Consider the following 55426-nt stretch of genomic DNA (forward strand, 5'->3'; position numbering starts at 1 on the left):
GCCAGTCCAGCCTGGCCGCCACCGATGACGACGGTCTCGTGTCGTTCAGTCATGTGTTGCTTCCTCAGCTACTCGTATGTGCCCGAGAGAAGTGATGATGCCGCGTGCAGGATTTCACGCCCTGAAATCTCGTGGAGGCAGGATGCTTGGTATAGCAGAGGCTTCAGGCTGATTGGTTTGCCAGTTCGATGGTGGCGTTCGTTACGAGTGGCGTTACGATGGCGTACGGGATTCGAAGGCGGCGAAGTCTAGTGGGGTCGCCTCCGCACGAACCTCCTCGAAGACCGAGATGGCCCACTCGCGGGCCTCCGGGGCATCAGTGTCGATGACCGCCACGAGAGCGCCAGTCTCGGTGTCGTGGCAGCAAATGCCGGCCCGGTCGTCCACGATGCCGAGACCGCATCGGTCGCCGTCGGGGAGGTGATCGTTGACGAGGACGGTCGCGTTCTCGCAGGCGGTGACCTCCCTGATGCGGTCTGGGTTCCATGCGAACATTCCTTCCAGGGTCTCGGGCGTGAACACATACTCGAACGACATTCCCTTGAGGATCGCACCGCAGGCCGTCTCGAGATTGCTCGACTTGTAAACGATGTTATCGAATCCGCGCATTGAGGAAGTAGAAGCGATAAGCTGGCCGAGACGTTCGACGGGCTCATAGGGGTACCCTGGCCCAGGGTAGGAGACTGTCGCGTCGGCGAAGAGGTCGACGGAAAAGCCAGGCATCTCAACCGGCAGCCACTGCCAAACGTCTCGGAGCTTCTCTTCTACCGCCATCGCATCCCGGAGACTCAAGAATTGGTCGGCGACGTACTCGCCGAGGGGAGTCAGTCCGTACGTAGGTCCGTCCCTTACGAGCCATCTACGCGCTTCGAAGTCGGCGAGCACCCGTCCCACGGTCGGCGAGGAGGCGCCGGTGGCATCACACAGCTCTCGACGGTCAGTTGGTCTATCGCGCAACGTTTCGATGACACCGACGCGATGGGCCGACATTGCCAAGAACTGGATGTTATCGATTCCCGTAGTCATATGCGATGTAGGGGGGCGAGTGGCTTAGCAGTTCTACCGTGAGGGCCGAAAGGCTGCTTTCCGTTCGGGCCCTCGGGAGAATCAAGTGGCATGTCCTCCGAGTGCTTCCCAGCCCACCGCGATGGTGGCGATGTACGTCGGCCATGATGCTAACCTGACGGTTAACATTTGCTACACTCGCGCCCTCTATTCAGCACGACAACAGAAACTTCACCGAACGCTGTCAGAAACGGCGGGACACAGACAGAGGGTGAGTTCAGCAGAGGTCGGCTCCGAGGATGGTGTCGTTCTCAGTTGGGGTTCCAGTTTTCGAGCAATCGCTGTGTAGATGGAAGTAATCGGGCTTTAGCAGGTGGATTGACGAACCACGCTGCGCCGTTTAGCTCACCGGGTTGTGTTGTAATTGAGCCGCCCTCGTACTCGGCGTGGAAGAATACCCTCAACACGTGAAGTCGCTCGTCGTAACCCTCACAAGTGGCGATTTCGTGACGCATATGGTTGATTCCCGTTAGAGAGGCCGTGATTCCGACTTCCTCCATTATCTCTCGTTGAGCCGCCGCTTCCATCGTCTCGCCGTTTTCTTGACCACCACCGGGGACACCCCACTCAGAACTACCACGCCCAAGAATCAACAGTACACGCTCCTGTTCCGTACTCTCGACAGTCATCGACTCGGTGAGTGGAGAGAAGTCGTCCGGTGACCGTTTGATGAGTGCGTATGCACTTCCGATGTAGCCCTCTTTGGAGAGTGCAATCCAGTCCTCGAACTCATCAGGTTCTGGTGTGTCGTACCGCTCAACCACTGGTGCCTCCTCAAAACGGTTGAACAGGCGGTCACGTCGGCGCTCAACTTCCCCTAAATTAATTTCTTGAAAGGTCATGTTCTACCGTTACTCCCGATTGACAAAAACGCTCAGAAGCAATCAACAACTTCGTCAACTGCGAGACACGCGCTCTGTATTTTGCACGGTACCAATAAACTATCAGTGACTGGGGGTTTCAATAGACCTCAGTGAGTTGTTTTTGCCCCTAAGGGGTGCGGGGCGCACGAAGAGTGCCTCGCAGATGACCAATGGCAACGAGAGATATCTACGAGAGTGGCTTCGACGAGGATGAACTGGCTAACACGAACAATGCCTGCCCAGATTGTGGCGGCGACGTGAGTACAAACACAGCTGAGACGGTTTGTGACGATTGTGGGTTGGTTCTTTCAGAATATCAGATAGACCATGGGCCAGAGTGGCGGCTCTTCTCAGCAGACGACGAAGGTAAAAAGAGAACGGGTGCTCCCCTGACGCCGACTCGGCATGACCGTGGGCTCTCATCCGAAATCGGTTACAAACGAGACGCTAGCGGCCGAACGCTGTCAGGGAAGAAACGGCAGCAGGTTGCCCGGATGCGTCGTGAACAGTCCCGTGGGCGGTTCCAGTCGAAAGCTGAACGGAACCTCGCTCATGGATTGGGTGAAGTACGTCGGATTTCGAGTGCACTCGACCTACCTGACTCTATCTGTGACCAAGCGTGCATGCTCTTTCGGAGTGCCCAAAATGAAGACTTGCTTCGTGGTCGCTCTATCGAGTCAATCGCTGCAGCGAGTGTCTATGGCACTTGCCGTTGCAACGGGCTTTCACGACCTATTGAGGAGGTCTCTAATTCATCGAGGGTTGCTCATCCAAGAGTGACGAAGGCGTACAAAACGCTGAATACAGAGCTCAAACTCCCAACCCAACCTATTCTGCCCAGTGAGTTCATTCCCCGGTTTGCGTCGGAACATAGCATACCAGATCAAATTCAGCACCGAGCCTGGAAATTGGCGGTCGCTTCTGAATCAAACGGAGTCACGACAGGCTTCAATCCATCGGGATTCGCTGGTGCATGTCTCTACAAGGCGAGTCGGGACGAAGACTGGACACTCACACAATTGGAAGCCGCTCAAGTGGCGAACGTGTCGCCTACGACGATTCGGAGTCACTGGAATCTCTTGGAAGACCCCGTCTGAACGCACGAAGCGAACGTACACAGGACAATCTGATGGTGAATCAAAATCCAATCAGACTTGACTATAACCGACACGGGGACTCACTTTGGACACCACTCAGCCACGAATTTGGAACATCGACGAGATGAATCAGGACACGGCCAAGACTATTTGTCTCGCAGTGGAAGGTGGCCGTATCTATTCATGAGATCGCATCCATCGACGCCTCCACTCGCAGACGCCTCCGAAGGGTTGCTGTCGAGCGGGCACTTGTGGCTCCGTGAGTACGTCGTTGGGCCCCGATTGCGGTTTCAGATGAAGCCATCGGGGCTCCTGATATTCGGAGACCGAGAACGAATCTTCGACGACGTGCCACCGCCATACGAACAGTCTGTTCGGCACGTTCGTGAGCAGTTCGACCGTGACGCGTTTCACGAAGCTGTGGACGACCCATCAGCGTACGTCTTCTTCGGCGTGGCACCGTGTAACGTCGGTATTGACTATGACTGGGACCGAATTCCACCGTTTCTTGGCCGTGCCATCTGGAACGAAGACAAAGAACGACTCCTCCCCATCGACAAAGCCGAGCGAGTGTTCGAGCGTCTGGGTCTCACACCAGTGAACACCTTCCAGAAGGAGGTGAACGTCCGGGATTTCCATCCCGAGCGCTTCGATGCCCCCGAGTCCGCATGGTACGACGGACCTGCCGCAGGTGTGGTTATCGAGAACCGACGTGGTGGAAGCGCACTCATCCAAGAGATCGTAGTCGACGAAATGAGCAATTACGAGCCAATCCAAGGTGAGCCAACAGCAGTCTCCAACAGCCTTGTAACCAAGACACGAGTCAACCAGGCGATCAAAGCCGTCGAAATGCCCGGAAAGACAGCCACGACTGCTGAAGTTCACGCACGCGTGTTCGAGATGATTGTTCGAGAGGAGTACGCCCGACTCGACCACAGTAACATCGATTGGAAGGCGTTGCGGTCTGCAGTTGGGTCGGTCGTCGCCGAGAGACTTGGTTAATTGGCAGATAGTTGAGCTGTCGGCAATCTCTTTCTGAGGCCGGAATTCACTCTATTCAACTCTCCATTCCGGAAACCCACTCCAAAATTTCGGAGCGTAGTTTTCAAGAGAAGTAGCGGGAGGTAGATTTGAACTCAGGTCGCTCCTTGCAGTCGCTCCCAAGTTCAAACTACTCCGAGCTACACTGCTGACCTCGTGGGTTACACGGAGACGAGGCTCGGATCTCAGGAGTTGAGGTCAGCACAAACATAGCGGGAGGTAGATTTGAACTACCGATCTCCGGGTTATGAGCCCGGCGGAATCTCCTGGCTATCCCATCCCGCTACCTCATCAAAACCGATTGCTAGGGGTAAGACTTGTGTTTGGATTCGTGTCTGTCAATACATCTCGAAGTGGGTGTCTCCTGTGTTTCGGTGGGACTTCGGTCCATCTGAGTCCATCTATGCCACCTTTTCTCGTGAGATTTTGTTAGCGCCGGCGATGGGTGCCGGCGCAATAGGTCGTGAGAGAGTTGGAGATCGGCCGAGAGCGCCAGCGAGGAAACAGAGAATGCATCAAGTAATCTACGCGCTCGTAGAGGTATCGACGACAGACGAAACACTCGAAATGGGACCCCGTCAGCGAACTCATCGTAGAGGAACACCGACGACCCCCGGTACGCCTCAAGATTGTAGCAAGCGTGCCGAATCAACTCCTGGTCACGCATGATTACCTCAGTATCAAAGTCTTGAATCTCTTCCCGGACTCGCCCAAGTGAGCCTCGGACGGCAAACTGGGTCGCAGCAGAGGCAGAAGTCGCCCACGAAACAGCGTCGAAGTATCTTAAGCGTCTCACAGAAGACGGGAAATTGATTGCGGACTCACATAGATGCAAGGAGGAAGCCCACGGCTTTAGCCGTGGGAGGAATCCGACAATCCTCGAATCAAACCACGAGCGATAGCTGTCTGACTCCCCACGCCAGCCGTGTGACTTATAAAACACAACTTCGTATGTGAAGTTACAGATGGAGGTCAAACGAACCATCCCGGTCAAACTCTCGGTTCCCGAAGACCGACAGGACGACCTCCATCAGACCATCGAACAGTTCAACCACGCCTGCAACTACACCGTCCAACACGGTCGCAATGACGACGGCTATCTCATCCTCAACAAGTCCACCATACATGGCAAAGTGTACCACGACTTGCGAGACGAGACAGACCTACCCGCAAACCTCTGTGTTCGAGCCTACTCGAAAGCCGTCGAAGCGATGAAAAGCACCGTCGCTGACTGGAAGAAGGGCAACAGCCGACCCCTTCCGAGATTCAACGAACCGTCCGCAGTGTACGACAAACGGACGTTGACCATCAAGGACAGGTCGGCCACCCTTTCGACCATCAACGGTAGGGTCGCCGTGGACTATGTTCTCGGAGACTACCAGAAGTCCTACCTCGATGATGACGACTACGAGAAGCGGATGGGAACGCTCCACTACCGCGAAGACGAGGGTGTGTTCTATCTTCACATCGTCATCAAGAAAGACGTTAGAGAACGAGACAGTGACAAGGTTCTGGGCGTGGATTTGAACCTGAAGAACGTCGCCGTAACGAGTACAGGATCGTTCTACGATGGTGGCGAACTACTGTGGGGGCAGAACCACTACTTCCGCGTGCGTCGAAGCCTTCAGCACAAAGGCACTCGCTCCGCAAAGCAGGTACTCCGGCGACTGTCGGGGCGAGAAAACCGCTTCGTGCTGAACCGCCTGCACACTATTTCTCGACGTATCGGGGAGGAGGCAGACTCCCACGGCTGTTCGTACATCGCCGTCGAACGCTTAACCCACATCCGCAAACGGATGAGTAATCGGAACGACCAAGTGAAGCGTCAGATGCACAACTGGGCGTTCCGCGAACTTCAGGAAATGCTCGCGTACAAAGCCGCAGAGTACGGGATTCGCGTAGAGCAGATACCGCCTGCGTTTACGAGTCAGACCTGCTCGAAGTGTGGGCATCAGTCCAGTACGAACCGTAACTCGGATGGGTGGTTCGAGTGCAACGACTGTGGGTACTCGGTTGACGGCGATTACAACGCCTCGAAGAACATCGGCTTCAAATTACTAACTTTACCATCGGGCAAACGTCCCGATGGGTTGGGCGACGGTCATCTCGCCCTCAAGTCTGGGATGGTGAACGGGAATGGCGATTACACCGCCTACTCCAATTCGGAGGTAGACCGGGAGTCCACGGACAAGCCCACGACTTCAGTCGTGGGTCGATGACTCCATCCTCTCGAAGTGTACTCTACAGTTCTCACAGCAGTTGACCAGCGACTTGAGACTCTGTGGTCGAATAAATAAATCCCATCAGGGGATCCCGTCTGTCGAAGAGAGGGGAATGGGTATCTCAGGCTTTCGCGCTATCATCAACTGGTTCTGTATCAGTGATCGCAACCGGGAGTTCGATATTGATATCATCATACCACACCGTCGGCTTCTTCGAGCGACCAACCTGCTCGAACTCAACTAGTCCGAGTGTTTCGAGCTCCGAGAGGTTGTCGTGAACCTGCCGGACGTCCCGACCGACGAGTCGTGCAGCTTCACGAATACTCTGTGGCTCTTCACGAGCAATGGTTTGCAGGAGCTGGACGTTTCTTGCTGACAGCAATCGTTGAAGATCTTCCTCCCGCTGGAGGACGACCTCATAGAGCAGCTCTGGTTCATCCCCCGCTTCAAGGGCTGCGAGCTGTGCTTCAACCGCATCGAAAGCATTGTCAGGTGTGCCGACCCGAACGGTCAGCGTTCGGCGGTCGTTCGGTCCATCATCGGTTGGTTCAGTTTTGCTCATATTCATTCACCTCGCGTCGAAATCGCTGCAGGACCTCGACGTAACTGCCAGGATACTCGTAGTCGCCGTCGATGTCCTCGCCAACGTGACGTTCGTGGCCTTTCGTCACCGGATGGGCGTTGTCGTAACGGAGAATCGTGTCTCCCGCCTTATTCCCGTAGTGCATGCTGTACTTGATTCCCTCGGGGTAGGCTTCTGACTCGGGAACGGACCACACCGAGATATGCGCGAAGCGATTCGATTCCGGGTAGTCGATCGTTTGATCGATGATTCGTTTCGCGCCATTCCCGGTCATCTAATGTTGTTATACACCACATCACGATAAATGTTGTTGTCGAGAACAACAGTACCTCAATATCAACGAAAATCAGCAAACGCTCGCTGGCACCCAGACGGCCGTCCGCTGCTTGTTCGAGGATTAACCAACAGAATGGAACCGATTCGAAGTTTGTTGGTTAACAAAGCCCGCAGCAACTGTTTTTTCGCCCCTGAGAGGTGCGGGGCGGCAGAGTCCCGCAGGTGACTCTCTGTGTCCATTCACGACTTCTCCGGAGCGACCAGCGACAGCACGACAGATGCCTACACCGACGCCCGCCAGGCGGAGTACGTAGCGTTCCTTCACCGCGTGCCATTTGCCATCGACGCGTTGAACCTCGGCTTCCTTACCGGCTTTCGAGAGGACTGCAGCTACCAACAACAGCAATTCCTCAATCTCAAGCTGCCAGTTGGCATGCTCGATAACGATTTCAGAAATCCAGATCTCGACCGTTACACGGAGCGAGTCCTCGAACACAAACCCGACGTCGGTATCATCGGTGACGCCTACGATTGTGCCGAAGCCCAGTCGTACGTTCGGGCAGTGCGAGACCTCCAAAAGCGCGTTCCCGACACGGAGTTCGTCATCGTCCCAAAATGCAAAGCGGCACTTGAGGAAATTCCAGACGACATCGTCGTCGGCTACTCGCGTGGTTACGCGGACATTCTGGCACATGACTTCTCAGATCCGGTGGATTGGCGAGACCGTCGAGTCCACATCCTCGGAGGCAGCCCACCCAAGCAACTCGCGGTTATCGACCAGTTGACCCAACCAACGTTGACGGGTGACCCACCGGCCGACATCGTCGGCCTTGATTGGAATGGGCTCCATCGTGGTGCACAGTTCGGCGAGTTCTGGACGGGTAACGGGTGGGACGACAGCGGTCGCGATGCCGACCACATGACGGTCCGAGAAACGGTCCGGCACGGGCTTGGGCACGTGCGCTCGTTTTGGGAGAGCCAAGGCGTCTGGCCGGAGGGATCAACCGGGTACGCTGGTCAGACACAGTATCAACCTCCGACGCCGGCTGACCTCCACTCGTCAACTTGTGTCGAGTGTGAAAACGATGTCTGGAAGGGGTCACGAGATCCCTTCGTCGCTGAATACGATACTGGGGACGTTTGTGGGTACTGTTGTTACGAGTGTTACTTTGTCCACCGCACTCGGAACCACCTCGAGGAAGTCATGGGCGAAGCCAGTGTCTACATCCCGCCCGCGTCGCGCTAGCCCGTTCACACGCGATTTTCTGTGGATGTGCAGAGGGCCTAGTCATCACCGACTGGTTCCATTCGCTCGGGAGAGTTTATCTCGCCCCCAGAGGGGTGCGGGGCATTCCAAAACTGGAGTGCTCGCGAGAAAATCTATGGCGACGAGTGACTACGCAGCGGTGTCGTTCGACGACTCCGACACCCGACGTGACGAGATGCACAGTACCATCGAGCAGTGGATCGACGACCTTGTTGACTCCGTCGACGATGCACAAGCGAGCGCAGAGTTCCAGACGTGGCTTGACGTCCAACGGCAGTTCCACGACTATTCGTACCGCAACACGCTCTTAATCAAACAGCAGTGCCCTGTGGCAACAAGAGTCGCGGGCTATCGGACGTGGCAGAACGAATTCGACCGTCACGTCAAGGAAGGCGAAAGCGCGATTTGGATTTGGGTTCCAATCATCGCTAGACAGTGTCCTGAATGTGAGAACTCTCCCAGCTACCACTCCAACACCAACTGTGAGTACGACGAGACGCCATCTGAAGAGTGGTCGAAGGGCTTGGTTGGTTTCCGGCCAGCACCAGTCTTCGACATCTCGCAGACAGAAGGTGAAAGCCTCCCGAGTCTCGATACGGATGCGGAGGGCGACGCAGACAAACTCCTCCCTGCCGTGTTGGACGCTGCTGAGGATGTCGGTGTTGAGGTTGAACTTGCACCTGATGAGGAGTGGAACTACGGCGACGCCAAAGGTGTGTGTCGTGAATCACGAAAAAACGAATCCCCCATTGTCGAGGTGCTTCGCCGGGACAATGACGCAGCAATGGCGTCGACGTTAGTCCACGAGTACGCTCATGCACGTCTCCACGTCGGTGTTGACGACGACACCGAACGGTCGAAGCGTGAGGTCGAAGCAGAAGCGGTTGCATACGTTGTTGGGAGGCAGTTCGGCCTCGATATGGCTGGTTCGGCGTTCTACCTCGCCACCTGGGAGCGTGATGAAGCAGACGTGATTCATGAGCGTCTCCAACGGATCAGTCGAACGAGTCAAACGCTCATTGAGCAGATCGAGAAAAAGAACTGTGATTAACCAACGCCGTTGAGTATTCCGACGTTTGTTGGTTAACAACGTCGTTGGATTAGAGGTTTCCTGAAATAGCGAGGGTCTGCCGTACTCAAATCTGTCTTCAGTCACTTAGTGTGGTGACACACTAGGCTTTTCAACAAGCGGTGCTAGTAGTCATTCATGAGCAGTGAACCGGTAGACGCTGAAAGCAAGGTGTCTGGAAACCAAGCGAATATTCCAGCTCGGATTCGTCGAGAACTGGGGATTGACGATGGAGATCAACTCCGCTGGCATCTCGAAGAAGACGGAAGTATCCGAGTCCGCGTCGTCCAACAACGGAGTGGAACGTTTGCGGATTTCGATGGGTATGGTGGCGAAGAAGAAACAGACGCCACCACGGACCATGACGCGTGGGGCGTTGAGACAGAGTAGATGCCACGAGCGCTAATCGATACGAGCGTCTTGTTTGCTGCTGCGTACCGTCGAGACGGGATGCACACTGAGGCACGACCAATTCTCCAAGGCATCGATGACGCGTCGCTTCCGGAGGCAGTCGTTCTTGATTACGTTTTAGCAGAGACACTCAATGGATTGACGACACACGCCGGACACGACGCCGCAGTGGACTTCTTAGATCGACTTGAGGAGAACGCACGATTCCACATTGAGTCTGTGAACTCCGATGCATTCGCGACCGCAAAGGCACTCTTCAGACGCCACCGTCAACTCTCGTTCGTCGACGCTTGTATCATTGCGTATATGCAGACCAGGGGCTTGGGATATCTCTACGCGTTCGACGACGATTTTGATACTATAGACGATGTCTACCGCCTCGATACTGCCACAGACCCGTACTCTCCGAACTAACCACTTCGGGACTCTGTTGAAGACCCAGTTGCTGATAGTTTGTTGATGACGTGCTGAATAGAGAGCGCAAGTCGGTCAGACTACTCCGTCAACTGATGAAGATATGAATAGTTGGAGTGCAGTATCTGTGCTACCGATTTTGATAGCGATACTTCTCTACTGCATTTTTGATTTCGCGTGCTTTCGAGCGCGCGGTGGCTGCTACTGGTGAAACGATGGCGGTTCGATATTTTATCCGTGCTCCTCGTTCCCCGTTTGGTAGTCTTCGGTCGGATAGCTCTGCCAAGTGGAATCCAGACAAACTCGTGAACTCGTAGTACTCGTGGAATTCACGGATTCGGACACCGTCGACACGCGCGGCAATAACGTCACGTGCTTGTTCTTTGGGGATTGTAAGGTCTAGTGTCTCGTACTTCATTACGTTGAGTTGGTGTTTTCCGAACTTTACCTGCACACTCTCGTTCACACAATTGCTTGCTCAGTGGAACTCTGTGTGAACGCTTCATACACATAATATTCCTCACAGAAGTTTGGGTGTGGGTGAAATAAACAGACTCGTCATGCTTGACGCACCCCCTGTCTGTGTCACGCACTTTATATCAGAGGCGGAGGGTTTCAATAATTCCTATTCGGGTAATGGGCACCATATGCTCGCCTATTTTCCCCATTTGGTTGTCCTCGGAGAAACTCTTGATTCGCACAATCGCTTAAGTATCCGTGTTTAAAATACAAACATAATGTCCAACGAAGCACGCCTCGATTCCCTCGAGATTCAAAATGTAGTGGCATCGAGCGCCGTCGGCCAGGAATTGGATTTGGAGTCGCTCTCGAACGACGTCGCTGGAGCGGAGTTCAACCCCGATAACTTCCCTGGACTCGTGTATCGGACTCAAAACCCCAGGGCAGCGAACCTAATTTTCCGGTCTGGCAAAATCGTGTGCACTGGTGCGAGTAGCGTCGACGGGGTCAACCGTGCATTAGAACAGGTGTTCGAGGAACTCGGTAGCCTTGGTATTCCAATCGATGACCGAGAAGAGGCGACGGTACAGAATATCGTCTCGAGTGCAGACCTCGGAACGAACCTCAACCTGAACGCGCTTGCAATCGGCCTTGGACTGGAAAATGTCGAGTATGAACCCGAGCAATTTCCCGGTCTCGTCTATCGGATCGACGAGCCCAAAGTAGTGGTCTTGATGTTTGGATCGGGAAAGATCGTCATCACAGGTGCGAAGAAAGTCGACTATGCACGAGAAGCGATTCAGGTCGTCAGCGACGAGATTGAATCACTAGGACTTCTTGGTTGAGCATCGGAACCTGTAGTCCAACCGTCAATAGCCGAGGTACGCCAACGATCGATAACTGGTCTCTTTGCTGGAATTGGGTATCTGAATCACATCCGAGTCGAATGCTTCAGAGGGTAGTCTCGACTGAACCCCCGTATTCGGTCCATGCTTTGATACCACCTTCGTAGAAGCCAACGTCCTCGTATCCGAGTTCCAGCAACGTGGCGTAGACAAAACTCAGACGGCGGGCTGTGTTACAGTAGAGCCTGACCGGTCTGTCGGGCGTTATTTCGTGGGACTTCAGGATTGATTCGAGTTCGTCTCGAGGTTTGAGATGCCGCGCCTCGTCGTCGACGAGCGTATGCCATTGGAAGTTTATCGCGCCGGGCAAATGGACTGTGTCGTACTCGATTTGGTCACGGGTATCCACGATGACTGCGTCGCTATCCAGTGCATCTTCGAGGTCGACAGCGCTGACGAGTGAGTTGTCAGTTCGGATTTCACAAGTGTAATCTGTTTCTTTTCGTTCAGGGACAGTTTCAGCCGTCTCGTAGTTGCGGGCCCACGCTGTGATATCTCCGTCCATGAGATAGAGGCGCTCAAGATCGTGGCCGAAGAGTGCTGCGGTCACGAGAAACCGCGATGCGTAGACACCATGGTCGTCGTCGTAGGCGACAAGGCGGTCATCAGATTCGATTCCAGCCTCGCTCAAAAGCGAGGCGAACGCTGCGGGAGTCGGAAGTTTTCCCTCCATCTCGTCGCCCGGGTCACGGAACTGTTCGAACGGAATCCGGACCGCATTAGGGATATACTCAGTCTCGTCATCCCATCCACGGCGGACGTCGACGACCTTCCAATCGGGCTCTGCTTTGATACGCTCAGGTGGAACAAATATTTCGGGCATGTCAGGATAGTGTTCCGGTGTTGATCCGGGCAGCTGTTCGCCTACTGCTTCGGAGACGCCCCTACACTCAACCCCGGTCGTGATGTGTCAGGGCTGAGTACGGGTGTCTTAAATTTATGTTTCAATACCGCCACCTCGTTGATACCGACGTCGACCGAATCAGGCAACGATCTCTTCGGGGCTCGGCCGGACAGTCGCGTCGTACTCGGTGAGTGTCAACCCCTGCTCGTTGGCTTCTTCCATGCTTCGTGCGATGTCATCGAAGACTTCGTCGTCGGCTTTCTCTAGGTAGACGGTCAAGCCATCACAGTCACTAACGTGGACCATAATATCGGGGAGCGCCCGCAACGCCGCCCGTTTTTCTTCCTCGTCGAGTGAGTCTTGTCCCGTGAGCTCGGCCAGTGTCTCGGCGGCTTCGATGGCCTCGTCGTGCTCTGCGACCAGCTCTTTGACTTTTTCTGCACCGAAAAAGGGAATCAATGCGGGGTACAGCGAGTCTTCCTCGTATTGGAAGTGTGGTCCTGCCGCTTCGTTGAGCGCTTCTACCAACTCTTCGGCGCGTTCTAAGTGTTCGTTCTTTATCGCGTCCGAGAGTTCCAGACACTTGTCTCTCGTCTGGCGGTGTTCCTTCTGGAACGTCTCTATCACGTACTCTCTGGTCGTACTCATACACGGGGAGAGACGAACTACGTGGGTGTGAGCGTTCTGCTCGGGGTGAGTATTCACCTCATCTACGACGCGCCACCATCGGATTATTTTCCCTTCAAAATATATGTCGGCCGAACATAGACGGGGAGCGGTTTACAATCCCGTCACTGACCCTTACCAGCAAATATTGACCAGAGCAGCTATTACTAGCCGCATTAGTATCTCTGAGTATGTCCGAGACAGTTTGTATCGCGTACTATTCTCGGACCGGTAATACACACCAGATTGCTACGGCTATCGCAGCGAAGTTTTCTGATGCGACACTTGTCCGAATCCGCCCCTCGAAAGAACGCTCGTATTTTAACTGGCTCCTTCGGTCGTTTATCCCCGGTTCAAAAACGCCCATCGAGCCAACTCCGGGTGACCTACACGGGTTTGACGCCGTGTTCCTCGGGACGCCGAAGTGGACGTTTTCATGCCCACCAGTAACGGAGTATCTAGATCAGATAAATATTGAGTCGGTCCCAACGGGGTTGTTTGTTACGTACGGCGGTTTCGATGAGGAAAGATACACGAATAGTTTAGCGAGGGACCTGCGCTCGAAAGGCGCCGACGTTCGTGCGACACTTCGTGTACAGAGAGGTTCGGTCAGCTCGCCCGAGTGTAACGACGGCATCTCTCGCTTCTGTCGCCAAGTTGTACCCGACTACTAATCTGGGTAAAACCGGCTAATCGCTTCGTTGAGAGCTCGGTGTTGTCAGTTACGGTCGTCCTCGAAATAGTGAGGCGAGTCAATTAATTCGACCGAACTGGTTCGGACCAATATATTCTATCACGCGTTTCGAGAGAGTACCTGTGCAAACAGTACCATCCTCCACCATTCATTTTGGGCTCTCAATCCTCTGTGGTATCGCTGGATTTGTGCTCCGAGGAACAGAAGGGGCTGTCCTTGGAGCTCTCATTGGGTATTTCCTCGGAAAGTTACTACAGAGTATATTTTGGATGCTTACGGGTAACCACCCGACGTGACCCCGGCTTTTCGGAGTCTTTCGGTCACGCCTTCGCGGGTATCTCCTCGATTGACTCGACAAGCACCTCAAACATCTCGTCTGCCTGCTCATCGTCGTAATCGACGTGATACTCTTTTGGAACACCCTCTTTGGCGAGGTTGACGTGCCGGTCTGGTGTGACGTCGTGGTGTTCGAGGCTCTCTCGTGCACACTCAAGCGGGCATCCATCGATCACCAGCATCGGCCGTCCTGACGTCGCAGTATTCACGAGTGGGGCGACGTCACCGCCCACTCCGGCGATACAGGACATCTCTGCGAGTCGTTCGCGGTCAAGTCTGACAGCGAGGTCGTTCGCCATCTGTGCGGCGCTCGAACACCCCGAACACGAATAGACTAACGGCAGATCGTCGTACTCTTCGGACATCACCCCGACGTTTCGGGACACCTTGTAAAAGGGTTCTCCCGAACGTCGTTCGCCCCGGCGAATCGTATAGCTGTACTGTCGTCTAATGCAGACATCGGGCAGGTCAGTCTGGCTCTGGTATCGTCGGAGGTATTAGTCTGCTCATCCATGAGGAACGCATGCAGACAGTCACCGTCAGCCGAACGATAGCCGCATCACCCGAAGAGACCAGTCGCGCGATGCACGACCTCGTCCCGTTCATACGGGCATCGGGATTCGACTCGGTCGACGTCGACGACCGAGATATTCGGGTTTCGAATAAGGTCGGGCCCGCCGAAATCACACTCCACCTGAAAGTCGTAGACGACGCGGATGCCGAGTTGGCCTACGAACAGCGGAAGGGAATCTTCGAAGAGATGCGAACGAGTTATCGACTCGAACCTGTCTCCGACGGTGTAGAGGTAACAGCGACGACCGAGTTCGCACTCGATGTCGCTCTTATCGGTGAGTTCCTCGATTCGACTGTAATCTCTCGGCAACGAAGGAAGGAACTAGAAGCGCAGTTCGATTACCTCGAAGAGGCGACGAACCACTCCTGACCTGATATCGAAACCAGTGGTCAGATGGCCTGGTCGCCGAGCGACCGACAGAATATGTTCGGCCAAACCCCCACCACCCCCCGCGGCGTTTGAGTCCGTATGTGTGCAGAAACACTCGATACCCGAGACGGTGTCGAGTCCGACGACGAGTCCCTCGTCGACGAAGTCGTGACCTTCCTTCGAAAGAACTTCCCACAGATTGCGATGCACGGGGGGAACGCGGCGATACGAGACGTCGACCCGGACACCGGCGAGGTGTGGATACAACTGTCGGGCGCGTGCGGGGGGTGTGGAATCTCCCCGATGACGTCGCAAGCGATCCAACGCAACCTTCCGATGGACATCGACCGTATCGAACGAGTTCACATCGAAGTCCTCTGACTCGCAGACCCGTCCTCAGTGTCTGGCATCCGGATTAAGAGTCTCTTTGAAGCGAACTGTGGCCGACGCGCGTCTTGTGACCGGTTCACCGAACATCATCGGGGGAACCGTGTTCATCGTCTATCCCGCAGGCGTAGATATGGTAGGAAAGCCACAGCGTTTTCGCGTTGGCGACAAGCCGCGTGATGCCGTCGAGACAGAGTGGGAGGTGTTCGTTCGTGATGAGGACGACTCTCCGCTTCGACACACGGGGAGTATCACCGCGCCATCTCTCGAAATCGCCTACGAACAGGCCACGAAACTGTTCGCGTGGTACGCCGTCGACATCTGGCTCTGTCCCGCAGACGGCGTTGCACGGTTCTCGACGCACGACCTCGACGACGACGCCGAACCCGTCCGTATCGAAACCGGTGGGGAAGACCGCTCTTTTGAGTGATGATATCGATTAGTAAACTTCTCTGTGACGTCGGTGCCGAAGGCGATGGTCTCCGATACGACGCAGCATCCGAGACCTCCAAACCACAAATAACTGAAGAAAAGCAGCGTCGTCCGGTCGTCGTCTGGAACCTCACGAAGCAGTGTAACCTCTACTGTGCACACTGCTACGCAGCGGCCGACACGGAAACTGCCGACGGCGAGCTCAGTACGAGCGAAGGAAAGCGACTGTTGGACGACCTCGCGTCGTACGGGATTCCAGTCGTCTTGTTCTCCGGCGGTGAACCCCTCGTCCGCGACGACCTCACGGAGTTGGTCGAGTACGCGGCCGAGAGCGGGATTCGGCCAGTTCTCTCGACGAACGGAACGCTCGTCACGCCCGAGAAAGCGCGAGAACTTCGTGATGCAGGCCTCCAGTACGCAGGAATTTCGGTCGACGGTCTGCGGGGACGGAACGACGACTTCCGGGGGAAAGACGGCGCGTTCGACGCTGCCCTCCGTGGAATCAGGGCCTTCCTCGATGCGGATGTCAAGACCGGGTTGCGGTATACGATCACCGAGCGAAACGCACCGGACCTCAGAGACGTCGTCGACCTCCTCTACGAAGAGGGAGTCAACCGGTTTTGTTTCTATCACCTCGACTACGGCGGCCGCGGGGCCGACATCTCGAACGTCGACCTCACGCCGGGGGAGAAACGAAAGGCGGTACGACGACTCTGCGATATGACTCGTGAGTACCACGACCGAGGTCACGATATCGAGACACTTCTCGTCGGGAACTACGCCGACGCGGGGTTCCTCGTCGAGTACGCCCGTGAACACGAAGGACGGGACGCGGCGAAACGCGTGTACGACTACCTCGAACAGAACGGCGGCGACCCGACTGGTGAACGAATTGCTGACGTAGATTATCAAGGGAACGTTCACATGACACAATTTTGGCAGGGATACAGTCTCGGGAACGTCCGGGACCGGTCGTTCGGCGACATCTGGGACGACCAGACCAACCCACTTCTCGACAGAGTTCGTGCACGAGATGACTACCTGACGGGTCGCTGCGCGGAGTGTTGCTACCGAGACATCTGTCGCGGGGGTTCACGTCTTCGAGCACTTTCTGCTCACGACGACCCGTTCGCACCCGATCCGCAGTGCTACCTTCACGACGACGAGATCGGTATCGCTCCCTCGTTCGAAGCGAGCGGAGACTGAGTTCGGTCACGCATCTCCCGGCCGAATTTGTTCGGGCGAACGTCTACCTAGTTCGTACGATGATATCGAGACATAGGGTCGGTAATCACGATGACGAAATCAAAAATCTCCCCCAACCGTCAGGTAAGTTCGTTGGTCGAAGAGACACTCGCGTTCGCACACGTGTTTGAAGAGGTCGGAATTGATTACTGTTGTGGAGGTGATATCCCACTCGAATCGGCCTGTGAAGAAGCAGGTATCGACGTCGATGACGTTCTCGACAGACTCGAATCGGAACAGACCGAAACAAAAGACGAATCTGACGGATGGAATTCGATGTCGGAGCTCACAGACCACATCGTCACGGCTCACCACGACCGATTACGGGACGAGCTCCCCGCTCTCGAGGCACTCGTCCACAAGGTTACAGAGGTTCACAGCGACGACCATCCAGAACTTCAGGAGGCCGAATCTGAGTTCGTCGAACTTGCTGACGAGATGCAGACACACATCTCAGAAGAAGAGGACGAACTCTTCCCTATCGTCCGAAAACTCGAACGAGGGATGCCGCTTTCGGATATCGAAACCGAAACCATCGAGAACGAAATCGAGGGGTTCGAAGACGACCACCAGGAGACTGCCGACCGCCTTGACCGTATTGCCGAGTTGACCGACGGGTATGCTGTTCCGTCTAGCGCCTGTGCAAGTTACCGGAGTATGCTCGACCGCCTCGAATCGTTGGAACGTGAGACTCACCTGCACGTCCACAAAGAGAACAACGTCCTGTTTCCCGCTATCGAGTCGCTGGTAGCGAAAACCGGTGTTGAACTATAGATACTCAACTCAGTTCGACTTTCTCTCGCTCCACAGTGTCAAAGAAGTATTCCCATTAGTTCGCCCACTCCGGTGAGTGGTCACGAACGGCAGCAACTACCGAGGTGTCCATTTCTCTATTCGAACATGTTCCCGATAATCACTATCTCTCCGTCTGAAAAACTGGCCGGGTAGTATGGAAGTCGAAACTGGCCAACTCGTGCTTACAGGTGTAATGGCCCTACTTTTGGCGGGGGTCGTCTGGTGGGTCTCGCACGTCAAGAGGCGGCAGTCTTACTCGGTGTCAGCCGGTGGGACAGCGACAGGTGTACAACCAGCCGAGCGGGTGGAGAAACCGAGCGGACTCATTCGCTGGTTGACGACCGTCGACCACAAAGACATCGGTCTCATGTACGGGGTATTCGCTCTCTTTTCGTTCGCGTGGGGTGGTATCGCCGTCGTTTTAATGCGTACAGAACTGTTGACTCCGTCAGCGGACTTCCTCGGACTCGGCTTCTACAACGCACTGATGACGACACACGGGATTACGATGCTCTTTCTGTTCGGGACCCCGATGCTGGCCTCCTTCTCGAACTACTTGATTCCGCTTTTGATTGGAGCCGACGATATGGCGTTCCCGCGCGTCAACGCGATCGCGTTCTGGCTGTTACCACCGGGGGCGTTACTCATCTGGGGTGGATTAATACTCGAGCCATTGAACGTCGGAATTCAAGGGGCTCAGACCGCGTGGACGCTCTACACGCCGCTTTCAGTTCAGCAGACGAACCCCGGCGTCGATCTCATGATTCTCGGACTACACCTAACTGGAGTCAGTGCGACGATGGGTGCCATTAATTTCGTCGCGACGATATTCGCAGAACGCGACGAGAAGGTCACCTGGGCGAGTTTAGACATCTTCTCGTGGACGGTACTGGTCCAGTCCGGACAGATCATCTTCGCGTTTCCGCTCCTCGGGAGTGCACTCGTGATGTTGCTCTTGGACCGGAACTTCGGGACGTCTTTCTTCAGCGTTGAGGCCGGCGGCTCGATTCTCTGGCAACACCTCTTTTGGTTCTTTGGTCATCCCGAAGTATACATTCTCGTCCTCCCACCGATGGGCCTAATAAGCTATATCCTTCCGCGCTTTTCGGGCCGCCGCCTCTTCGGGTTCAAGTTCGTCGTCTACTCCACGCTCGCGTTGGGCGTGTTGAGTTTCGGCGTGTGGGCACACCATATGTTCGCGACGGGTATCGACCCGCGACTACGGGCGTCTTTCATGGCCGTGTCTATCGCAATCGCGATTCCGAGCGCGGTCAAGACGTTTAATTGGATTACGACGATGTGGAACGGGAGTCTCAGATTAAAGACGCCGATGCTCTTTTGTGTTGGCTTCATCGCCAACTTCATCATCGGAGGCGTGACAGGCGTGTTCGAGGCGTCTATCCCTGTCGACCTCGTACTCCACGATACGTACCACGTCATCGCTCACTTCCACTACGTCATCATGGGAGGTATTGCATTTGCTATCTTCGCAGCAGTCTACTACTGGTTCCCGCTTTTCACCCAAAAATGGTACCAGCAGACACTCGGCAAGTGGCACTTCTGGCTCACGATGGTCGGGACGAACCTCACGTTCTTCCCGATGATCTTCCTCGGCTACGGTGGTATGCCTCGTCGATACGGTAGTTACGACCTCACCGTTGGTCCCGTGTCGTACTTCATGGACCTCCATCAAATCGCTACACTCGGTGTGTACATCTTGGCCATCGGTCAGTTAATTTTCGTGTGGAACATCGTCACGTCGTGGCTAGAGGGTCCGGACATTGAAGACGGTGACCCGTGGAATCTCGACGACTACGGAATGGTTACGAACGAATGGAAATGGCTCGAACAGAAACGTGAGACGGTACTCCTAGACGGGGGGAGCGAGGAAGATACTCTAAAAGGCGAAGAGTAAGCTACCACGCCCTGAAGGGCGTGGCATTCAGTGCGGACTCTCGTTCTAACTGCCCAAGGCAGTAGATGAATGCTCACCATCCACGTTCAACATCCCACTGTTCAAACGCACGCCTACGGGTTCGACTGATAGACTGAGAAAGGTACCACTGTCAGTGACTCCGATGGCAGATCTCGGCACGTTGTGTATCCCAACACGCGTCGGTACTGCTCGTCGTCGAAAAATACCGGACACCGAATTTCGATTCTGGGTCTGTAATACCGGAGTGAATGTCTCACGCAACTGGGAAGTACCGTTGGCACGGGAAGCCGAACCGAGGCCGTCGATTCGTGCGGTACTTCCAGCTGGTTCTTCGCCTCCGAGGTGGGAGGACTTGTCGCCGAATATGTTCAGATAGCCGGCGATACTAGGTTGAAAGTCACCGTGAAAGATACGACGAGAGCCACTCCGGAGTCACTTCCCCGAGCCTCATTGTTTCCCCGTTGTGTTCGGTGGCGAACGATGAAGCTTCGTCAGCAGATGAAAACGGGTGGAGCTCCTTTCCCATTCCCCCATGAACGTCACTGTCAGCGACGTAGGTCATTTCACTTGCATCACCGAACGTATCTGCAGCAGTGTACGACGAGATGTACGTCTCTCCTCTCTCGTCGATGAGTTCGTAGTCCACAGATGAATAGTCAGTCACGTAGATGACTACGACCTCCCATCCCCTTCGCTCCTGGTCGAAGTGATACGGGAAGAGGCCCATACTCAACGTGTGGAACCACGCCGGGTTGTCATGACTCTCGGGAGCGTGGTTACGGTAGAACACCTGTCCGTTCGGGCCGAAATGCTCACCGATTACCATTCCACCCTGGTCGTCTCGCTTCCCACCCGAGAGGTCGATTGGATCCGGAGCCGGTTGCCCGACAGAGTCAGTCCCGCCGAGGCACCCAGCGACCCCGGCGACCATACTCCCACCGACTGCCTTGAGGAGCCTCCGCCTGGTACTGTCGTTGTTGGTCACTGTCGTACAGTCGTCTGTTCGTTCGGCTACCGGGGTTTTTGGATAGTTTCCAACTTTGTTCATTAGAGGCTCCGTCGATGAATCAATTGTGCAGCGACGCTCACTGGAAGGACGACCCACGCCATCGCACCGCCGAGAAGAACTGTCGTGGAGAGAGCTGTCCCGGTGACGACTGCGGCCATCCCGCTCCCGGTCATCTCGATACCGGAGAGGACGAACACGCGGAAGATGTCGATGGGGTTCGCGAGCACCAGACCCGTGAGCATGACGTTCGGCAGGTCGAACGCGGCGACGAGACCGAGTGCGGCAAGGTCGTGGCCGAAGACCAACCAGGCCCACACGAGAAGTGCGATTCCGAGCGCATGGGTCTTCTCTGCGGCTACAGTAGAGACAAGGACGCCGAGAGCGAGGAACGCGAGTCCCAGCGTGACGGCACCGAACAGAACGTCCGCGTACAAACCCCACGGGACGGTGTCCACGCGGACGAACAGCACGAGGCCACCAAGGCCGAATCCGATGGCCGTCGCTCCCGCGAGGGATGTCGCACGGCCGAGGAACGCCCCGACGACGACCCGTCCACGAGAAACCGGGAGCGCGAACACCATGTCGAGCCATCCAGTCTCTTCTGCGCCTACGATGGTGTCGTATCCGTAGACTAGCGCCGCGAGCGGGACGAGATACGTTGCCAGCGACGCGAGACTGACGACGACGGCATCGACTCGGAACGGTCCGGCCGACGACCCGCCGAACCCGACAACGAGTAGCGAGAGGAGACCGAACAACGCAGTGAGTGCGAGCGTCCACCGACTCCGGAGTGAGAGTCGGTACTCTAACTGCGCAATCGTCAGCGTCTGTCCAGCGAACGCCACCACGGTTTGACTCGACGTCTCGAACGAACGGTCGGCGGCTGTCACAGTGCCGCCGCCGGGTTCAGTCGAGGAGTGTGCTGTCTGGTCTTCACTCATCGTGGCTCACCGTCCGTAGCTGCTCGGAACTCTCGGCGCTCTGTCTCGGTTGACTGTCCTGTTCGGCCTCCGAGAGCACCTGCTCGAAGACGCGTTCGAGCCCCGGTTCTCGAACATCGTACCCATCGATAGTGACGGCCTCTGTGAGTTCCGTCAGTAACTGCGGCACGTCCTCGGGGTCGCAGTCGACGAAGACCACGTCGCCATCGTGGTCAGTCGAGTGAACCGATGCGTCGAAGGCCGAGACGATAGTCTGGATACTGTCGGCCGACGCAGCGTCACCGAGACGGAGGCGAACGCGGACGTCGTCGGTCACTTCTCGTCGCAACCCGTCGATGTCGCCGACGGTGCAGAGTTGCCCACCGTGGAGGATGGCAATCCGTTCACAGAGTGACTCGATTTCAGTGAGGACGTGCGAGGAGATAACCACCGTGAGATCCGACTGTGCGTCGAGACGTTCGATGACCCGGTGAAAGTCCGCAACACCTCGCGGGTCGAGTCCGGCGGTCGGTTCGTCCAACAACAGGATACGCGGCCGCGACAACAACGCGGCGGCTAACCCGAGTCGGCGAGTCATCCCGTTTGAGTACCCGCCGACGCATCGGTCCGCCGCATCGGAGAGGCCGACGACCGAGAGGACAGCGTCGATTCGACTTGCTGCATCAGGGAGACTGTGCATTCGCGCGTGGAATTCGAGCACCTCTCGGCCGGTGAGCGACGGCGGGAACCCGGCGTGCTCTGGTAGATAGCCGACGATACTGCGAAGCTCTGGACCGGCGGTAGCCACGTCGGTTCCTGCAACCGACACCGTCCCGTCGTCCGGTCGGATGTGTCCGACGAGGAGTTTGAATAACGTCGACTTGCCCGCCCCGTTCGTCCCGAGGAGGCCGAACGTCGACCCCGACTCGATAGCGAGGGAGAGCCTATCGAGCGCTGTAATCTCGCTGTACTTCTTTGTCACGCCGGTGACCTCAATCGCGTTCATAGTATCGTCTCCATTCTTCGTGGGGTGGGGTGGTCAGTGGGTGGTGGTCGACGACGCCCGGAACCTCGATGACGGGGAGCGAACTCTCGGCCAGCCGCAAGGCGTCGAACGCTGGACTCGACGCGAAGACGGTCGCCTGCGGATGTTCGTACGTTAACCGCTCGACGAGGCCCGCAGGCCTGTGTCGGATGTCGTTGACGCCGTCACCGTCGACGTCCGAGTCGCGGGTGTCGGACCAGTAGTTGCCCCGCGTGGTCCCGTTCCACTCTTCGAGTTCGCCGACGAGCGCGCGGACCTGTTCGTCGTTGTTGATGAAACTGTTCTCCGAGACAGTCGGACTCGAACTGCCGGCGGTGAAGTAGACGCCGACCCGGTTTTCCAGCACGAGATTCCCAGTGAGCGTGTTGTTCACCGAGTTGAACACGTACAGACCGTTTCCGTTCCCGACGACTTCGTTCCCCTCGACCACCGAGTGGTCGATGCGCTTGAGGAAGATGCCGTGCGCGCTTGTCCCGCTGTTGTTCACTGCAACGTTGTCGACGACGCGGATGTACTCCGAGAGCATAATCGCGTAGCCCGCGTCGTTATCGAACGCGACGTTATCGACGAGCGTGCAGTCGTCGGAGTACATGTAGTGGACGCCGTACCGGAGGTCCCACAGCGTGTTGTTCCGCGCGGTCACCTCGGACGCCCACGAGTAGTAGATGCCGTCTCGAGTGTCCGTGATACGGTTGTCGACGATGGTCACGCCGTCGCTCTTGAAGACCTGGATGCCGTTCCCGCGGTACGACCGCGGTTCGACCGAGTCGCGTCCGACGATGGTTGTGTTCTCGATTCGGGCCCCCGAGATGCCGTCGAGCCAGATACCGAACGTCGTCTTGGTCACTCGACTGTCTCGTATCGTGGTGTTCGTCCCGTTGACCCAGATGCCTGCGTCGTTTCCGGACGTATCGTAGCCGCCGTTGTACACCCACACGCGTCTCAGCGTGATGTCGTCGCCGTTGAGGGTCAGTACGTCACCGGTCCCGTTCCCGTCGATTCGAGCGGTGCGCCCAGGCGTCCCGACCAGCGTGACGTTCGACGTGTTGACGACGACGCGCTCGTCGAACTCACCGTCGAGCCGGATTTGATCCCCAGGTTCGGCGGCGTCGACGGCAGTCTGAAGCGACGTATACGTCTCTCCACCGACCGTCGCGCTGCCGGACTCTGATGGTCCCTCGAACGAGTACTCGTCCGGGACCGGTTGTTCGAAGTCGACTGGACTGTCGGTCTGTGCGTGGGTGGGTGCCGTCGCGACGCCGACGCCGGCAGCGACGATGACGAGACCGGCGACGACCGCGAACAATCGACTAGCCGGGACGTTCATAGAGTACTCACCCTTGCTTCGATTTCACGTTCGTTCCATCGTCTGTGCCGGACTGACCGCCTATCGAGGTATTCCGAACCGACTTGATTCGACGCCGAATCGAGTCGATGGCGGTGGTGGCCGTCGCGTCGGTGTCGCGGTAGTAGAACGCGACGACGAGCAGGCCGATGGCGATGATGGACATGTACGCACCCATCCCTAGACTGGAGAAACTCGTGATGTTTGCAACCTCGTACTTGCCGACCAGCGGCGGTGTGAACGGGTCGACGCCGACGACGGGTGCTTCCGGGTCGAGAGCGTGACCGGTCTGGTAGAGGCGGTACTGGATGTCGACGACCATGACCGTGAACACGGTAATCGTCCCGACGAGTTGGTACAGCAGTCCACGCTTTAGCTTCTTGATAGTCGGTGCGATTGCGACGAACGCACCGCCGGCGGCGACGGCGACGAACGCAAGTGGTCCTAGCGACCACTCGGGAACGTCGACGGCTGCCGGTTCCACCTCGAAGTTCGGTTGCCAGTAGACCGGGTCCGGGTAGTAGAAACCGATATACTTGTTGAGGCGAGCCATCTCGACGTAGTCGCCACTGATGCGCGGGTACGCATAGAGGTGGAGACGGAGTACTTCGTTCGGGTACTGCGCGGCGTGGACGTTGATCGACCACATCGGGAACAAAAGCGCAGTGACGAATAACACCGCGGCTAACACCGGCAACCCCCGGCGCAGTTGGGCGAACTCGTCGAGACTCGGTGGTCGGTAGCTCATGAGCTAGTCTCTCGGTTCGACGAGCATCCGCGAGCGCATCTCCAAGTGGAGCGCACTGCAGAAGTACGTACAGTACACCCAGTACACGCCCGGTTTGTCGGCCGTGAACGTGACCTCACGGGTGTCCTGCGGCGCGAGCGCGATGTTGATGTCGTACTCGGGCACCACGAGGCCGTGGACGATGTCCTGACTCCCTTCGACGTTCGTCGCGGTTATCGTCACCTCGTCGCCCTCTTTGACACGGAAGTCACGAAGTCCGTACTCACTCCGCTTGACCGATGTGTACACTTCGACGGTCTCGTCGTCGACGCGGTCGACCCGTGAGTTGCTCTCCGTAACGTACTCTTTTTCGCCCTTGTAGTCGGATTTGTCCCACGTCTTCGCGGGCTCTATCTTGTCTTTCGTCGCGAAAATCGCGTCGTGTGGCTCGGGATACACCGGGTGGTCCGAGACGAGTTCCATGCCGCCCTGCTCGTCGTCCTTGTCGTTGCCGATGTAGATGAGCTGGTCGTTGTCCGGATAAATTGGGCCGACCGGGAGGAACCGGTCTTTCGAGAGCTTGTTTAAGACGACTAACCAGTCGCCCGTCGGTTCGGTCGACATCGCCTGGACCGCCTGGATGTGGCCGGGGTTATAGTGGACGTCTATCTTCCCGAGGATAGCCTCTTCGGACTGCTTCGGTGAGTTGACCGCCGTCTCGATGTCCCACTTGACGACCTGCGAGTCGATGAACAGCGACGTGTAGGCGTGTCCACGGTCGTCGTAGGTCGTGTGCAGCGGTCCGAGGCCAACTTTCGGCTGGCCGACGATGACCTTCGACGAGTCCGGTTCGGTCGAAAGTTTCTCGATATCGATGATGGACACCGTCGGCGAGAGCTTCCCGGCGACCATCCCGTACTTGCCGTCTGGCGTGACCTCGACACAGTGGGGCGACTTCGGCGTCGGGATATACCGGACAGCTGGTTCGTCGCCCTGATTCAGCGAACTACCTTTCGTCCCGTCGACGATGGGAACGCCGTTAACCTCGCGATAGTTTCCGGCATCGACCGCTTCCTGGATGGCCGGAACGTTGAATGCCTTGACGAAATCGCGGTCGTTCTTGGTCATCTCCTCGATTTCGACGCCCTCTTCGTCGTTGTAGGCGCTCGCGAGTGCCCACTTGCCGTCTTTGTCTGTGTCGAGGATGTCGAGGTTGCCGTCGACTTCGACCTGCCAGAGAACTTCCATCGACTCGGGGTCGAGTGCGGTGAACAGTGAGACGTACTTGTCGGGGTTGTCGATATCACGCCCGTCGTTCGGGAGGGGTGTCCTGAACTCACTGTTCGCGAAGATGTAGTCGGTGTCGGGGCTCTGAATACAACAGCCGTGGACCGACTGGACGTTCGGGACGTCGGTGATAGCGTCCGTCTCGAAGTACTTCAGGTTCACCCGTGCAACCCGGCCGTTGGCCTTGTCGTTGACGTATATGTATCGGCCGTCGTACTTGCCGTCGGTCTCCGAGAGACTCGGGTGGTGGGAGTCACCCCAGGTGTAGCCACCCGCGTCTTCGAGCATCTGGCTGCTCCCATCGTCGAAGCCGTAGCCTTTTGCGGGTTCTCGGTTGAAGACGGGAACCCGTGTGAGTTCGCGCATCGACGGCAGACCGTAGACGCGGATGTCGCCGGAGTGGCCGCCAGACCAGAAGCCGTAGTACTCGTCGTGTTCTCCCGGTGGGACGAAGTGTTCGGGGACGTCTCCTGAACCTGAGTGGTTTTGGCTTCCTCCGCTGTTACCCTCACCGTTATTCATGACGCCGGCACATCCGGCAAGTGAGCCGATAGTGCCGACTGCTGCCCCCGCTTTCATGAAGTCGCGGCGACTCAGGCCGAGCGACGGTAGTTGGAGCGAGACTTCGTCTTCTCCCGCTGCCGTTTCATCGGTGTCGGCCAACACCTTGTTGAGCTGTGCTTCGTATTCAGTGACCGACTCGTCGGTCTCGGTCGGTTCGGATGCGGTGTTGGTCATTTAGACGACCTCGATCGTGCCGACCATCCCGTTCAGCTCGTGTGGGATGCAGTAGTACTCGTAGGTGCCTTTTGTCTCGAAGGTGTGTTCGTAGGACTCACCCGCTTCGAGGTTCCCCTTCTCTGGGTACCCATCCTTCGCGGCTTGCTCGGAGTCGAACCCGCCGGTCGCGAAGTAGGTCGCACCGTCGGGAATCTTGTCTTCGTAAGCAGTCACCGAGTGGCCGATAGAACTCGTGTTCTCGAAGGTGACCGTGGTCCCGACCGGGACTTGAATTGACTTGGGGTCGAATCCGAGTTCCTCAGTCATACCAACGGTGTCAGTTTCGACCGGACCTCCATTTCCTCCGTCTGACGCTTCGGTTGTTTCGGTCTTAGTGGATTCCTCGCCGTTAGATCCACCACTGTTTGAATTCGCTGAGGAAGAACAGCCAGCAAGTCCGACACTCGTCACCGCGATACCTGTCGCACCGAGGCGCTGTAACACGTCACGTCTGGTACTCTTTCGAGACATCGTACACCTGTACCTCTCTCACTATCGCTGTTATACGGTACAGCCGGTTCCAGACAGCGGAGATTAGAACGAATATGTTCGGCGCGGAGCTTAGTCGGCTTACGGTCTCACCACCATCCAGGAATGCGCCGCCGCTACGAGCTGGTGGCGCGACGTTAACGACAAGTAAGAACATGACACGAGACTCGTATTACGGTACCCGAACCGTACCGGTCATTGCGACTACTAACTGGTACACACATCATGTACGTTTCACTAGCGGTGGGTCACCGGTGTCCGGTGGAGGAGTAATACAACCATGAATGGACTTGCACTCGCCGTTGTCGGGATGAAGACGGCAACGTTACTCTTCGGCGGACTGGTGACTTTCGTGACGTTTCAGGCATTCAAGCAACGAGGAACGCCGGCGCTTCGGTCGCTCTGTGTCGGGTTCGCGTTCGTCACGTTTGGGTCACTCCTCGCGGGTGTCGTCCACCAATTGACGCCCCTTTCCTTTGACCATGCACAGGCACTTGAAAGTGCACTCACCGTCACCGGATTTGCTGTTATTGCTCACTCGTTGTACATAGACGACGATTGAAGACGAGTACTGGTGCGATAGTCGATCAGATACTGAACACCGTCAGGGCGTCCGAACATCATCGGCATAACAGTAAGAGATATTGGTGATATATGTGTCAGTATGGGTTCCTTTGAAACCACCGGTGAGACGCAAAGACTCGATGTCAGAGATATCGACGGTGAACCGTTCGGCCATATCATGTCTGCAATCGGTGAGTTGAGCGCGGGTGACTCACTTCTTCTTGTCAATAGCTTCGAACCGGTCCCACTCTACGATGTCCTCAAACGGCGTGGGTGTGAGTTTCAGACGACTCAGGTCGACGACGACGAGTGGCACATCACGATCTCTCTGAAATAGTAACGACTGAAGATGTGTGCGCCACCGCAACCGCTTGCAAAGACACAGATATCACACCGATATTCCGGTCACGGCGTGCGACGTGCACCAATCTCGATCAAGAGGCGTACTAGTAAATACCCATATCCGAGCGACCCCAGGAGTGCGACCCCATCTCCGAGAGCACTTACAAGAGACATACCAGCGATTCGGCCGAGGACCGAGAGGACGAGCCCAGCGAGGAGTGCAGCGATTATGAGCTGGGCAGTCCGTTCGCTCGCCCCACGAAACCGACCCGCAGACGGAGGGTAAAACAGGAAGGTAAATCCGACAATGACGAGACCGAGGAAACCGAGGAGATTGAGTTGACGGTGTGCAGCCAGCGTCCCCGGTGGAAGCGCAGGTATCTCAAGTACGCTCCAAAGGGCCATCGTGAGACCGATAGCAACCCCCACAACACCAGCAATCACACCTGCGAGAACACTTTCTGTTCCGACCCGCCGGCGGTCTGACCGGGAGAACACACTGAGATACAACGCTGCAAAGCCGACGAACGCTATCGCTTCACTCACCGCCCCCGCGACGAAAAGTGGACCACCACCCAGACCGGCGGCAACGAATACTGGTCCAACTGCACCGGCGGGGAGGACGACTGCGGCGAGTTTTTTCGATACCGGAACACCGAGGAACCGAGGACTGAGACGAACCCCGAGCGTGAAAACGAGGAGGACTGCGAACCCCGCGGCTATCAAGTGTGTGATTCGCGGAAAATAGCCGTCCGTGAGCCCTGGTAGGATTGTCGTACGTGCGAGTAGTTCGTACGACCCAACCGCGAGATAGGCGAACGGGATGATGAGATACCGGTTTGCATACTTGTCTACCCACTCGTAGCTCTCCCTGTGAGAACTCGTTCCCGTTTCCCCGCGTCGGACTTCGTTTCGGACCGACCACGACAGCGCAGCGACGAACGCTGCAACACCACTCCCCCAAACGAGTGCCCCAAGAGTTTCTACAAACGTCGGACCGACCGAACCTGCAGAGAATGCAAGTAGTACAGTCCCCAACGTGGCTGCCACGAAATGGACTGGTGGGATAGTGTCGGTAGAGAGAGTCGTCCCGAAATACGAGGGAACTAACAGATAGGCCATACCGAAGACAACGTGGGAGACGAACCCGAAGAGAGCGAGGATGACCTCAACGCGATGGGTGATGCCGACCGTTGCACCGAGTCGCCAGCAGACGAAAAACACGGCACTCGCGATGATGAATCGCCGCGACCACCGACTTCGGCTCGCTCCTGTCATCGGAGACCAGTCGAAACCTTCCGTTTCGAGTCGAAAACACGCTGCTTGTGGTCTCGAATATTAGCCTTTGGTTTTGTTGTCGACTGCGTGGGCACGTCGCTCATTACCTCGTTGTAGATAGTCGAGGGTAAAACAGTTCCACCCGAATATATTCGGGGGAATTGTGAACGGTCGGACACGCGATAAGCCAATCGAATGCCACGAGTCGACTTTGACGCCGAACGGACGTACGACGAAGACCGATTTTTCGCCAGCGAGGCGTTCCTGACCGGCCGCACGAAAGTCATTTGTGGCTTTTTCAAACCCGGGCAGTTCATCCCCGTTCATGCACCGTCGAGCGACCTCGTCGTTAGTGTTCGGTCTGGAAGCGGACTCGTCCGCGAAGGAGAGACTGACCACCGCGTCACGCCCGGTGACATCGTGTCCATTCCGGCGGGGACGAAACGTGGGGTACGAGCGAACGAAGATTCGAGATTGGAGGTGTTGTTGGTGACGACGCCGCCACCGACCGATGCCGAACACGACCCGGTTCGCCGTGGATTGGCGGAAGGTGACTTCGAACCATCGCTCTCAAGTAAGTGACTCGTCGCCGACGAACTCTCTGATTAGTCGCTTTTGGTCTGTGCCGTGACGCCCGACCACAGCTCCGAGAGCTGCTCTGACGCTGAACGCCGCTTCGGGACGACATTCAGTTCGAGAGCGTTCCGCCCGCGTCTGACGACGACTTCGTCGAAGTCGATTGTGTATCTCGTCTCCGAGCTTCCGTCTTCGTGTTTGACCAAGAGACCGGCGTCGACCATCTGTTCGAGTTTGCGGTACACTGTCGAACGAGGGAGATTACACGTCGAGGCGAGTTCGCTCGCGGTCTTCGGTCGGTCGAGATTCTTGAGCATAGTTCGACACTGTTCGTTGGCTAATACGTCAAACACCGTCTGGAAGTCCGGCCCCAAGGCCTCGGAAAGCGGATTCGATGACATAGGTGAATATTCACAAGATATACCGGCTTTCACGCATCTGCTACACTCACATCTGGGGGTACACAATAGACGCGTATATATGGGTGGTTTGGAAATCTGGTCGACGTATCGGAGTCGAATACGAGCGTCACTTCACGCTCACACGGGAAGCTCAAAATAGTCGACGAGGACGGCACACCCCGAACTGATTCGTGGTAGTTGTTTTGTATCGGTGGGCGTACGGGTCTGTTGTGAGCGACTACGACGTTCTCGTAATTGGTGGCGGTATCGCCGGTCGGACCGCAGGTAGCTTCACAGCTCGCGCAGGTCTGAAAACAGCCGTGTTCGACGCCGGTGAGTCCATCCTGAGACGGAACGCGCACTTGGAGAACTTCCCCGGATTCCCGGTCGGTGTCAATCCTCGTCTGCTGCTCGATCTCATGCGAGAGCAGGCCGAACGGGCGGGTTGTGAGTGGGTCGATAACGAAGTTGTCGACGTGGACAGACATCCAAAGACCGGTTTCGTCGTCAAAACGGCCGACTCTGACGAATGGGCGTACCGAGGTGAGCGAGTTCTCGTCGCGACGCCCGGGCGATTCGACTATCTGCGAGAACTTCCGGTCGAAACGGTCACCGAAGAAGGAAAACAGTTTGTCGAGGCGACCTCCTCGGGTCGGACCAGTGTCGACGGTATCTATGTAGCCGGACGAATGGCTGGAAAACCATTGCAAGCCGCTATCGCTGCCGGCCACGGAGCAGAAGTTGCTGTCGGACTTCTCAAGGATTCCGACGCACCGTATGCGTTCGATTGGAGCGTTCCCGCCGGGTACTTTACAGAACGTGGTCGAGAAATTCCACCGGGTGTCGAGGAAGTGTTTCCGGAGGACCGTCACGAACGGGAACGACGCTCGTTGGAAGTAATGCGTAACCACTTCTCGGAGCGACATCCCGAGGAGCCGGACTCGCATCCGGACATATAATACGCCGAGAGGGAGGCTGGAACTGTTCTCGCAGTACGTAGTATTCGGGACGTTTCCCGAGTTGAGCACCGTGTAAAATCGTGTCATCTGTTAAGTTTAAACTCAACCCGAATATGTTCCTACAAACCTATTTTTAGGTGTGCCTAAAACAGTACGTGAAGTCGTTCGGTACGACTCGGTCGAAAACGCGACCAAACGCCTGAACGGCGGTTCAAATCATGCCCTACGTACAACTCACGATTACGGTACCGGAGTCAGTCTGGATCAGCGAAATATCTCGAGCCTATCCAAACACGCGGTTCCGCGTGCTCGCGGCTACTGCGAACGCGACGACTGGGGTCGCTCGAATCGAGATACTTGATGAAGATCCCAACACCGTCTGTGATGAGTTTCGAAAGTACGACTCTGTGACCGATCTGACGGTCTTCGAAACTACCCCAGAGATGTGCTGTATCCAGGTCGAAACAGACGCACCGTTGTTGCTGACTTCGTTACAGAACTCGGGAGTTCCCTTAGAGATGCCTTTCGAGGTTCGAGATGGGCAAATGTCACTCGAAGCAACAATCCCGCAAAAGACGCTATCTGACCTCGGAGAGACGCTCGACAAATTCGGGATTCAGTACACCGTCGAACGCATTCTACAAGAAGTCGAATCGGATTCTGTTTTGACCGACCGACAACAGTGGTTACTCAACGAGGCTATCGAACGCGGGTACTACGACACGCCACGGCGGACGACACTCGTGAACCTCGCCGATGACCTGAACATCGCGAAGTCGACCTGTAGCGAGATTCTGCACAGAGCCGAAGGGCAAGTTCTGAAAGAGTACCGTCGTAGTAACCGCGGACAGAGAACCGAAATCCCAGTGCTCTCTGACTGAAATACATCTCCAAGGAAAGTGGGTGCACTGATACCCACGGTGTGTCGTTCAATCTGGTGAGTCAACCGTGATACGAGTCACGTATCCACCACAGGAACATCTCCCCTCGTCGGTGATATCGACGTGTCTCTCTACTGAACGCACTGGCTCATAGAGGTACGACGACGGGTGGCCGTGGCGTTCGTGTATCACGAGGTCTACAAATTGGCCGGGACTCGTCTGCTCGACCGCGTCCACTGCTTCTGCGACCGTCAGTTGTCGATTGTGAGCATGGTCTGCGGTTTCGAGGTCGGCAACCCATGGTCGCTCGTGTCGATGTGTCGTGACGGGTTCACGGCCGGCATACGGATCAGACATAGCTATTCTCGTGGTTCCATGGTAACGTTGTGACTCTCGGTTGGACGGTTCCTGGACTCATTATCTAACTCTGGCAGCGACGTAGCAACACCGAATTTTACCCGTGTCTGCCGTTCGATCAGCCCACTGATTCGAAATGTCTCAGCACCGGGAGTGAGAGTCTCGGGCGGCGTTCCAGCCGTACGAACGACACGCCGTTGAAACCCGGTTGATGACGCCTCGAGCTCTATCGTCTCAACGTTTTGAGTACAGTGTCGTATGTTTTCGCCCGAATATCTCCACCACGAGACGTAGATGGTCAAAAATCTCGTTGGCCATTGAACCGAGAGATGTAAGAGTTCGTGTGGAATCTCTGCCTGCGAGTCGAGACATGAATTCGCCGTCCCGAAGACGTTCGCACACAAATATTATTACCAACGGTACGGACTACTGCTCGATGGGCGACCGAACAACCGACCTCCGCCAGTTAACAACCGAACTACGAATTCACGACGACATCGACGACGCGTTCCTCGCGAAGAGTTTCACCGACCGCCTCGTGATCGTCGACGTCAGGGGTGACAGCGGAGTCCCGTCGGACGTCTTGGACCGACTCGCAGCACACGGTCTCCGCGGTGCCGACGAGGTGTATGGTGACGATGAACAGGGTTCGTTCGCTGGTGCCGTCGGTGACGCGACGCGACATCACTTCGTGGACGTGCAGACTCGCGGTGCTCACCAGTCGTACGTCGTTGACTGAATGAACGACGCCGCTCTTCGACGGTTTGTGATTGTTGTAGCGTTTGCAAGTCGATAGACATCCGTCCGTCCCACCGTGTGCAGTCGAGTGTGCAACCAATTGAAAACGCTACTACAGGTATATCGCTTCGGTTGCGCTCGAAAGGACTCATCCGATGCGCGACAACGCGATTTCTTTGGCCGTGTCGGCCTCTGTCGGCACGTGTTCCAACACTTCGATCTCGGAGACCCATTTGACACTCTCCCAGCAGTCACGGTCGTCAGCGGTCGGAACCAACCGTGCCGGACCACCGTGTTCGGTGTCAAGTGGCTCACCACCGAGTTCGAACGCGAGCACCGACTCTGCAAGCCGATTCAGGGGAAACGAACAGGCGTAGTCCCCATCCATCGAGCGGACCAGTCCGTACTGGCTGGTCTCTGGGAGACCAGCGTGGTCGAAGAGTCGCTCGACGCGGACACCGCGCCACGTGAGGCCTTCGGCGACCCATCCCTCGTCACAGACCAAGTCGCCTTCGAACGTTTCGGTGGGAAACGAACCGAAGTCACGTTGAGAGAGTTCGAGTGGCGTGTCTACAGTTCCGGTTACGGCGAGCGTCCACCCGCTCGTTTCGACATTGTCTGGAATTCTGTGGCGTCTCAGGTCGGTCATAGGTTGAACGAAGGGATCAGAGCCAAAAACGATTGGCCCGAATCTGTAAGGACCCGGACCCCGCGAGCAACCGACGTGTCACCGTTCGACCGACCGGCTACGAGACCCTTCTCAGAAGGGGGCGTTTGGACCGCCACGGCTCGGCTGTTCGTTCTGCTTCGCACGTTCCATCGGGGTAGAACCGACGTCTCCGTCGGGAACGTGCGTGACAGACCCAGTCGAGAGAAAATTCTCTTCTAGTTCTTCGAGTTGCTCGTTGATCGCATCGCTCTGGTGGTGCATCCGTGCAGCCCGAACCCGAACGAGATCGTAGCCGTGGCGGTCTGAGAGGCCGTTCCACGCACGGAACGAACCAATCGTGAGTGTGTGCGTCTGCGGACAGAACGGGGTCGTGGGCGTGAATTCGGCCCGGAGCACGGACTGGTCGTCCGACTCTTCCGCATATCGGTAGCCGGCGCTTTTGTGGCGAGTATCGAGGTTCAAACGCGCCAAGTTGTAATTGAACGTCATGTCATAGACTTTTCGTTCCTCGAACAGTTCTTGCGTGAGTTTATGAAAGGTGACGTGTTCACCGTCGGTGAGTACACGGTGGCCTTTGAGGAACACCCCCGGCTGAGGAAGGTGTTCTGGAACGAACTCGTCGTATTCGTCGAACAGACCGCTGTCGTCGCTGGAACCACCAAAGGGGGATGGGAATCCGATCATACGATAGCGTACGGTGGGACCCGACCTATGGTTGTTCCCGGATATGTTCACGTAGAAACGGGGGTTCGGATCCACTGTGTCGCTCAACAGTTACCTAACTGGGTCGAACATATCGGTATCTTCTGGGCCCTCAGCGGTGATGATTGCGAGCGCTCCTTTCCGTGCGACCCGTGAGAGCGCGTGGTCGACCAGCTTGAAGTCACCCGGCACTGGGAACGACATCGTCGCGACACAGGCACTTCCCGGGAGGACAGGAGTCGTCTGAACGTAGCGCATCGGTTCGCTGGCAAGCGCACCCTGTTCCCAGACTTCGTCCCAGACGCTGCCGATCGGGTGGAAGCTCGAGAACAGATTCGGCCCTCCAACCCCGTAGAAGATACGGGCGGTCTCGCCCGTCTTCACGTTCATCTCGGCGTAGTTGTCCGGCGTAATTGCGTACTTCTCACCGTTCATCAGGACGTACGTCGGGTCCTCCATCGCCATTCGTGTGAAGTCGAACTCGTGGTGGCCCTTCTGTCCCGTCTTCCCGTTCGTGTAGAGCTCGTGCTGTCCGAGGTAGAACTCGTGGTCTACCTCGGGAAGACCCTCTTCCGGTTCGACGAGGATGATACCGAACATCCCCGCGGAGATGTGGTAGTCGACGTTTGCGACGGCACAGTGGTAGACGAACGCTCCGGGGTATGTCACCTTGAATCGGAGTTGTCTCTCCTCTCCCGGAGCAACGTTCGTCGCTTCCGCCCCACCGCCGGGACCACGGCACGCGTGGAAGTCGACGTTGTGAACCATCGTGTTGTCCTCGTGGTTGCGAATGGTGAGGTCGACAGTGTCCCCTACCCGCGTGCGAATGAACGGGCCAGGGATCTGACCGTTAAACGTCATGTAGGTGAACGTGACGCCAGGTTCGACTTCGGCAACTTGCTCGAGTGTCTCCAGTTCCACCGATACTGTCTCCGGTGACGTTCGGGTGATCGGTGCAGGGATATCGCGGGGGTCAGCCGCGATACGATTGACATCTACGGGCTTTGCTGGCCCGAGTTCCGTGTCCATCTGGAGTTGGAGTGGACTTGCCTGTACGTTGTTGTCTGGTGGTGTGCCGACAGTACAACCGGCCAACGCCATCGTCCCACCGAGTCCTGCCGCTTGGAGTACTCGCCGTCGAGTCGTAGTGTACGTCATAAGTATCTCTCTCAGGCTAAACATAGCGAAGAGACAGTATATATCGATATTTTCTATCTCACGATTTGAGAACCGAGTTCTACGGTTATATCTCTCACACAACTACTGACGTACATGATATCTACCGATACCTGTACGAATGTCAACCGGAGATGGTTCCTGAAGGCAGCGGCAGTGGCCACTGTCGGGGGGGCGTCGATCGGTTCGATGCCTCCAGTTGCTGCACAACAGGAACCCTACCTCACGGGCTGGTTCAGTGACGTCTCGAATTACGATGGTATCACGGACGAACGCGGGAAAGCACGTGTGACAGTAGAAGTCGGTGCGGAGGGAAACGGCGGTGGCTTCGCCTTCGGTCCACCGGCAATCCGAATCGACCCAGGGGCGACAGTCGTCTGGGAGTGGACGGGAGAAGGTGGAAGCCACAACGTCGTCGCAGAGGACGGCACCTACGGGAGCGAAATGGTCGCGACCACGGGTGCGACGTTCGAACACACGTTCGATACCGGGGGTGTGTCTCTCTATGCGTGTACTCCGCACAAGGCGATGGGAATGAAGGGTGCAGTGCTCGTCGGTGACGTCGAAGTGTCTGTGGCGACACCGAAACCGACTCCAACCCCTGAACCGGACTACGAATACGTCCCTCGGGAACCAGATTACGAAGGCTGGTTCGACGATGTCGATAACTTCGACGGAACTGTCGACATGCGTGGACGCGAAGAGGTTCGTATTCAGGTCGGAGCAAACGGTAACAGCGGGGGCTTTGCACTCTCTCCGCCAGCTGTTACTATTGATCCGGGTACTCGCGTCATCTGGGAGTGGGTAGGTGACGACGGTCCCCACGGATTCACAGCTACCGATAGAGAATACACCAGTCCGTCACAATCCACCGGGGAGTGGGGGCTGGTCTTCGACGGCGTTGGTATCAGTAAATACGCCTGTGAACCCCACATCACTAACGGGATGAAAGGGGCAATTGTCGTCGGTGACGTCTTCGAAGGCGTCTACGAGGTAACGACTAGCCAACTCGCAGTGTTCGGAAGTCTCGGTGCCGCATTCCTCTCGCCTCTCGCGTTCGGTGCGTTCCTGTGGGCACGCGACCGTCACGACGAGTGACCGTACTCGGCCAGTGATATACGGCATTCAACGAACATGTTTGTTCAGGTCTCGTTCGACAAGAACGAGCCTCACCCGATATTTGTGATTTTTCTCGGCTAATGTGGCCAATGAAAGACCGTTTTGGAGCACCTGGTACGGGCCTGTCGCGGCATAGATTCCTCGCGACGATCGCCGGCGTCGGAACAGCAGCACTTGCTGGATGTCAATCACTCTTGGCACAAGTGAACGTACGGTCGGGCTCAAAGGTCAATCACGTCATGAGCGGAAACGTCTACCCCGGTGAGATGTTCCCGGGGTTGTCTACAAAGGTGCGATGAAGACAGATACCTTCTCCCACCTGATGCAGTACTCTGGTTATCAGCAGTAATCACAAGTGAGACACATCGATGCTAAAATCAAATTCCAACCCAATCGTCAGTCGACGAACAGTCCTGCGCGGTGCCGCAAGTGCGGTGACAGCAGGTTCCGCCGTGAGTGCTGTGACTCCTGTGTCTGCAGCCGTCCGACGAACCGAATACGACAGTCGTCTGAAAATGGACTGGCGAGGGCGGGTCCACAACATCGTCAACGAAGCAGTAGGGTTCGAGCCTGAGAGACCGACGAATCCTATACTTCAAACACATGGCCAAACAGGAAGGAATCGTCAAGTACGCCTGTATCCCCCATGAAGCGGTGGGAATGAGGGGGCACTCGTTGTCGATGGGGCTCAGTCAGGCGGGTCATCCAATGGCAGTGGGGGATACACTCACCATCGGTGGTGGACTCGGACTTGTCGGCGTATTGGTTGATATATTCGTTTACGGGGTGCGCGACAAATCACAGAGAATACTGATAAGCTCCGCTTTTCAGACGGTTCTGAGCCGTTTGTCTCGTCTATCTGAGGTCTCTCAGAGATGGACGGAACGGAGCACTCGTAATCGTTCTGAAACGTTCGAACTGGCGGCCGGTGACACTACGTAATCAAAAAGACGAGAGTCCAGTCAACCGTCGCTGGAAACGAGAAAAAATTACCGCCGGCTACTGCCGATAGGGGAGTACTTTCTTGTGAATACTCGTGGTTCTGCTGCTTTTTCAAGTAGTTGTTCGAATTGTCTGCCCCGATTAACTACCAACTCCAACAAAAACCCGCACCCAATTGCTATCCAAGAAAGAGCGAGATATCACAGACACCTGCACGAACGGACGTTACGAACGCACCTTTAGGTTTCTAATAGGTTCCGTACAATATGGTAAATCTTGGAACCAGATTGTGGCATCGGTATCGTTCAATTCCACTCATTTGGCGCATCTTCACCGCTTTTATATTAGGGTCAGTAGCTGGCATCGCGTTCGGAGACCGGATGAATGTCGTAAGGCCGTTGGGCGACCTTTTCCTTCGACTGCTCAACATGCTCGTCATCCCAATCATCGTTTTCACACTCCTCACCGGTATTCGGCAACTCTCTCCAGCAAAACTCGGAAAGATTGGAGGGACGACAGTCGGGCTATACGCGATAACGACGACTATTGCAGGAGGTATCGGCCTCGCAGTTGCGAACGTACTCCAACCCGGACGAGGGCTCGACTTCGTCGGTGGTGAAGCTCAATCGCAAGCACCGCCATCGTTGATGGACGTGATTCTCGGTATCGTGCCAAGCAATCCCGTATCGGCGCTTGCAGATGGTAACCTGCTTGCGACGGTGTTCTTCGTCATCGTGTTCGGTATCGCCCTAACCTACGTTCGAGACCAACAAGAACAACTTGCAGAGGGGGTCGACTCGGTGTTTGAAGCGTTCAAAATCGGTGCAGAGGCGATGTTCGTGATCGTTCGAGGTGTCCTCGAGTTCGGCGTACTCGGTGTCTTCGCGTTGATGGCTTCTGGAATTGGTGCCGAAGGCATTGGGGTGTTCTCGTCGCTGGGTGAACTCGTCTTGGCAGTCGCCATCGCGATCGTCGTCCATATCGCCTTGACCTATCTCGTCTTCTTGATGTGGTTGGTCGCCGACGTGTCCCCGATTGCGTTCCTCAGTGGTGCGAAAGACGCGATGGTAACCGCCTTCGCCACTCGCTCGTCCAGCGGGACGCTCCCAGTCACGATGCGCAACGCGGACGAAGACCTGCGTATTTCCGAGCGGGTCTATTCGTTCACGCTTCCAGTCGGTGCAACTGCAAACATGGACGGTGCTGCGATTCGACAAGCGATCACCGTTATGTTCGCTGCGAACGTTGTCGGGCAACCACTCGCACTCACCGAACAGGCCTTCGTCTTGATTGTAGCCGTTCTCATCAGTATCGGGACTGCTGGCGTTCCGGGTGCCGGAATCGTCATGCTCACCGTGATTCTCACACAGGTCGGGCTACCGCTTGCAGTTGTCGGGTTCGTCGCCGGAGTCGACCCGATACTCGGGCGGATTGCGACGATGAACAACGTCACTGGTGACCTGGCCGTTTCGACTGTCGTCGGGAAATGGAACGATGGGCTCGACCTCCAGAACGGTGTCTGGTCACGAGCGTCACAGAGAGCTACGAATCTCGTCCCCGGTGACGATTAAGGACGACGAGTCGTCGTCATCGAACCACATGATTTACGGAGAGTCAAGGAGAAAGCCCCGTGCTTTAGCGCGGGGATGAATCCGACAACTCCGACACCAACCACCGTTCAATAGCACGGCAAGATATTCCACGCCAGAATCCACACCTTCAAATAAGTTTGATTACATAGGTTACGTATAGCGAAACAGGTCGTCACCCGCACCTACACTGCTTCCATTCGGAACCAGCCACAGGTGTCCGACGACCTCGATTCGCTCGGGTTCTCAGCCTCAAAACTCTGGAACGTCGGCAGGTGGACGTGTGACCGCATATGGTCAGAGATAAGCCACATTCCCGGTCACAACGAACTCACGACGTACCTGAAGTCCCACGAACGCTACGATGACCTGCATTCTCAGTCAAGTCAGCGAGTCCTTCAAGAACTCGCTGAAGCGTTCAACGGCTGGTACGGCAAACGACGTAACGGAGACACGAGAGCAAACCCGCCGGAGTACCGCAAACACGGCGACGAACACCCGCGAAGCACGGTCACGTTCAAAGCCGCCGGCTTCAAACTCGACACCCAGTACAACCGCGTTCGACTCTCGAAAGGAGCGAACCTCAAAGACTACTGGTCGGACTTCATCCTTTGTGAGTACCAGACTCGACCCGACGTTGACCTCGCCACCGTGGAGAGCGTCCAACAAGTCAGAGCCGTCTGGACGGGCGACGAGTGGGAACTGCACTTCGTGTGCAAGGTCGCAATCGAAGTGGCCGACACTCCTGGTGAGAAGACGGTGGGTGTTGACCTCGGTATCAACAACTTCGCCACACTCGCCTACGAGAACGGTCACGCTGAGTTGTACCCGCTGAACTGTCTGAAGCAGGACGACTACTACTTCAGCAAGCGCATCGCTCAGTGTGATGACTCCGACTCTGACCAAGCCACGCGGTTGAACCAGAAGAAATCGGGTCGCCGCACCCACTACTTCCACACCCTCTCCAAGCACATCGTTCAACGGTGTGTTGAGGAAGGCGTTGGAACGATTGTGGTGGGAGACCTCTCAGGAATCCGCGACGACGAGGAAAACGACGAGTCGAAGAACTGGGGCAAGCACGGCAACCTCGACCTGCACTCGTGGGCGTTCGACCGCTTCACTTCGATGCTCGACTACAAAGCCGAGATGGAAGGCATCACGGTCGAGCGGGTATCCGAGCGCGATACCTCGAAGTCGTGTTCGTGCTGTGGTCGTACACGGAAAGCGAACCGTGTTGAACGGGGGTTGTACGCCTGCGATGACTGCGGGACGGTGGCGAACGCGGACGTGAACGGTGCTGAGAACATCCGGCAGAAAGTATCTCCGAGTTCACCGAGTCTTTCGGTGAATAGGAGTAACGGCTGGTTGGCACAGCCATCAACGTACCTGTTTGATTCAGAGAGCGGATGCTTTGCACCGCGAGAACAGGCCACGTCGTAAACCACAATATCCCAACGCGACCGGGAATCCTCGCCCTTCAGGGCGGGGAGGATGTCAATCTCGAAAGTGGATGTTATAAGCGGGCCGCCGAACATGTTCTAGAAAATCTGAAAGGAATATATCAACCTTTCCATGACAGGAGTGTGTCTGTCATGATTGAATACCGTTCGGAGCACGTGAGCGACCGCTCAACGTTCGGTTCGGATATCAGTTTCCCGGCCACTGACTCGAAATGGTCATCTTTGAGGGTTCTGATGCCCGTCGAGCGACTCGTCTCCTGACTTCTCCGCAATTTTTGGGACGACGATTTCCACGACCGAATGTGGACTATGTTCTCGGATGACCAGGAGCATACTCGTTGTGAAAACCAGGAACCCGCTCACGACGAGTACACCGCCGGTGACCGTCACGAACCACGGAAGTGAGACCCACTCTGAAGTGACGAGTATACCACTCCCCAAGAGAACGAGTACAAAGTCAATCGCTGCGAGTCGGTCGCTGTAGAGGTCGTCGATCATCGGGACGTCCTCGAGACCGAGCAGGTCGCTGTAGCGATGCACCCAGATAATGAACGGGACGATGTGATACAGAGTACCGAGGACGACGAAACCGATAACCCCCAAGAAGAGTAGGTGGACGAGCTCCGGAGAACCGAACAGCGTGCGGGGTGATATGGGCTCTCGAATCCACTCGGGGAAAGCGAGAACGGACCAGGTGGCCATTGCACCGGCCACGATAGCATACCGCCTGAGCATCGGGGTCGATTCGACATTCGTCTCGTAGAGCCGGCGGCCGAGGATGATACTGAACGAAAAGAGCCCGGCAATCACGAGTAGTGCCCCAACCCGTCCAACGAGAGCGTGTTCGAACAACCGACCTGTCGCTAACCCAATCACTCCGAGCGGGTATCCGACTTCCTCCACGCGGCGGAGCAGGTGGTCGATGCCATGGAGGTCTGATTGAGTGAACATCGTCCCCAACTGATACAGTGCACCGAGAACCGTCGTTAGAACCGCTCCGAATACCGCGAGGGTTGCATGGCTCATTCGGAGAGACCCCTGTGTGAATGGGGTGTTCGCATACAGCGGATGCGTGTACGAGACCGCAAGAACGACGCCGAGGAACGTCACGAGCACGAAGAATCCGAGCGCCATCGCGAAGTGCCGTTCCGTGACGTCCCACGGGCGAACCCCACTCAGTGTTCGGGTGAGATTGTAGACGAACACCCAGAAGCCAGCGAGCATAGTCCCGCCAAAAAGCGGGAGCCAACCGTACTGACCGAGCAGTAGCGAAGTACCGAAGCCGATAAGTCCGGCTACGAGCAGCCAGAGTTGAACGGTCGATAACCGCTCCGAGTGGAGCGACGTCCCCGACCAGACCGGAACGAACTGCGTCATCGCACCCATAATCGTCACACAGACCCACCCGACAAGTGAGAGGTGGACGTGAGTTAACGTCGGTTGTCCGGGGAGCACATCCACCAGTACGAGCGTGCCGACGACTCCGCCCAGTAGTAGGAACCCCAGACCGATAACGAAGTGACGGAGAGGAACCGTCATCGGCGGTTGTTTGTTCGTCTCTACGTTCGCTGGAATCGCACCCATGCCATTACGTTCCGAGCGGGACCACTGTCGGTGTATCTCCGAATATATTCACTTCGACGTTGATTCACAACATGTTGGCTGGCTCTCCTTGATTCAGGTAGTTGAGGGCGGACAGCTCCATTGGTATCGACCAACGACTAAATTCGCTAAGCGCGGCCGTAACACCGCCGAAGGCCTTCTCGGTATTCGTTCGTGCGCTCCACTACACCAAACAGGCAGTACCGGACCGTCCGGATTCAGGACAGGTTTCGAGACACGGTGTGTTCACCCGTTCCCGAAGGCGATACACGCCCTTCTCTGGAAGCGTGAATCCGATGTCGAACGCCGTGTGGTCTTCGAGGGTCGTGTCTAAGACCGAGTCGAAAAAGCTGGTGACGATACAGAACCGCCACGCGACGCGTGATGCGAGTTCTTCGCCGTTGTCCGTGAGCCGAACACCCCGATACTTCTCGTAGTCGACGAACCCTCGCTCGTCGAGCTTGGCGAGCATCTCTGTCACGCTGGCGGGTGTGACGTCCAGATATTTTCGGATTTCACCGGTCGTGACGCGTTCTGCTGACCCCGTCGACAGCACCGAAATCGCGAAGAGGTAACGTGCATTCGACCGTTCGACCTCAGAGAGGCCGGGGAAGTGACTCGTGGCCGACCCTGTTGGATAGTCCGACGACATACATCACGGTCCATCATAGTCAAAGTAAAGCCTGCCGCCGAACCTCTTCGCATCGAAACTAAAACAATCACCGGATATCAGAGGGGGCGGACTTTTGAAAATTCCTGTGAGGTGGGTTTTTGGAAATCAGTATCGAGTTTGCATTAGAACTCACTGAAGTAGATACGACGTCGCCGTAACTATCCGGAGTCGTTTGCCGACTTCCGAATATCTTCGCAATAACGATTTCGCTGAAAGGCTATCACGGTATCAACGTAATGGCCAAACAGAAACTCGACCTGCGCGAAATTCCGCCGCCACAACGGCATCCGAAGATATTCGATGCATTCGAGAAATTAGAGAGCGGTGAAGCTCTGACACTCATCAACGACCACGCTCCGACACCCCTGTATCACCAGATGGCCGCTGAAGTCGAGTCGTTCGATGCCGAAGGATACACCGTCGATCGTATCGGTCCGCGCGAGTTCATCGCGACGCTCCCAAAAAAGTAATCTGAGTGTTCAGCAGAGTTTTTGGTAGAGTGGTTCGGGACCGTACCGATCACAACGATTTCCGTGATGACGAGACGCAAAGCACCTCAGGCTACTTGACCCGAGGTGGTGTACGCGACCGATTCGGTTAGTTAGTCTCACAGATTCCAAAAAACGACTGGTGTTCACGCTCGAATCCGGGACACGTCAATCCCGGTTCGTTTTTGGGTGCGCGACCTGAGGGTCTGAATACTCGTATGAACGATTCGAATTACCACCTCGAAACGCTGGCCACCCGTTTCGATCGGACCGACGCCGGTGTCAACGACGCAGGTGACGTCGTCCCGCCGATACACCTCTCGACTACTCACGAGATGCACAGCCCTGGTGAATCAGAGCATGGATACAAATACACCCGATTCGGAAACCCCACACGAGATGTCCTCGAAGAGAGGCTCACCGAAATCTGCGGTGCCGAACGCGCCGTCACCTGTGCCTCCGGAACCGCTGCGATTGCTGCGACCTGTCTATCGGTCGTCGATGCGGGCGATCACGTCGTCGCCTTCGAGGGTATCTACGGTGGCACGCGTTTGCTCTTCGAAGATTTGCTCGTCGATTCGCTGGGCGCAACCGTCGAGTACGTCGACGCGACCGACGTAGACGCTGTCGACGCAGCAGTTACCGACGAAACGGCTGTCGTCTGGATGGAGACACCGACGAACCCGTTGCTCCGACTCTGTGACCTCGCAGCCGTGGGAGAGATTGCGACGGCGGTCGACGCGACGTACGTCGTCGATAACACGTTCGCGACGCCGTACTTCCAGCGACCGCTCGAACGTGGGGCCGACATCGTCGTCCACAGTACGACGAAGTACCTGAACGGACACAGTGACTCGATGGGCGGAGCCGTTCTGACCGACGACCATTCTCTGGCCGACGCCGTAAAACACACCCAGTCCTACGTACTCGGCGGCACGCTCGGTCCGTTCGATTCGTATCTCGCGCTCCGAGGTCTCCGGACGTTTCCGCTCCGGATGGACCGCCACGAGACCAACGCCGGCGAGCTCGCACGATACCTCGACGACCACCCATCGGTAGCCCACGTCAACTATCCCGGATTGCAACACCATCCACAGCACAACCTCGCTCGCGAACAGATGGACGGATTCGGCGGAATCGTCTCCTTCGAACTGGACGCGACCGCAGCGGAAACACGGGCCGTCCTCGAAGCGCTCGACGTATTCACTCTGGCAGTGAGTCTCGGGGGGACCGAATCACTCGTCGACCACCCTGCCACGATGTCCGCGTCCTACCTTACAGATACCGAACGGGAGGCTGCCGGAATTTCGGATTCGCTCGTCCGGCTCGCCGTCGGCGTCGAACACGTAGACGACCTACTCACCGACCTCGATCAGGCCCTCGAGAACTTGTAGCTGTCAGTGGAACTCAGGGCTTGCGTTGCTTGCAGCCGAAAACTACGTGGCTTTGACCGCCTCGAGTAGTTCGTCGTAGTCGGGTTGGTTTGTCGGGTCGTCGGCAACCCAGTTGTAGGTGACTGTCCCGTCTTCGTCGATGACGAACACCGCCCGATTCGCGACGTTGTAAAGCCCGAGGGGCTCGATGTCGATTCCGATATCGTATGCCTGGATAGCGTCGCCGGCCATATCGCTGACGAGGTCGAATTCGATTTCGTGTTCCTCGCGGAACGCGCCCTGGGTGAACGGCGAGTCAGCACTCACGCCGAAGACGGTTGCCCCAGCATCCTCGAACTCGCTGATTCGCTCTTGGAGAGCGACCATCTCGTTCGTACAGGGAGGCGTGAACGCGCCGGGGAAAAAGGCCAAGACGACTGGACCGGAACCGACGTGCTCGTCGATGTCGAACGATTCGTGGTCACTGGTACCGAGCGTGGCAGTGAAGTTCGGTGCATTATCACCGTTGGATATCATCACGACTATGTTCGACTCACTTACAGAAAAAGCGTCCCCCGAACATCACCGAAGAATCATGCCGATTCCGGAGTCGTCGACGACGAGCGTTCGCCTCGAAGTACCCGCACGACGGTACGTACCATTCCAACGAACGTCAGGGTCCACACTCCAAGCGCGAACCAGCCCCAATACGCTGGGACGACCGAGAGCAGGCCGAATGTACTAATTCCGGCGAGGTTTAGTGTACAGGCGGTGTACATACCCATCGGGAACACACGACCCCACGCGGTCGGTGCATAAGTGTGGAGCTGTCGGCCAAACCCGAGCCGAGACCATGGAACGACGATAACCCACGTCGGGACTCGCGTGTCGATATCGACGGTGAGGAATTTCCAGACGTCGAGAATCAACAGTAATGGAATCCACCACGAGGCAATCGCCCATGCGAGAAACGTCACACCGACGATTACAGGTGCGTACTGCGCCCACCCAACCATCGACTCCAACATCGGGCCGAGTGTCGTCCCGGCGAGTGTCGTGATAGCCGCTGCGCCCATTGTGATCCAGTACGGTCCAGTCCAGTCGTCAGGACGAACCGCACCCTCGAGCAGTCGATAGGTGACGACGGTGACGATAATAAAGTAAAGGACGTATCCCGATCCAAAGTAGCTCATACTCAGCAGAACGATTGCATCGACGTTCGCTGATAACGCGTCAGCCAACAGACCTCCGAGAATCGCAAGCGACTGCATGCAAACGATTACCAACAGAAACGCACCATCGATACGTTCGCTCACGTCTGTTTTGCCTGTCCCGATGAATTCGGTCGCAAACAGGTAGTACAACAGTAGGGGAGTGGCGACTATCATCGTTCCCCAGAGTACGGTCGCCACCCATACGGCATCGAAAAAGACCAGCAGTTGCGTGCCAACTGTATTCGTTGCAACGACGAACGTCAACGTCCCCCAGTGACGCTCTCGATGCCGCAAGTCTGCCAACATACGGTCAGGGAACGCTGCCAGTCGCACCGCGAACAGAGTGAGGAGCAGCCCGTAACAACCAATCGTTAAAGTCGCCAACGACTGTGCGACTGCCGCGACGTCTAGCTCTCGGAACGCAATCGAGACGATTCCAGTGGACATAACGAACCCAAAGTACGCCGGATCAAGCGTTTCAACCGCGTTACCGATGCGGACAGCGAACGGCGCTCCGTCCTCAGTGGGACCGAGTTGGTCGTCTGTTTCAGAGGAATTAGTCATATATTGTCCTCGTAGTAGGAGATGAATCCCACCGTATCGTCCATTGGTGGTCGTTCCGACCATAAGTGAGTACCGTTGCGCAGAGAGTCAGCCGTGATAGCGTCATCCGCATCCGTTCACTCTTCAGCGTTGTGACATCCGGCGTTTTGTGATACGTGTCCAGACTCACTCGGGTCGAAGTCGAACGAGGCTGACTGTCTGGAACCGGTTCCACCCAATCTATTATCTGAGTGGCTTTCCTACACATAGTTATGGCGAGCCATTCTCACGACCACGATCACGATCACGGTGAGACCGAACCGGTCACGGACCGCACACACGACAACTCGTGGTCCGCGAACCTCGAAAAACCGCAGTACGCAGACGACCAGTCGTTGTTAGTGCGGCACGCAATCGAAGCTATCGAACACACGACCAGCGGCCACCACGTCAACCTCGTCACGCACGAATCACACGGCCATCCCGAGTCGTACCTCTACGACGCACTCGCCACGGAGTTCGGTGATTCGGGTGTTCGATGGGAGTACGTCGAGCAATGCGGTTGTGGGGGCTACGTCGTCCGCGCCCACGTCGAATAATGAAACCCACGGGCTCTCACGGGGCATCAACCCCGACGAGCGAGTCAGATGACGAGATTACGCCCCAGCAGCGACGACTCGCACGGAAGCAAGAACGGGGAGAGGCTGCTCGGTCGCAAGCAGTAACCGACGCGTCTGCTGGATCAGACGCCGAAACGGCCCACCTCAAGGTGTTCCGGTACGACCCCGACGTCGAGAGCAAACGGGAACCCCGGTTCGACGACTTCTACGTCCCGTACAAACGGGGCATGACCGTCCTTGACGCACTCATCTACGCACGCGACGAGTTCGACTCGTCGCTGACCTTCCGTCACTCCTGTCGTATGGCCGTGTGTGGCAGCGACGGCTTCTTCATCAACGGACGACAGCGGTTGGGTTGTCAGACGCAGATATCGGGCCTCGACGAACCGATTCGTGTCGAACCGCTCTCCCACCAGCCAGTGATCAAGGACCTGGTCGTCGACATGGACCACTTCTACGAGCGAATAGAGAAAGTCGAACCGTACTTCCAGCCCGACGAACTTCCCGAAGACGACCTCGAAGAACAGCGGCAATCGCCCGAGAACCGTGAGAAAATCAAGATGGCTTCCCGCTGCATTCAGTGTGGTTGTTGTACCTCGTCGTGTAACCCCGCTCAGACCGACGACGAGTACATCGGGCCTGCGGCTATCGTCAAGGGATATCGATTTCACTTCGACGAACGGGAGGGAAAAGACATCAAAGAGCACCGACTGGAACTTCTCGATAAGGAACACGGCGTCTGGCAGTGTCATACGCAGTTTTCCTGTACGACCGTCTGTCCAAAGGACATCCCCATCACCGAGGAGATTCAAGAGCTAAAGCGCGAGTCGGTGAAGCGAAATCTCAAATTCTGGTGACCTCGTCTGTGGGATACCGTCGTCGAGACGGGGTTACGGAACCAGTTGGTTGCCGTCGTCGTCGTAGACAGTAATTGCATCGACTGGGCAGACGCGAGCGGCCATCTTCGCTTTAAATTCTTCGCCCTTTGGAACGTCACGGACGTACAGACCATTTTGGACTTCGTCACTGTCGACGAGCGTCACCTTGCTTGCATCACGGTCCTCGACGAACTTCTCCCACTCGTGAACGCAGTTGAAGATTCCCGTGCAAGTGTCGCGGTCAAATTCGATTCGCATCGTAGTTTGCCCCTGTCGATGAGTGTCTGTTCACGCGCTGAAATGGATCGATCAAGCGTATCGAACGACGCTCAAGCCTCGAAATCGACTACGATTGCAGTCCTGAAAAAACTACTCTATGTCCGCTGAAGCCGATGCTCGCGCTCGATATCTCGTAACTGTGGAATCAGCTCGGAATCCGCCGTTACGTGAATGATATATCGCGGAACGTCTCTCGTGGTTCGTGCCATGAACGGTTCACCCCAGAAGCTCAACAGGGCATCTGTTCGATCGTCGGCCGTCCCACCGAGGATGAACGAGACATTCTCGTCGAGGTCCCGCCAGATCGGCTCCTTGACTACCTCACGATTACGACATTCGGCGACTTTTGGTTTTACTTGGGTCTCCCAGAGCTCGCGTTCGCTTTCGTCGAGGACGAACTGTACTGACGTAACGTCCGAGTTTTCGATTGCGGGTCGCAACAGCGTGTCGAAGAGGTCCTGTGGGACGAACATCAGCAAACAGACGTTGAACCAGATCATCTCACCACCGGCACTCTCACAGAACTGTCGACTCTGCGGACGGAGGCTTCCCGGTCCGATGAGTTCGAGATCACCCGGTTCGAGCGCGTGTCGGATCTCCTGAACGGTCCGTTCTGTGTGTGTGACGGACTCGGCCAGTTCCTCGGCTTCAGACTCTCGTCGCAGGTCCCGGAGGAATAGGAGTGCCAAAAGCACGAGTGAAATCATGAGCAGGACGCTCTCATCGACGATGTGTAGGAAGTGCAGGACGAGTGCGAGTACTGCTGCGAGAATGCCGGCAACAGCGTCCCACTCTATATGCGCCAGTCGTCGCCTCACGAGAAACACCTCATACTGTCCTCCGTTCGCTTATCACCAAGGTGGCCGAGACTAATTGTCTGCCGGTAGTCCTTCAGGGAGAACCCGTCCAACGTGCCCGATCGTCACTCCCTGCTCGCACTGGTGTCTCTTCGCCGTGCTGACAGTGGTCAGAGTTCCCACTCTCTCCTCGATAAAGAGACGAGCACATCCACCGGCCTTTAGGCGCGAAGAGAGGTTAATCAGCTAGTCCGTTTAGTCTTCAGTACCCCGTGCCAGAATGATCAGCGCGGTACTGTCCTCTACTGCCCGAGGTGAGATGTCCTGAGCCCCATCGAACCGGGCAACGTCACCAGCGTTCACGCTGTACGTTTCGTCACCCAGTTGTAACTCGAGCGCTCCCTCGACGAGGTAAAGCACGATGTCGCGCCCGGGATGTGTATGCGGTGCGACCTCCTCCCCCGCAGATAGTGTGAGACGGATCGTTTTCGGCTCCTCATCTGGGAAAACGTTCGCGTGAGGCTGTCCCTCCAGGTCGCCGAGTGTATGAATCGTTGTCATGAATTTCGTCGTTGCAGATCGAATTGGTCGGTTTGGAGTCCAGTTCGTACTGGTTCGTGTTCGATATCGTTCGGTGGCCGCGCAGTAACAGGTACTGCATCCAGTTTTGAATCGGTATCGGCTCTGAGGCCACGGTCAGTGTCTGCTTCGACGACGGCGACGTCGTCCGCGTCGACGTGGTGTTCCTTGTCCCCATCACGGACACTACCTGACCGCGTCTGGACGTGAACGGCTACATCACTCGAAGGGGTGTGACCGGGGACGAATTGTCCAGTCGGAAGTACCCGCAACCGGCCTTCCTCCGGTTACTCTGGAACACTTCGACCGTCGATAATCGTTCGTCGACGTATTCCTGCTCTGTGTCGAAATTGGTCGCAGTCACACTGTTCCCTCCGTTCGACAGATGTCACACCCGATCGACCAGACGGCTATGATTTCAGCCGCCGAATACCGTCTCGAGACAACAGATAACATTGCGGGCTACGATTCACTGGCATGGGACTCGAATCACAGCCGATCGGAGTGTTTCTTTCGGAAGTCGCCTCCGAGAGCGTGGCTCCCGCCGGTGGCTCGTGTGCTGCTGTCGTGGGAGCAATGGGTGCCTCGTTGTGCGAGATGGCGTGCATCCACACGGTCAACGACGAGGAGCACACCGACGGAAAACCAGACCTCGTCGACGCAGGCGAGGAACTGACCTCCCTGCGGGAGCAACTGCTGCACCTCGCTGAAGCAGATGCAGCGGTAGTAGCGGGCCTTCCCGCCGCCTTCGACGGCAATCAAACCCACGTGAAACGAGCGACTGGTATTCCGTTGGCGATTGCTGAATCGTGCCTGCACGTTCTCGAAGCGGCGACAGTAGTGACGGCAGAGGGAAAGAAAACCGTTCTTCCTGACGTCAAAAGTGGGATGTTTTTCACCGAGGCAGCACTCCGTGCTGCCCTCTTCACTGTTCGGACAAACATCGGGTATCTCGATAATCCGCCGTTCGTCGAAAAAATGAACCAACAGACTGACGAGATCGAGGCCTCGGCAGAAAATATGTTAGACGAAATCAGGCCGAAGTTGACGATTTAGCAAAAGTCGACCATCGTGGTCGAGCTGTCGCAAACACACGATATCTGGGAGAAAATTCGTCTCCGTCAACATCCTCCACACGACTAAAGTCGTGGACGCTCATCTCGGGTCTTTGCAAGGACGACATCGACGGACTTGCTCTTATCTCCAACGATATTGTGGTATACGCACATACTCTTCGTGGAAAGTAACGTCCCGAATTCCTCCGCATCCTGTTGGACAACACGCCCTTTGTGTCCGATGCGACGACAGCAAAAAAGCAGTTACGTCCACTGTGAATATTCACGAACGAACGCGCGGTCAGAACGGTGCTTCCGGTTCCTCGCTCGCCACGTCGCTACCGTCCCCGTCAGCCTTGCCGATTACCACTCTGAACTCCCCGTGGTCTTTCTGGCGGTACTCCCACCGGAACTCCGGTCCGGCCTCGGCCTCGAACTGGTGATACAGTGGCCTCGGGTCGTGGTCGTTGACGAGGATGAACCCCTCTCCTCTGTCGAGACCAGCGTATCGCTCGTAGATCAGTTCGTGTCGTCTGGCTGGAGGCAGGTCACGGACGTCGAGTTCCTCAGTGATGTGGACAGCCTCGTCGGTCGACGACGAAGCTCGTGGCCCGGTATCTTCTGTTGAGTTCGTATCCTTGTCCGCCTCTTCCTTCGTGACTTGCACGCGGCAGCGGCCCGGTTCGTCTTCGACGACATCCCAAGTAAACGAGTCACCGTACCGCTGGTGGAACTCCCGCCTGAGTGGCCGCGGTTCGTGGGGAGCGATCAGTTCCATCGTCCCTCCTGCAGGAATCATACCGTATCGGTGGTGGATCGTCGGGTGGCGCTCCTGCTTTGGGATTTCACGGACGTCGTATCGGGTGACGACGTCTTCATCGGTGTGCTCCGACTGAGCGGTCTTCTCGATTTTGACGCGCCAACCATCGGCTCCACGGCTCTCGTATTCCCAGTCGATTACCTCGCCGTGCATCGACCGGATCTCGTAGTACAGTGGCTTCGGGTCGTGGTCGTTGACGAGGACGAACCCCTCGTCCGGTGCCAGCTCGTCGAAGATATCGAGAAGCGCCTCGTGTCGTCGCTGCGGTTTCAGGTCACGAACGTCTATCGTTCCGAGTTCTCCGTCGGCTAGCGGACCGCCTACGGTCACCTGAAGTTTTCTGGGCTCTTCGTTGGGGTGTTCGTACTCCCACTTCACGGCTCGGCCACGTTCGATCTGGTACCGGACCAGATGCGTGTCTACGTCCCGATCGGCCACGACCTCGAGTTCGTCGCCGGATTCTGCATCAGTCAATGCATCGAACAGCACCTGTCGGTACTCGTCTTCTGGCCGATTCGTCAGGGTAAGTGATGGTGACATCTCGATAGTGTTCTTTCCCGTAGGTAGCATTTGTACTCTGGTGCGAATGTCTTCGGGACCGTATTCAATTACGAGCGAGCGAAAAGTCGCTATTCAAACGCTAAACGGATACGACTCCAGAGCAAGTTCTCGGCCAAATTCACAGTCAGTTACGGTTCAACGAATATCTCCAGTACTACTATTTTCGAAGAGCCAGTAGACAGTGCCTCCCACGGGTACCGATAGTATTATTCGACCTCCTCAACCGAGAATGGTCCTCCATCGGGGGGTGCTTCGAGGATACGCTGGACGCGGTCGTGCCATTGGTCGCGGAACGCGTCCGTTTCCGCGTCATCGGCAACACCGGAAACGACCTTCGAGAGCATTTGCATCGGTTTGCCACCGTTGGTGTCAGGGTCGACGCCGGTCGCTGACGGGTCGAACGAGATGACGACGGCAGCGCCGGTATCGCTCCGTTCGAACCGAAACGTTCGGCCCGGTCCGTCTACGTTTCCAAACGTGAGATGGTTTTCCCTCCCACCGAACCCCCCGAAGCCGGCGAAGCCGGTCTCGCCAGCAGCGCCAGTGATATGACGGACCACGTTCGCCATCGGCCCGAGGCCGGGTTCACCCGGATCACCGCCAACTGTCACTTCGACATCCGACCGAACCGGGTATTCGTTCGGATAGATTCGGTCGAGTGCGAGTTGCGCACTTCGATATGCACCGGAGACTGCCGGACAGGCGTGTCCGGCCGCTTTAGCTACGTCGACGAAGGTCACGACTAGCGGGTCGCCCTCCGGTACCATTCCGAGGACTTCCGCAAGCGGATCACGGATCCGGATGGGTTCGGCACTGGCAAGGCGCTGCCAGGGGGTTTCGTGGTGTTTTCGCTCGATACTACCGGTCGGTCGAGATTCGTTATCACTCATGGTGGATCTCCAAATAGGTCGTGTACTCTTTACGGAGGAGCCGTCCGCGCTTACTCTCGATAGCGAGTAGTTCGTGCGGTGTCTGTTCCGCCAGTTGCGGATACTCCTGTTTTGCTCGTCTGTCGGTACTCTTTATTACCAACACAGCACCATCTGGCAGGTCTTCGAGCGCACGCTGGACCTGTGCAATCCCACTCGCACAGCCACGGCCGCGGTTGTCGACGGTCATGTCCGGATCGATGTCGGGAGCCGTGTCGGAGACTGTCGACTCAGTCATCACTCGTCACTCCCGTGGGCTCGCCGGTCGGTTCGCTATCTATCGAACCGCTCTCTTGCGTACTGCCTCCACCGAGATCATCGAGTTCGCAGACGCCCTCGATTGGAGAACAGGCCCGCCACATCGGACAGAGTTTGAAGATGACCACCAGCAGACCGATGAACCCGACCTTTGCGAGGACAGCTAACCCCACAGTGTACCCGAGATACGACGTGGCGTTCGTTCCGAGACCGTCTACAGCCTGATAGATGCCAGTCAGGAACAGTGTGGGGATGATGAAACGAACTGCCCATCGAAACCGTTCGAGTTGCTCACCTGCCGCTCGAACGACATCGAGCGTCGGGCGTTTCTGTCCCGTCGGAACGGCGACGAAGATGTTCCACACTGCGCCACCGACCCATACGGCGAACGATAGGAGATGGAGTATACGGACGCCTGAGGCAACGAGGTCTGGGCCGCGCATCGCGACGTCAGCGACAGCTGTCGCGACGACGACTGCAAGCGCGAGTATCAATACGGCCAGCCCGACTGTACTCCGGAATTGGCGTTCGACGGCAGCGCTCCGATGCGTCGTCACGATGACGAGCGAGAGCCATACCGCCATCAACGCGGCGTATCCGAGAACCCACGTCGTTCGCCCGAAAGCAACCGAGTACTCCCAGAGGACAGCCGTGCCGCAGACTACGAGTACGGCGATTGCACCGGTGGCGATACGGTCGAACCGGTCGTACATCTCGGCACAGTAGTCGGCGGCTTCGTCCCCGAGATCGGCTGGACGAACGAAGAGGTGTTTCCAAACGAAGCCACCCGTAAGGACACCCAGTGCAACGAAATACGCCCACTTAGCCGCGACGAACAGGAGGTCTGCGGTTCCGCTGAGAGTCGTGGTGACCCACGTACCGACCAGCGAAGCAGCCAGAATAACCGCTAGCGCTATCTTTGGAAGCGTGTATCTGTCGAAGAGCGCATCCGCCTGGTCCATAGTGACTTGGGTCTGAGATTCTGGCATGGCGACTGAGATCTCCTCAATGAGAAATTAGGATACCCAAAAGTAAGTTTCGTGCCGGAGATATTCGGCCGAACGTACTCGGTGGTTCGTCGGGAAGACCTCCGATATGGGCACGACATCTACCGACCGAGAGTACGACGGTACTGTCGACTCGTCGTCGGTAGGGGGCTACCTCACTACGAAGAGGACACTTGACCTGCCAACGGCTGGATTCGGGTCGCATCTCAACCAGAGCAAAGAGATGACAGCGTCCCAGACGGACCAAGAGGGTCCGGTAGGTGACTGATGAGTACACGAATCGCAGGACATCGACAGAAATGACAGAATCGATAGACAGTACTCGAACGACAGTCGAATGGCGACGGATATCTCCCACCGATATCACCCCACCGATCGTTCGGCGGATTTCGTATCTCGAACTCAAACTCGAACACCCCGCCCTCGAGCCGAGCGGCCACAGCG

General features: G+C 56.6%; 60 protein-coding genes and 1 tRNA gene (2 of these 61 only partly in view). 29 read left to right on the top strand and 32 right to left on the bottom strand.

All coding sequences use genetic code 11. From position 1 onward, the window contains the following. The 3 genes from DEQ92_RS19815 to DEQ92_RS19825 all read right to left on the bottom strand — a co-directional run. On the bottom strand, positions 1–53 hold the 5' portion of the coding sequence (locus DEQ92_RS19815; protein WP_115821537.1) for an NAD(P)/FAD-dependent oxidoreductase. Its footprint begins 1087 nt before the window's first position; only the first 53 of its 1140 coding nucleotides appear in the window; its start codon is at positions 51–53; its stop codon lies beyond the left edge, outside the window. A 160-nt stretch (positions 54–213) separates the two neighbouring features. Then, the gene (locus DEQ92_RS19820) at positions 214–1026 is read right to left on the bottom strand and encodes a winged helix-turn-helix domain-containing protein (protein WP_193493864.1); all 813 of its coding nucleotides are present in this window, start codon (positions 1024–1026) and stop codon (positions 214–216) included. Positions 1027–1316: 290 nt separating this feature from the next. After that, on the bottom strand, positions 1317–1907 hold the full coding sequence (locus DEQ92_RS19825; protein WP_115821538.1) for an NUDIX hydrolase: 591 nt from the start codon (positions 1905–1907) through the stop codon (positions 1317–1319). A gap of 191 nt (positions 1908–2098) precedes the next feature. Between DEQ92_RS19825 and DEQ92_RS19830 the strand changes: the two genes are divergently transcribed. Together DEQ92_RS19830 and DEQ92_RS19835 are read left to right on the top strand one after the other, a co-directional pair. Next, the gene (locus DEQ92_RS19830; protein ID WP_115821539.1) at positions 2099–3025 is read left to right on the top strand and encodes a transcription initiation factor IIB family protein; all 927 of its coding nucleotides are present in this window, start codon (positions 2099–2101) and stop codon (positions 3023–3025) included. Positions 3026–3319: 294 nt separating this feature from the next. Further along, complete coding sequence (locus DEQ92_RS19835) at positions 3320–4027, top strand: hypothetical protein (RefSeq protein ID WP_115821540.1); 708 nt, start codon at positions 3320–3322, stop codon at positions 4025–4027. Between the two features lie 249 nt (positions 4028–4276). Here DEQ92_RS19835 and DEQ92_RS19840 read toward each other — a convergent pair. Beyond that, positions 4277–4351: transfer RNA gene (locus DEQ92_RS19840), tRNA-Met, on the bottom strand. 680 nt (positions 4352–5031) lie between these two features. Here DEQ92_RS19840 and DEQ92_RS19850 point away from each other — a divergent pair. Next, on the top strand, positions 5032–6285 hold the full coding sequence (locus DEQ92_RS19850) for an RNA-guided endonuclease TnpB family protein (RefSeq protein WP_115821542.1): 1254 nt from the start codon (positions 5032–5034) through the stop codon (positions 6283–6285). A gap of 124 nt (positions 6286–6409) precedes the next feature. Here DEQ92_RS19850 and DEQ92_RS19855 read toward each other — a convergent pair whose 3' ends face one another. Both DEQ92_RS19855 and DEQ92_RS19860 read right to left on the bottom strand, forming a co-directional pair. Next, entirely contained in the window at positions 6410–6850 is a 441-nt protein-coding gene (locus tag DEQ92_RS19855) for a transcriptional regulator (RefSeq protein WP_115821543.1), read from the bottom strand. Continuing rightward, complete coding sequence (locus DEQ92_RS19860; protein WP_115821544.1) at positions 6837–7145, bottom strand: DUF6516 family protein; 309 nt, start codon at positions 7143–7145, stop codon at positions 6837–6839. Before DEQ92_RS19860 ends, DEQ92_RS19855 begins: the two co-directional genes overlap by 14 nt. 234 nt (positions 7146–7379) lie before the next feature. Here DEQ92_RS19860 and DEQ92_RS19865 point away from each other — a divergent pair, with 234 nt between their 5' ends. The 5 genes from DEQ92_RS19865 (at position 7380) to DEQ92_RS19885 (ending at position 11612) form a co-directional block, all read left to right on the top strand. Then, a complete protein-coding gene (locus DEQ92_RS19865) occupies positions 7380–8393 on the top strand; it encodes a DUF6610 family protein (protein ID WP_115821545.1) in 1014 nt (337 codons plus the stop codon). Positions 8394–8529: 136 nt separating this feature from the next. Continuing rightward, positions 8530–9465 (top strand): ImmA/IrrE family metallo-endopeptidase, encoded by a 936-nt coding sequence (locus tag DEQ92_RS19870; RefSeq protein WP_115821546.1) that lies wholly within the window; start codon positions 8530–8532, stop codon positions 9463–9465. Positions 9466–9621: 156 nt separating this feature from the next. Further along, positions 9622–9873, top strand: a complete 252-nt coding sequence (locus DEQ92_RS19875; RefSeq protein ID WP_008094667.1) for an AbrB/MazE/SpoVT family DNA-binding domain-containing protein — start codon at positions 9622–9624, stop codon at positions 9871–9873. Next, a complete protein-coding gene (locus tag DEQ92_RS19880; protein ID WP_115821547.1) occupies positions 9874–10308 on the top strand; it encodes a type II toxin-antitoxin system VapC family toxin in 435 nt (144 codons plus the stop codon). A 737-nt stretch (positions 10309–11045) separates the two neighbouring features. Then, positions 11046–11612, top strand: coding sequence for a TATA-box-binding protein (locus DEQ92_RS19885; RefSeq protein ID WP_115821548.1), 567 nt, complete (start codon positions 11046–11048; stop codon positions 11610–11612). A gap of 106 nt (positions 11613–11718) precedes the next feature. On the opposite strand, the gene DEQ92_RS19890 is transcribed toward DEQ92_RS19885, so the two are convergent. From DEQ92_RS19890 to DEQ92_RS19900, 3 genes are all read right to left on the bottom strand, one after another. Further along, positions 11719–12495, bottom strand: a complete 777-nt coding sequence (locus DEQ92_RS19890; RefSeq protein ID WP_115821549.1) for a sulfurtransferase — start codon at positions 12493–12495, stop codon at positions 11719–11721. A gap of 159 nt (positions 12496–12654) precedes the next feature. After that, positions 12655–13164, bottom strand: coding sequence for a hemerythrin domain-containing protein (locus DEQ92_RS19895; RefSeq protein WP_115821550.1), 510 nt, complete (start codon positions 13162–13164; stop codon positions 12655–12657). A gap of 1032 nt (positions 13165–14196) precedes the next feature. Continuing rightward, a complete protein-coding gene (locus DEQ92_RS19900; RefSeq protein ID WP_115821551.1) occupies positions 14197–14577 on the bottom strand; it encodes a putative zinc-binding protein in 381 nt (126 codons plus the stop codon). A 158-nt stretch (positions 14578–14735) separates the two neighbouring features. Between DEQ92_RS19900 and DEQ92_RS19905 the strand changes: the two genes are divergently transcribed. From DEQ92_RS19905 to DEQ92_RS19930, 6 genes are all read left to right on the top strand, one after another. Further along, positions 14736–15155 carry an SRPBCC family protein gene (locus DEQ92_RS19905; RefSeq protein WP_115821552.1) on the top strand — a complete coding sequence of 140 codons (420 nt, stop codon included), beginning with the start codon at positions 14736–14738 and terminating at the stop codon, positions 15153–15155. A gap of 99 nt (positions 15156–15254) precedes the next feature. Beyond that, complete coding sequence (locus DEQ92_RS19910; protein ID WP_115821553.1) at positions 15255–15536, top strand: NifU family protein; 282 nt, start codon at positions 15255–15257, stop codon at positions 15534–15536. Positions 15537–15594: 58 nt separating this feature from the next. After that, positions 15595–15972, top strand: coding sequence for an Htur_1727 family rSAM-partnered candidate RiPP (locus tag DEQ92_RS19915; protein ID WP_233516905.1), 378 nt, complete (start codon positions 15595–15597; stop codon positions 15970–15972). After that, entirely contained in the window at positions 15972–17180 is a 1209-nt protein-coding gene (locus DEQ92_RS19920; RefSeq protein ID WP_049917692.1) for a TIGR04347 family pseudo-SAM/SPASM protein, read from the top strand. Before DEQ92_RS19915 ends, DEQ92_RS19920 begins: the two co-directional genes overlap by 1 nt. Positions 17181–17270: 90 nt before the next feature. Next, the gene (gene ric / locus DEQ92_RS19925) at positions 17271–17993 is read left to right on the top strand and encodes an iron-sulfur cluster repair di-iron protein (RefSeq protein ID WP_049917691.1); all 723 of its coding nucleotides are present in this window, start codon (positions 17271–17273) and stop codon (positions 17991–17993) included. Between the two features lie 175 nt (positions 17994–18168). Further along, entirely contained in the window at positions 18169–19929 is a 1761-nt protein-coding gene (locus tag DEQ92_RS19930) for a cbb3-type cytochrome c oxidase subunit I (protein ID WP_115821554.1), read from the top strand. A gap of 418 nt (positions 19930–20347) precedes the next feature. Here the strand turns inward: DEQ92_RS19930 and DEQ92_RS19940 are convergent, their stop codons facing one another. The 7 genes from DEQ92_RS19940 to DEQ92_RS24560 form a co-directional block, all read right to left on the bottom strand. Further along, positions 20348–20881, bottom strand: a complete 534-nt coding sequence (locus tag DEQ92_RS19940) for a nitrous oxide reductase accessory protein NosL (RefSeq protein WP_233516911.1) — start codon at positions 20879–20881, stop codon at positions 20348–20350. A 116-nt stretch (positions 20882–20997) separates the two neighbouring features. After that, the gene (locus DEQ92_RS19945) at positions 20998–21900 is read right to left on the bottom strand and encodes an ABC transporter permease (RefSeq protein WP_233516907.1); all 903 of its coding nucleotides are present in this window, start codon (positions 21898–21900) and stop codon (positions 20998–21000) included. Beyond that, positions 21893–22885: an ABC transporter ATP-binding protein gene (locus DEQ92_RS19950; RefSeq protein ID WP_058827915.1), complete on the bottom strand. Its 993-nt coding sequence runs from the start codon at positions 22883–22885 to the stop codon at positions 21893–21895. The genes DEQ92_RS19945 and DEQ92_RS19950 overlap by 8 nt, the downstream gene beginning before the upstream one ends. Beyond that, the gene (nosD, locus tag DEQ92_RS19955; RefSeq protein ID WP_115821557.1) at positions 22872–24251 is read right to left on the bottom strand and encodes a nitrous oxide reductase family maturation protein NosD; all 1380 of its coding nucleotides are present in this window, start codon (positions 24249–24251) and stop codon (positions 22872–22874) included. The genes DEQ92_RS19950 and nosD overlap by 14 nt, the downstream gene beginning before the upstream one ends. Before the next feature lie 7 nt (positions 24252–24258). Next, positions 24259–25017 carry a hypothetical protein gene (locus DEQ92_RS19960; RefSeq protein ID WP_058827917.1) on the bottom strand — a complete coding sequence of 253 codons (759 nt, stop codon included), beginning with the start codon at positions 25015–25017 and terminating at the stop codon, positions 24259–24261. A 3-nt stretch (positions 25018–25020) separates the two neighbouring features. Further along, positions 25021–27021, bottom strand: coding sequence for a TAT-dependent nitrous-oxide reductase (nosZ, locus tag DEQ92_RS19965; RefSeq protein ID WP_004967728.1), 2001 nt, complete (start codon positions 27019–27021; stop codon positions 25021–25023). Continuing rightward, positions 27022–27534 (bottom strand): plastocyanin/azurin family copper-binding protein, encoded by a 513-nt coding sequence (locus DEQ92_RS24560; RefSeq protein ID WP_058827918.1) that lies wholly within the window; start codon positions 27532–27534, stop codon positions 27022–27024. Positions 27535–27832: 298 nt separating this feature from the next. On the opposite strand from DEQ92_RS24560, the gene DEQ92_RS19975 reads away from it, so the two are divergent. Together DEQ92_RS19975 and DEQ92_RS19980 are read left to right on the top strand one after the other, a co-directional pair. Continuing rightward, the gene (locus tag DEQ92_RS19975; protein WP_115821558.1) at positions 27833–28114 is read left to right on the top strand and encodes a hypothetical protein; all 282 of its coding nucleotides are present in this window, start codon (positions 27833–27835) and stop codon (positions 28112–28114) included. 102 nt (positions 28115–28216) lie between these two features. Then, entirely contained in the window at positions 28217–28453 is a 237-nt protein-coding gene (locus DEQ92_RS19980) for a DUF2249 domain-containing protein (protein ID WP_115821559.1), read from the top strand. A 68-nt stretch (positions 28454–28521) separates the two neighbouring features. On the opposite strand, the gene DEQ92_RS19985 is transcribed toward DEQ92_RS19980, so the two are convergent. Beyond that, entirely contained in the window at positions 28522–29736 is a 1215-nt protein-coding gene (locus tag DEQ92_RS19985) for a hypothetical protein (RefSeq protein WP_115821560.1), read from the bottom strand. A gap of 195 nt (positions 29737–29931) precedes the next feature. Between DEQ92_RS19985 and DEQ92_RS19990 the strand changes: the two genes are divergently transcribed. Further along, positions 29932–30318, top strand: a complete 387-nt coding sequence (locus DEQ92_RS19990; protein WP_004967723.1) for a cupin domain-containing protein — start codon at positions 29932–29934, stop codon at positions 30316–30318. Between the two features lie 23 nt (positions 30319–30341). On the opposite strand, the gene DEQ92_RS19995 is transcribed toward DEQ92_RS19990, so the two are convergent. Beyond that, positions 30342–30713, bottom strand: coding sequence for a helix-turn-helix domain-containing protein (locus DEQ92_RS19995; protein WP_115821561.1), 372 nt, complete (start codon positions 30711–30713; stop codon positions 30342–30344). 230 nt (positions 30714–30943) lie between these two features. Here DEQ92_RS19995 and DEQ92_RS20000 point away from each other — a divergent pair, with 230 nt between their 5' ends. The 3 genes from DEQ92_RS20000 to DEQ92_RS20015 all read left to right on the top strand — a co-directional run bounded on the left by DEQ92_RS20000 (position 30944) and on the right by DEQ92_RS20015 (position 33649). Beyond that, a complete protein-coding gene (locus tag DEQ92_RS20000; protein ID WP_115821562.1) occupies positions 30944–31672 on the top strand; it encodes an NAD(P)/FAD-dependent oxidoreductase in 729 nt (242 codons plus the stop codon). Between the two features lie 218 nt (positions 31673–31890). Beyond that, positions 31891–32553 carry a helix-turn-helix domain-containing protein gene (locus tag DEQ92_RS20005; protein ID WP_115821563.1) on the top strand — a complete coding sequence of 221 codons (663 nt, stop codon included), beginning with the start codon at positions 31891–31893 and terminating at the stop codon, positions 32551–32553. A 793-nt stretch (positions 32554–33346) separates the two neighbouring features. Next, positions 33347–33649, top strand: coding sequence for a hypothetical protein (locus DEQ92_RS20015; protein ID WP_058827925.1), 303 nt, complete (start codon positions 33347–33349; stop codon positions 33647–33649). Positions 33650–33796: 147 nt separating this feature from the next. On the opposite strand, the gene DEQ92_RS20020 is transcribed toward DEQ92_RS20015, so the two are convergent. From DEQ92_RS20020 to nirK, 3 genes are all read right to left on the bottom strand, one after another. Continuing rightward, on the bottom strand, positions 33797–34297 hold the full coding sequence (locus tag DEQ92_RS20020; RefSeq protein ID WP_058827926.1) for a molybdopterin-dependent oxidoreductase: 501 nt from the start codon (positions 34295–34297) through the stop codon (positions 33797–33799). Between the two features lie 111 nt (positions 34298–34408). Then, positions 34409–35002, bottom strand: coding sequence for a hypothetical protein (locus tag DEQ92_RS20025; protein ID WP_115821565.1), 594 nt, complete (start codon positions 35000–35002; stop codon positions 34409–34411). 90 nt (positions 35003–35092) lie between these two features. Next, a complete protein-coding gene (gene nirK / locus DEQ92_RS20030) occupies positions 35093–36178 on the bottom strand; it encodes a copper-containing nitrite reductase (RefSeq protein WP_115821596.1) in 1086 nt (361 codons plus the stop codon). Positions 36179–36292: 114 nt separating this feature from the next. On the opposite strand from nirK, the gene DEQ92_RS20035 reads away from it, so the two are divergent. The 3 genes from DEQ92_RS20035 to DEQ92_RS20050 all read left to right on the top strand — a co-directional run bounded on the left by DEQ92_RS20035 (position 36293) and on the right by DEQ92_RS20050 (position 41286). Continuing rightward, complete coding sequence (locus DEQ92_RS20035) at positions 36293–37294, top strand: halocyanin domain-containing protein (RefSeq protein WP_115821566.1); 1002 nt, start codon at positions 36293–36295, stop codon at positions 37292–37294. A gap of 1229 nt (positions 37295–38523) precedes the next feature. Continuing rightward, entirely contained in the window at positions 38524–39828 is a 1305-nt protein-coding gene (locus tag DEQ92_RS20045) for a dicarboxylate/amino acid:cation symporter (protein WP_115821568.1), read from the top strand. Between the two features lie 177 nt (positions 39829–40005). Beyond that, complete coding sequence (locus tag DEQ92_RS20050; RefSeq protein WP_115821569.1) at positions 40006–41286, top strand: RNA-guided endonuclease TnpB family protein; 1281 nt, start codon at positions 40006–40008, stop codon at positions 41284–41286. Between the two features lie 236 nt (positions 41287–41522). Here the strand turns inward: DEQ92_RS20050 and DEQ92_RS20055 are convergent, their stop codons facing one another. Then, positions 41523–42890, bottom strand: coding sequence for a hypothetical protein (locus DEQ92_RS20055; RefSeq protein ID WP_115821570.1), 1368 nt, complete (start codon positions 42888–42890; stop codon positions 41523–41525). Positions 42891–43092: 202 nt separating this feature from the next. Then, positions 43093–43560, bottom strand: coding sequence for a metal-dependent transcriptional regulator (locus DEQ92_RS20060; RefSeq protein ID WP_115821571.1), 468 nt, complete (start codon positions 43558–43560; stop codon positions 43093–43095). Between the two features lie 257 nt (positions 43561–43817). On the opposite strand from DEQ92_RS20060, the gene DEQ92_RS20065 reads away from it, so the two are divergent. Both DEQ92_RS20065 and DEQ92_RS20070 read left to right on the top strand, forming a co-directional pair. After that, positions 43818–44051, top strand: a complete 234-nt coding sequence (locus tag DEQ92_RS20065) for a DUF2249 domain-containing protein (RefSeq protein WP_115821572.1) — start codon at positions 43818–43820, stop codon at positions 44049–44051. A gap of 236 nt (positions 44052–44287) precedes the next feature. Continuing rightward, positions 44288–45463 (top strand): PLP-dependent aspartate aminotransferase family protein, encoded by a 1176-nt coding sequence (locus DEQ92_RS20070; protein ID WP_115821573.1) that lies wholly within the window; start codon positions 44288–44290, stop codon positions 45461–45463. A 42-nt stretch (positions 45464–45505) separates the two neighbouring features. On the opposite strand, the gene DEQ92_RS20075 is transcribed toward DEQ92_RS20070, so the two are convergent. Together DEQ92_RS20075 and DEQ92_RS20080 are read right to left on the bottom strand one after the other, a co-directional pair. After that, a complete protein-coding gene (locus DEQ92_RS20075) occupies positions 45506–45979 on the bottom strand; it encodes a redoxin domain-containing protein (protein WP_115821574.1) in 474 nt (157 codons plus the stop codon). 56 nt (positions 45980–46035) lie between these two features. Beyond that, entirely contained in the window at positions 46036–47220 is a 1185-nt protein-coding gene (locus DEQ92_RS20080; RefSeq protein WP_004967705.1) for a tellurite resistance/C4-dicarboxylate transporter family protein, read from the bottom strand. A 251-nt stretch (positions 47221–47471) separates the two neighbouring features. On the opposite strand from DEQ92_RS20080, the gene DEQ92_RS20085 reads away from it, so the two are divergent. Continuing rightward, positions 47472–47798 (top strand): CGCGG family rSAM-modified RiPP protein, encoded by a 327-nt coding sequence (locus tag DEQ92_RS20085; protein ID WP_058828775.1) that lies wholly within the window; start codon positions 47472–47474, stop codon positions 47796–47798. Continuing rightward, a complete protein-coding gene (locus DEQ92_RS20090; RefSeq protein WP_115821575.1) occupies positions 47798–48676 on the top strand; it encodes a succinate dehydrogenase/fumarate reductase iron-sulfur subunit in 879 nt (292 codons plus the stop codon). Before DEQ92_RS20085 ends, DEQ92_RS20090 begins: the two co-directional genes overlap by 1 nt. Before the next feature lie 33 nt (positions 48677–48709). On the opposite strand, the gene DEQ92_RS20095 is transcribed toward DEQ92_RS20090, so the two are convergent. The 3 genes from DEQ92_RS20095 to DEQ92_RS20105 all read right to left on the bottom strand — a co-directional run bounded on the left by DEQ92_RS20095 (position 48710) and on the right by DEQ92_RS20105 (position 50334). Then, positions 48710–48955, bottom strand: coding sequence for a ferredoxin (locus tag DEQ92_RS20095; protein WP_115821576.1), 246 nt, complete (start codon positions 48953–48955; stop codon positions 48710–48712). Between the two features lie 116 nt (positions 48956–49071). Continuing rightward, complete coding sequence (locus DEQ92_RS20100; RefSeq protein WP_199522944.1) at positions 49072–49803, bottom strand: hypothetical protein; 732 nt, start codon at positions 49801–49803, stop codon at positions 49072–49074. A gap of 225 nt (positions 49804–50028) precedes the next feature. After that, complete coding sequence (locus DEQ92_RS20105) at positions 50029–50334, bottom strand: cupin domain-containing protein (protein WP_115821577.1); 306 nt, start codon at positions 50332–50334, stop codon at positions 50029–50031. A gap of 495 nt (positions 50335–50829) precedes the next feature. Here DEQ92_RS20105 and DEQ92_RS20115 point away from each other — a divergent pair, with 495 nt between their 5' ends. Beyond that, the gene (locus DEQ92_RS20115; protein ID WP_115821578.1) at positions 50830–51408 is read left to right on the top strand and encodes a cyclodeaminase/cyclohydrolase family protein; all 579 of its coding nucleotides are present in this window, start codon (positions 50830–50832) and stop codon (positions 51406–51408) included. Between the two features lie 300 nt (positions 51409–51708). Here DEQ92_RS20115 and DEQ92_RS20120 read toward each other — a convergent pair whose 3' ends face one another. The 4 genes from DEQ92_RS20120 to DEQ92_RS20135 form a co-directional block, all read right to left on the bottom strand. Next, on the bottom strand, positions 51709–52767 hold the full coding sequence (locus tag DEQ92_RS20120) for a DUF2249 domain-containing protein (protein WP_193493867.1): 1059 nt from the start codon (positions 52765–52767) through the stop codon (positions 51709–51711). A gap of 227 nt (positions 52768–52994) precedes the next feature. After that, positions 52995–53678: an FmdE family protein gene (locus DEQ92_RS20125; RefSeq protein ID WP_115821580.1), complete on the bottom strand. Its 684-nt coding sequence runs from the start codon at positions 53676–53678 to the stop codon at positions 52995–52997. Further along, positions 53671–53955, bottom strand: a complete 285-nt coding sequence (locus DEQ92_RS20130; RefSeq protein WP_115821581.1) for a sulfurtransferase TusA family protein — start codon at positions 53953–53955, stop codon at positions 53671–53673. Before DEQ92_RS20130 ends, DEQ92_RS20125 begins: the two co-directional genes overlap by 8 nt. Then, the gene (locus tag DEQ92_RS20135) at positions 53948–54964 is read right to left on the bottom strand and encodes a hypothetical protein (RefSeq protein ID WP_115821582.1); all 1017 of its coding nucleotides are present in this window, start codon (positions 54962–54964) and stop codon (positions 53948–53950) included. The genes DEQ92_RS20130 and DEQ92_RS20135 overlap by 8 nt, the downstream gene beginning before the upstream one ends. Positions 54965–55281: 317 nt before the next feature. On the opposite strand from DEQ92_RS20135, the gene DEQ92_RS20140 reads away from it, so the two are divergent. Continuing rightward, positions 55282–55426 carry the start of a hypothetical protein gene (locus tag DEQ92_RS20140; RefSeq protein ID WP_115821583.1) on the top strand. Its footprint extends 740 nt past the window's final position, so only the first 145 of its 885 coding nucleotides appear in the window; its start codon is at positions 55282–55284; its stop codon lies off the right edge, out of view.

The organism is Haloferax sp. Atlit-6N (assembly GCF_003383195.1).
In the GTDB taxonomy this organism is placed as follows: Archaea; Halobacteriota; Halobacteria; order Halobacteriales; family Haloferacaceae; genus Haloferax; species Haloferax gibbonsii.

Excerpts from the sequence above, each read along its gene's own strand:
- DEQ92_RS19820 (WP_193493864.1), bottom strand. The coding sequence starts at position 1,026 with ATGACTACGGGAATCGATAACATCCAGTTCTTGGCAATGTCGGCCCAT.
- DEQ92_RS19825 (WP_115821538.1), bottom strand. The coding sequence starts at position 1,907 with ATGACCTTTCAAGAAATTAATTTAGGGGAAGTTGAGCGCCGACGTGAC.
- DEQ92_RS19830 (WP_115821539.1), top strand. The coding sequence starts at position 2,099 with ATGGCAACGAGAGATATCTACGAGAGTGGCTTCGACGAGGATGAACTG.
- DEQ92_RS19835 (WP_115821540.1), top strand. The coding sequence starts at position 3,320 with ATGAAGCCATCGGGGCTCCTGATATTCGGAGACCGAGAACGAATCTTC.
- DEQ92_RS19850 (WP_115821542.1), top strand. The coding sequence starts at position 5,032 with ATGGAGGTCAAACGAACCATCCCGGTCAAACTCTCGGTTCCCGAAGAC.
- DEQ92_RS19855 (WP_115821543.1), bottom strand. The coding sequence starts at position 6,850 with ATGAGCAAAACTGAACCAACCGATGATGGACCGAACGACCGCCGAACG.
- DEQ92_RS19860 (WP_115821544.1), bottom strand. The coding sequence starts at position 7,145 with ATGACCGGGAATGGCGCGAAACGAATCATCGATCAAACGATCGACTAC.
- DEQ92_RS19870 (WP_115821546.1), top strand. The coding sequence starts at position 8,530 with ATGGCGACGAGTGACTACGCAGCGGTGTCGTTCGACGACTCCGACACC.
- DEQ92_RS19875 (WP_008094667.1), top strand. The coding sequence starts at position 9,622 with ATGAGCAGTGAACCGGTAGACGCTGAAAGCAAGGTGTCTGGAAACCAA.
- DEQ92_RS19880 (WP_115821547.1), top strand. The coding sequence starts at position 9,874 with ATGCCACGAGCGCTAATCGATACGAGCGTCTTGTTTGCTGCTGCGTAC.
- DEQ92_RS19885 (WP_115821548.1), top strand. The coding sequence starts at position 11,046 with ATGTCCAACGAAGCACGCCTCGATTCCCTCGAGATTCAAAATGTAGTG.
- DEQ92_RS19890 (WP_115821549.1), bottom strand. The coding sequence starts at position 12,495 with ATGCCCGAAATATTTGTTCCACCTGAGCGTATCAAAGCAGAGCCCGAT.
- DEQ92_RS19895 (WP_115821550.1), bottom strand. The coding sequence starts at position 13,164 with ATGAGTACGACCAGAGAGTACGTGATAGAGACGTTCCAGAAGGAACAC.
- DEQ92_RS19900 (WP_115821551.1), bottom strand. The coding sequence starts at position 14,577 with ATGTCCGAAGAGTACGACGATCTGCCGTTAGTCTATTCGTGTTCGGGG.
- DEQ92_RS19905 (WP_115821552.1), top strand. The coding sequence starts at position 14,736 with ATGCAGACAGTCACCGTCAGCCGAACGATAGCCGCATCACCCGAAGAG.
- DEQ92_RS19910 (WP_115821553.1), top strand. The coding sequence starts at position 15,255 with ATGTGTGCAGAAACACTCGATACCCGAGACGGTGTCGAGTCCGACGAC.
- DEQ92_RS19920 (WP_049917692.1), top strand. The coding sequence starts at position 15,972 with ATGATATCGATTAGTAAACTTCTCTGTGACGTCGGTGCCGAAGGCGAT.
- ric (WP_049917691.1), top strand. The coding sequence starts at position 17,271 with ATGACGAAATCAAAAATCTCCCCCAACCGTCAGGTAAGTTCGTTGGTC.
- DEQ92_RS19930 (WP_115821554.1), top strand. The coding sequence starts at position 18,169 with ATGGAAGTCGAAACTGGCCAACTCGTGCTTACAGGTGTAATGGCCCTA.
- DEQ92_RS19940 (WP_233516911.1), bottom strand. The coding sequence starts at position 20,881 with ATGGTCGCCGGGGTCGCTGGGTGCCTCGGCGGGACTGACTCTGTCGGG.
- DEQ92_RS19945 (WP_233516907.1), bottom strand. The coding sequence starts at position 21,900 with ATGAGTGAAGACCAGACAGCACACTCCTCGACTGAACCCGGCGGCGGC.
- DEQ92_RS19950 (WP_058827915.1), bottom strand. The coding sequence starts at position 22,885 with ATGAACGCGATTGAGGTCACCGGCGTGACAAAGAAGTACAGCGAGATT.
- nosD (WP_115821557.1), bottom strand. The coding sequence starts at position 24,251 with ATGAACGTCCCGGCTAGTCGATTGTTCGCGGTCGTCGCCGGTCTCGTC.
- DEQ92_RS19960 (WP_058827917.1), bottom strand. The coding sequence starts at position 25,017 with ATGAGCTACCGACCACCGAGTCTCGACGAGTTCGCCCAACTGCGCCGG.
- nosZ (WP_004967728.1), bottom strand. The coding sequence starts at position 27,021 with ATGACCAACACCGCATCCGAACCGACCGAGACCGACGAGTCGGTCACT.
- DEQ92_RS24560 (WP_058827918.1), bottom strand. The coding sequence starts at position 27,534 with ATGTCTCGAAAGAGTACCAGACGTGACGTGTTACAGCGCCTCGGTGCG.
- DEQ92_RS19975 (WP_115821558.1), top strand. The coding sequence starts at position 27,833 with ATGAATGGACTTGCACTCGCCGTTGTCGGGATGAAGACGGCAACGTTA.
- DEQ92_RS19980 (WP_115821559.1), top strand. The coding sequence starts at position 28,217 with ATGGGTTCCTTTGAAACCACCGGTGAGACGCAAAGACTCGATGTCAGA.
- DEQ92_RS19985 (WP_115821560.1), bottom strand. The coding sequence starts at position 29,736 with ATGACAGGAGCGAGCCGAAGTCGGTGGTCGCGGCGATTCATCATCGCG.
- DEQ92_RS19990 (WP_004967723.1), top strand. The coding sequence starts at position 29,932 with ATGCCACGAGTCGACTTTGACGCCGAACGGACGTACGACGAAGACCGA.
- DEQ92_RS19995 (WP_115821561.1), bottom strand. The coding sequence starts at position 30,713 with ATGTCATCGAATCCGCTTTCCGAGGCCTTGGGGCCGGACTTCCAGACG.
- DEQ92_RS20005 (WP_115821563.1), top strand. The coding sequence starts at position 31,891 with ATGCCCTACGTACAACTCACGATTACGGTACCGGAGTCAGTCTGGATC.
- DEQ92_RS20015 (WP_058827925.1), top strand. The coding sequence starts at position 33,347 with ATGGGCGACCGAACAACCGACCTCCGCCAGTTAACAACCGAACTACGA.
- DEQ92_RS20020 (WP_058827926.1), bottom strand. The coding sequence starts at position 34,297 with ATGACCGACCTGAGACGCCACAGAATTCCAGACAATGTCGAAACGAGC.
- DEQ92_RS20025 (WP_115821565.1), bottom strand. The coding sequence starts at position 35,002 with ATGATCGGATTCCCATCCCCCTTTGGTGGTTCCAGCGACGACAGCGGT.
- nirK (WP_115821596.1), bottom strand. The coding sequence starts at position 36,178 with ATGACGTACACTACGACTCGACGGCGAGTACTCCAAGCGGCAGGACTC.
- DEQ92_RS20035 (WP_115821566.1), top strand. The coding sequence starts at position 36,293 with ATGATATCTACCGATACCTGTACGAATGTCAACCGGAGATGGTTCCTG.
- DEQ92_RS20045 (WP_115821568.1), top strand. The coding sequence starts at position 38,524 with ATGGTAAATCTTGGAACCAGATTGTGGCATCGGTATCGTTCAATTCCA.
- DEQ92_RS20055 (WP_115821570.1), bottom strand. The coding sequence starts at position 42,890 with ATGGGTGCGATTCCAGCGAACGTAGAGACGAACAAACAACCGCCGATG.
- DEQ92_RS20060 (WP_115821571.1), bottom strand. The coding sequence starts at position 43,560 with ATGTCGTCGGACTATCCAACAGGGTCGGCCACGAGTCACTTCCCCGGC.
- DEQ92_RS20065 (WP_115821572.1), top strand. The coding sequence starts at position 43,818 with ATGGCCAAACAGAAACTCGACCTGCGCGAAATTCCGCCGCCACAACGG.
- DEQ92_RS20070 (WP_115821573.1), top strand. The coding sequence starts at position 44,288 with ATGAACGATTCGAATTACCACCTCGAAACGCTGGCCACCCGTTTCGAT.
- DEQ92_RS20075 (WP_115821574.1), bottom strand. The coding sequence starts at position 45,979 with ATGATATCCAACGGTGATAATGCACCGAACTTCACTGCCACGCTCGGT.
- DEQ92_RS20080 (WP_004967705.1), bottom strand. The coding sequence starts at position 47,220 with ATGACTAATTCCTCTGAAACAGACGACCAACTCGGTCCCACTGAGGAC.
- DEQ92_RS20085 (WP_058828775.1), top strand. The coding sequence starts at position 47,472 with ATGGCGAGCCATTCTCACGACCACGATCACGATCACGGTGAGACCGAA.
- DEQ92_RS20090 (WP_115821575.1), top strand. The coding sequence starts at position 47,798 with ATGAAACCCACGGGCTCTCACGGGGCATCAACCCCGACGAGCGAGTCA.
- DEQ92_RS20095 (WP_115821576.1), bottom strand. The coding sequence starts at position 48,955 with ATGCGAATCGAATTTGACCGCGACACTTGCACGGGAATCTTCAACTGC.
- DEQ92_RS20105 (WP_115821577.1), bottom strand. The coding sequence starts at position 50,334 with ATGACAACGATTCATACACTCGGCGACCTGGAGGGACAGCCTCACGCG.
- DEQ92_RS20115 (WP_115821578.1), top strand. The coding sequence starts at position 50,830 with ATGGGACTCGAATCACAGCCGATCGGAGTGTTTCTTTCGGAAGTCGCC.
- DEQ92_RS20120 (WP_193493867.1), bottom strand. The coding sequence starts at position 52,767 with ATGTCACCATCACTTACCCTGACGAATCGGCCAGAAGACGAGTACCGA.
- DEQ92_RS20125 (WP_115821580.1), bottom strand. The coding sequence starts at position 53,678 with ATGAGTGATAACGAATCTCGACCGACCGGTAGTATCGAGCGAAAACAC.
- DEQ92_RS20130 (WP_115821581.1), bottom strand. The coding sequence starts at position 53,955 with ATGACTGAGTCGACAGTCTCCGACACGGCTCCCGACATCGATCCGGAC.
- DEQ92_RS20135 (WP_115821582.1), bottom strand. The coding sequence starts at position 54,964 with ATGCCAGAATCTCAGACCCAAGTCACTATGGACCAGGCGGATGCGCTC.